This window comes from Pseudomonas sp. 5P_5.1_Bac1 (assembly GCF_025466015.1).
GTDB lineage: Bacteria > Pseudomonadota > Gammaproteobacteria > Pseudomonadales > Pseudomonadaceae > Aquipseudomonas.
The window spans coordinates 112,939-167,674 of record NZ_JANLNX010000059.1 but is presented as its reverse complement, the minus strand read 5'-3'; the positions used below and the strand labels follow the sequence as shown (position 1 = coordinate 167,674).

Below are 54,736 nucleotides of genomic sequence, written 5' to 3'. Positions count from 1 at the left end.
CCGGCTTCCATTTTTTCGGTGCCCTGATCGATCTCAATGGGCGTGTCCATGCCGCCGACGCGGTGCTCTTCGGTCTTGATGGTCAGCTTGGGCAGGGTCAGGCTGGTGACGTCGCCCTGGAAGCTGACGCCGTCCACGAACAGGTTCAGGTTGGCGAGGGTTTGCGGAATCATTGCCATGTGCGGGGCTCCTTATGCGTTCTGATCGAGGACTTCGGTCAGCCACTGGTTGGTGACCTCGACCCGGAAGTTGGGGTTTTCAGCCGGGGGCACGTCGGTGAAGCGGATGTTCCAGTACACCTTGCCCTGCTCCAGTTGGCTGGCCGTGTTCAGCTCAGGGTCGGCGAACACCTCGAAGTTGATGATTGCGCCCTGGGCTTTCAGGTCGCGCATGAAGTTTTCCAGGCCCTCGGTCACGTCCTTGACATAGGTCGCGGTGATCGAGCGGTCGACCGCCCATTTGTGCCCGTACAGGATCGCGTCCATGACGATATCCATGGTGCGCACACGGGTGACGAACGCCCATTTCGGGTCGCTGCTCAGCGTGCGGTTGCCCCACAGCCGATAGCCGTCGTCGCGGATGATGGTGGTGATGTTCGCGTTGTTGAGCAGGTTGGCCCGGCAGGTTTCGTCGCCGTCCAGAAACTCCACCGGCCGTGTCACGCCGGTGATGCCGACAAACTCCTTGTTCGACGGCGAGGCCCAAAAGCCGTACTCGTTGTCAGTCCAGGCGAACAGGCCGGCAACCCAAGCCGAGGCCGGTGCGTTGACCGTGGCGTCGGTTGAGGTATCCCAGTACTGAACGCCCGGATCGACCAGAAACGCGCGCTTGGCTCCGAAGTTTTCGGCGTAATCCAAGGCGGCCTCGTCGGTGGTGTTGGGCCCGTCGATAATGGCGATGCCGCGCAGCTTGTCGGCCAGGGCCACCAGAGCAGTGCCCACGGCCTGAGCGGCGCTGTGCTTCGGGGTCACCAGCAGGCGGGGCTGGGCGTTGAACCGACTCTTGCCATCGAGCAGCGCCTGCAAGCCGGTACGTTTGCCGTCGGCCAGCACGCCGCCGATGATCGCCGAGGTTTGCTCGGCAGGGTCGACCAGCTTGGCCACGCCGCACGCGACGATCACCGCCTTGGCGCGGGTGTAGATAGCCCGGCACGCGGCGGTGATGGCCGAGGCCGGGCCGAAGGCGGCGACGGCTTCACGCTCGCTGGTAATCAGCACCAGATCATTGGCCTTGGCCGTGGCATCTGCGCCAGGGGTGAATGTGTCGACCAGGCCAATGATCGAGGAGGACGGCAAAGCGATATTGCGCGCGCCGGTGTCGACGTTCGTTACGGTAACGCCGTGAAAGAAACCACTCATGGGTCATGCTCCAGAAATGTAAAAGCCCGCACTTGGCGGGCTGGGTGGTGATGTTTGAAAGGTCACGCCGGCAGCGCAGGCCAGGCAATCGCCCCGGGGTAATCGGGCTGCTGCTCAATGCGGTTCAGATCCACGCGGTACAGCATCAACAAGCGCAGTGCCGCGTCCTCCTCGGCCGTGCTTTTGCCCAGCGCCGTGGCGTCTTGCAGCGGCGCCATGCGCAAAGTCGCTTCGCGCATCAGGACGTCCCGCTGGGCGATGGCCGCAGCAACCAGGCTTTCGGTCGACGGTGGCGGCAGCTCGGCTTTGTAGATGCCGTCAGCGCCCAACCGCCACTCACCGTCGGTTTCCTGAGTGAGCCGCAGCCACATGTCATCGTCGACGAGGACCGCGCCAGTCGGGATCTCGTTGACACCTTTAATCAGTCGGGTCAGCAGCCCCCCCTGCTCGTCAAACAGTGCGTATTTCATGACGTCCTCATCAATGGCCGATGGCAAAGACGGTGACAGACGACGCTGTTGCATACGTCGACTGCACCTGCGCCGATGTCCGGTTTCCGCTGTCGATCAGCACACCGGCGAAGGGGTTGCTAGTGAATGAATAAATCGTGCTGTCGCTCAGCACTGCCAGGCCGCGGAGCGCGAAGTTGGGGAAGGCGATCGGGAACGTGAACGTTTTTACGCCGTAAGTCGTGAAGCCGATGCTGCCCCATTGCAGCACCAGCCCCCCCAGCCAACTGGGCAAGACGATGTAGCCGTTCTGCGCGAGCAGGATTTGAAACCCCCAACGCAGTTTCTTGGGGGTGATCATCGTCAGGTCATCCGTGCCGGCATCGGTCTGCGCCTGGCTGGCCAACCGGGCCAAGCCCTGCACGCCTTCCGTTGCTTGCACGACTTTCGCCGCAATGGCCTGAAACACCCGCAGCGCCGTCATCGGCTTGTCGTTGTCGAGGCCGGCGGTGGCCTCGGCCTGGCTCGCGCGGCTAATGCCGTAGCCGTCCAGCGTGGTCGACTTGTCGGCCTTGCCCGCCAGCGCCGCCGTCAGCGTTTCATTGATCCAGGCAACGACCGCATCTAGTCGCCCTTTCAGCTTCTTGGGCGTCACCATTGTCAGGTCGTCGCTGCCGACATCGGTCTGCACCTGGGTGGCCAGCCGGGCCAAGCCCTGCACGCCTTCCGTTGCTTGCACGACTTTCGCCGCAATGGCCTGAAACACCCGCAGCGCCGTCATCGGCTTGTCGTTGTCGAGGCCGGCGGTGGCCTCGGCCTGGCTCGCGCGGCTAATGCCGTAGCCGTCCAGCGTGGTCGACTTGTCGGCCTTGCCCGCCAGCGCCGCCGTCAGCGTTTCATTGATCCAGGCAACGACCGCATCTAGTCGCCCTTTCAGCTTCTTGGGCGTCACCATTGTCAGGTCGTCGCTGCCGACATCGGTCTGCACCTGGGTGGCCAGCCGGGCCAAGCCCTGCACGCCTTCCGTTGCTTGCACGACTTTCGCCGCAATGGCCTGAAACACCCGCAGCGCCGTCATCGGCTTGCCGTTGTCGAGGCCAGCCGTGGCGTCGGCCTGACTCGCCGGGCTGATGCCGTAGCCCTCCAAGGTCGTAGGGTTCGCCCCCGCAACGACAATGCCCCGCTCGTTGATCTCGACCTTGGTATAGGTGCCCGGCACCTTGTTGCGCGGCAATACCGTCAGAAATGCCGTGTCGACGTAATCCCGAGTGGCCAGCACCACCGCAGGGTCAATTTTCAGTTGCACAGTGGCCGTACTGGTGACGATCAAGTGCAGGCGCACGACTTGCGTCTTGCCCGTACCCTGGCTGAGCTGAGGCTTGAAGCTCGGCGCGCAGTTCGCCACGGCCACCAGGTCGCCGGCGGCGTCGTACAAGCCCAGTTCGCGAATCCACCAGCCGCCGACGTCAGGCGGAATGACCTGCTCGGCAATGATGATGTTTGGATTGTTCGGGTCGATCTTGAGCTGATTGAGCGGGGCACGCCGCTGCTCGTTGAGCAGCTTGGTTTGGGCGCGCGAGGGCACAGGGTCGGTGCCGTTCGCATCGCCCACCCCCATCTGCGCAAAAGTCCAGGGCACGCCCAGGGCGTTGGCGTTGGCCTGCTTGGCCTCCCCCACGGCGGTGAGGATGGCAAAGAACTGGCTGTGCTGGTCAGTCATGAGTAAACGTCCAGGTATTCAATTTGATGTTCGCGGCCGACATGGCCATAGGTGCCGCTGACCTCGATGTCTCGCGACGTCGGCGGATAAACGTCGATTTCCTCGCCCTCAGCCAAGCCGATGCCGAGGCGCAGATAGCCGCTGCTGGAAAGCGCAATGGCGAGGCCCGTCAGGTGGCGGCTGACCGGCTTGGCGTCGTCAATCAACCGGGTCAGCTCTTGATACATTTCCTCACTGATGCCCTGATCGAGCACACCGACTTGCAGGGCAAAGGTGCCCGGCACCCCCTCGGGTACGGTCTGCCACCATTCCAGGACTTCGATCAGGTAGCCCAGCGGCTCGACCACCCGGCGCAGCGCGCCAATGGTTCCCTTGCGAGAGTGAACATAGAACGCAGAGCGGATCACCGAGCGCTTAACCGCGTCCGACCATTTCTCGTCCCAGCGGTCCACCGACCAGGCCCAGGCCAGTTGGTGCAGCAGGTGCGCCGGACAGGTGTCCGGGTTGTAGAGCGTTCGCAGCGGCACGGCGGTGACTTCGTCGTTCGCGGCTTCAATAGCCCGTTCCAGAAAGGTGCTGTTGAGTGGGAGCAGGCTGCTCATGTCAGCTACCCCGCTCGACACTGAAGCCCTCGCACCACGCTGCCTGGGCCTTGGTCGGCCGGATATCCGTCCAGTTCGCAAGGTCCACCCGCGCCACGCCGGCGATGTGCAACTGCGCGTCGATGCCAGAGCGCGCCACCTCAACGCCCAGTCGACGCCGAGGGTTGACCCAGGCCGCCAGCCGGCGCCGGCATTCGGCTAGCGTGGCCTCAGTTTCCGGTCCGCCGCTGGTCATGTGCACCACAGCATCGATGCGATAAGGCAGTATCTCGGCGCCCCGCACAGTCAACCGGTCGCCAACCGGTCGTACGTCATCGTCACTGAGCTTGGCCAGCACCGTGTCCAGCAGATCGGCGTCGGCCTCGCCGGCATCGTTCAGGCTCAGCACCGTTACAGTAACGGCCGCCGGCGACGGGCTTTCGGCCGTGGCGTCCGCGACCAGGCCCGAAGCGTTGCGCGCATGCAGGATGTAGCTGTTGCGCGGCCCGGCCGTGGTCAGTCCCTCGTAAACAAGCTGGATGCGCTCGCGCAGAGCGTCGTCTGCCTCGAGCACTTCTGCAGTGGGCGGCGATGCGCTCAGGTTCTCAGCCTGTACAACAAGCCGGCTCAGGCGCACGTTGGCTGCCAGGTGATCGAGGTCGCTGCCCTGCGCGAAGGCCAACAGCAACGCCTTGGCGGCATCGTTCACCCGAGCCCGGTTCTGCATGCGCCGGTACGCGCCCAGTTCCAGCAGCTTGGTGACCGGATCGCTTTCCAGCAAGGCGTCCCAGTTGTCGCCCATGAATGAACGAAAGCCCGCAAGTTCCTGCTGATAGGTCGCCTCATAGTCCAGGTCTTCCAGCACTTGCGGCGCAGGCAACGCCGACAGTTCGATAGTACTCACGCGCTCACCTCCAGAATCTGGCTATCGCCCAGGTATTGCCCAGTCAGTTGCAGGGTGATCTGTCCGCCGACCACCGACAGCACCCGGACCCGCTCCAGTTTCAGCCGCGGTTCCCAGCGGCTCAGCGAGCGAGCCACCTCGGCCTGCACGGCGCTCTTCCAACCCTCGTTGATCGGCAGGTCAACGAACCGACGCAGCTTGCTACCGTACTCCGGCCGCATGCGCCGGCTGCCAACAGGGGTGGTCAATATGTCTTCGATGGACTGCCGCAGGTGGGCAAGGCCCGACAGCGGCTGCCCGGTGCGGCGATCCATTCCGAGCATGGCGTTACTCCCGTGGCTGCAGGTCCGGGTGCTTGCTCAGGTAGTCCAGAGCGACGAGGTCATCGGCAGCCGCAGACACAACGCCCTGAGCGACAGAGAGCTGTCGACCGTCCGGCAGGATCAGCACGCGGGAGGTGTAGCGGGTGTCGCGGTAATGCTGAGCCGGGCCGGGCTTGGTCGGCGCCGACGCGGCGGGTTCTTTGCTCGCCATGGGTTCTCCAGAAATGACAAAGCCCGCACGCGGCGGGCCTGTTGAGGGGCTAAGGGATCAGTGTTTGTGGTTCGGGGTGTTGCCGGCGGTATCAATGATCTTGGCGCCGCCGAGGATGTCCCCGGTAACCTGCAGCACACCGTTGACCTGGACGTTGCCAGTCAGCGTGATGCTCGCAGCGGTGGCGGTGATCGCATCATCCGTGACGACCGCCGAACTACCGCCGACCTGCACCTTCACCGTGCCAGAGGGCAGTTCGATGGTGTAGGTCTTGGCCTGCCAGTCGTAGACCAGAGACCCGCCGTCATCGAAGCGCCAAACCTCGACGTGGTCGCGATTGTCCGGCTGCGCTCCAGCGTTGCCGTACAGCCCCGGCACAAACGTACCCTGCGCGGGCTCGCCGGACGGACTGATCAAGGCGCCCTGCTCGTTCAGACTCGGCGACCGCCAGTGCCGTGACTTGCCCGCTGCTTGGCTGTGCCAGCGCACCCAGGCGCTGGTCCAGCCGGCGCCATCGGATACACGCACCATCGCCGCGGCCAGATCCACCGCAACAACGCGGCACGGAATGATCAGGCCGGCGATCATGCGGTCATGTGCTGCGCTGACCTGGCTCACGGGATGTCCTCCGGCGCGATGTAATGGCCTTCCTGGCCGTTGCCGGTGCTCGGGCTGAAACCGAGCAACAGGCTGCCCGGCGGCTGGTTGGGCCACGGCCATTCCTCATCGCCGAGGTAGAGCGTTTGCGTCCACTCGACAACCCAGACGACGTACCCGTCCAGCTCCGGCCGGGTGAAGTCCTGCGCGGCACGGACGAACTCAGCCGGGCCAACTTCCTGCCCCCAGTGCTGCACCCGCAACAGGACGGCAAGTCGGGACGCGATGAAAGCCGCCTGGTGGTAGCAGTCCACTTGTTCAGCGCCGACGATAGCCCGCGCTTCGAAGTGGGCGACAACAGCCGTTTCGCCCGTGCCCTGGTCCTGGCCGGGCTCCAGTTCGGCCAGCTCCAGTAGCACCATCGGCACCGGAACGTTGGTGACGAAGCCCGGCGGAAAGCACACCGCTTCAAGGCCGGGGATCGCATCGCGAATATGATCCTCAATCGCCGTATACAGCGAGTCGAGGCTGAAGGTTTGATCAGACACGGACGGATCCTCGCAGCAGCTTCTGCACTTCGTAGTTCAGTTCTTGTTCCAGGATCTCCAGCAGCCGGTGGTGGGCCTTCCGTGACCACTCATCGAAGTGCGGCCGGACGCTGTCGAGCGAAAGCATGGCCTTGGCCAGGGGGAAACGGTCACCGTTTTCCTGAACCCAGCCACTGCTCCGACCGCCGAAAGTGCTCTCCGGGTAGTCGCTCGCCTTGAAGTGCTTGCTCGCTGTGCGGATCCAGATGTCCGGTGTGCCACCGTAGACCGTCTTGTAGAACGCGCCCTGGTAACGCCGCCCCGCCACCGAGACGCCCGAACGGTTCTGCCGAGCACGACCGGCGCGGCTGGCCTCGATGGCGTTGACACCGAACCACAGCTTGCCAGGGCCCGAGCCGCTGACCGGGTACGCCCGCAAGCGTTGCCGGACAGCGGCTTGGGCGATTCGCTCCTGCTGACTGACAGACCGGGCGATGTGGGTGCGCATCCAGCGCAGGGTCTTGTTGATGGCTCGGCGCTCGGCTGCCGCGAACGCCTTCGGCGCGAGCACCGCGAAGCGGCTGAGCCGCTGCTTGTCGGCGCTGGACACCTGCAGCGTGAGCATGCCGCTGTCGGCCGTCTGCTTGAAGTAGCTGCCAACGCTCATCGCCCCACCTCCCTCAAGACCAGATTGATCCAACCGGTGCCGTCCGGATCCATCTTGACGATGATGTAGGTGCCACCGCCTTCATCCGGCGGAAGATCCAGCACCAGCTTTTGCTGGGCGGTCACTCCAACAGCATCAAGACCCCGAATAGAAAACACAGGTTCTCTGACCGGGGTTTTGAGGTGACCGAACTTAGGCTGCAGCCACGGCACCGAAATGAATCCGGGCACTGGCTTATCCCGCCCCTCGATAGCGGCCTCGTCACCGAGAACCGCCAGTAGCTGCTCGTCCATGTTCGCTACTTGATCATGGAAGGCCATGATTACTCACCGTCGTCTTGGTCATCCTTGGGAAGCTGACCACGCCTGGCAATCTTGCCTTCCTCGATGAGCAGATCAGTCAGTTCCTTGTTGGACGGCGTGTAGACCTCGCCCTGTCGGATGACCTTCTTACCGTCCTGAATGCAACCGTCCACCACCACGTACTCGATCTTCGCGGCCATGTCACACCACCTTCGCGAAGAGGAATGCGTTTGGCTCCAGCATGCCGGCCAGCGCAGCCGCCTGAAGTTTCAGCCAGCGAGCGCTCGGTTCCTGGGTGACCCAGCTTTTGGGGAAGCGAGCCGCTTCGACCAGGCCGCTCTCAATGGCTTCCAAATCCTGAATGGCTCCGTAGAGCATGGCGCTGCGGGTATTGGTCGAGCCGAGGATCAAGCCGCCTGCTGGGATCACCGGTTGCTCTTCACCATCGTCGTCCAGATACCACTCGTCGTAGGCATAGAGGTCCACGCCCGGATCGTTGAGGTAACCGAGGTAAGTGACCCCGTCCGGCAACTCCTCGGGCTTGATCAGCCCCATGTCGACGCGCCGGCTGTTCAACTGTTTCAGCACCGTATCGTTGCTTTGGAAGGCGTCCTGCGCCTCTGCACTCAACACAGCTACACCGGCTGTCCGACCGGAATCCTTGGCAACAAGTCGGCGCCACTGGCGCAAATTGGCAATGGGGTCGGAATCGCTGGTGTTCCAACGGCCGTTTGCCAGGGTGACTTTGTGGGTGTCTTCCATCAGGAAGTCGATAGTGTCATCAACGCCCTCGCCGACAACCCTGATGCGGCCAGTGGTCAATGCCTGCGCGCACATCCACTCTTCCCGACGGGTGATCTCGTCGTCAAGGTCGGTCAGGTCACGCCCCAGTTGCTCACCCGCCCGTTCGAGAGGAGTTCGCGTGGAGAAGGCGGTCTCGCCAGCACCGCGCTTGAGGATCAACTCTGCACGGGTTTCTCGCTTGGGCTGGATGTAGGGCGGCTTGTAGGTCGAGGAGCTGAACCCGGTGCGCTGCGAAACGCTGCCTGGCAAGGTCGGGTGCACGAACGGAGCCATCTTGCGCTGGCCCTTGATGATGTCGATGGTGACCGTCTCAGTACCAAAGGTCACAGGCGCGCCACCATTGAAGAAAGTGCTCATGAGGAAGCGCCGCGGCAGCACCATCTGCTCGACGGCTTCCAGCATGGTCAGGGTGTCAAAAATGTCAGTCATGGGGGCTCCGATCAGCGGATGAAAATGCACAGAGGACGCAGGGCGGCCTTCGCGGCGGCAAGGCTCAGGCCCTCGCCGAGGTGGAGTTGGCTGGCCAGCACCTGGCCGGTGAGTCGAATCGGGGCGCTCGTGGCACCACCAGTGGCGTCCACGTCCTGATCGAGGATCGCGGTCGGCACCTCGGAACCGTCCTCGGCCGCCACCTTGCACAGCAGATACTCTTTGGAAGCCGTGACCTGGCCGAGGACAGCGCCACGCTTCAGGTTCTGCCCGGCAGCGATAACACCTGTATCCATCACAACCGGGAAATCACCGGCCGAGAGCTGGCTCGGCTGGTACGTGTGGCGTTGGGGGTTGCTCATGTGGATCTCCTTCAGCGGCGTTTGCCGCCGGCTACGATGGCGCTGACGGCAGCTTTGCGTTCGCCTTGCTTGCCGTCAGCGGATGGGGAAGTGCCGGTAACGCCTTGAGCGTCACTCTTGATACCGGCCAGCGAAATGCCGCGGTCCTGCGCCGCCTTGAACATAACCAGCGCGGTGGCTTCGACGGAGGTGCCGTCGTCAATCGCCGCCTCGATCTCTTTCTCGAAGCCTTTGCTGGCCAGCGCGTTGATGCCCTTGATGCGCTCGCGCTCAGCGGTAGAGGCGTCTGCGCGCACCGCGTCGAGGTCCGGCTGCTCGGCCTGGGCGATTTCGATGGTGTTGGGATCGGTACCGGCTGCCAGTGCGGTGCGCAGTTCTGCCGTGGTCTTGACGGTGGTCATGGTGTGTATCCTTGGGGAGTTGATGGCCGGCTTGGCCAGTTCAGTGATCAGGGATTCCAGCGAGCCCACGCGATGGGCCAGGCCGTGCTGGACGGCGTCGGCGCCGACGCGGATTCCGCCGTGATCGCCCATCTCGGGCACTTTCTCGGCAGCCACGCCGAGGTTGCGGGCAACCTTGCCCACGAAGACTTCACCCAGTGCGTCGATGGTTTCGCCGAGCTTCGCCCGGCCTTCCTCGCTGCCAAGGTCCAGGCGCTTGTTCGGCGCGTTGCGACTGACGATCTGATATCGGGTGCGGCCGGTGGCCTTCTCGTTCTCGACCACTGCCTCGACCACCACACCGATGCTGCCGGCGAGGCTGGCTTCATCGATGACGATCTCGCTGGCCGCCGACGCGATCCAGTACGCAGCGCTTGCGCCAATGCCGCCGATGTACGCGGCGATCCGCTTGCGATCACGTCCGGCGTAAATCATTTCCGCCAGCTCGTTGATGCCCGAAGCCACGCCGCCGGGGCTGTCGATGTTCAACACGATGGCGCGAACCTTCGGGTCATCGAGCGCCCGCTGGATATCGGTGGCCAGAACCTGCGTGCTGGTCGCTCCACTGATTTCGGTGAACAGGTTGGCGTAGCGGAAGATCGGCCCAACGACCGGCACCACCGCAACGCCGTTGCGCATCGTGACTTTGCGGGTGTCCTCCAGCCGCTCGCCGCGCTTGGTCGCCAGCGCCACTGGATCGCCCATGCGATCAGAGATGGTCAGCAGGTTGTCCAGCGCGTCGGGCAGCATCAGCCAGGGCTGCGAAGCAGCCAGCTCAAGTGCTCGCGGCATGTCTATTCCTCTTCGGGTTTGGGTTCAGGCGGGTTTTCCAGCCCGCCTTTGGGCAGGGCCTGCATGTTGTGCTCGCGGCGGTAGGTGACCTCGCGGGTACGCTGGCGAATCACTTGTTGCCAGGGCTCGCCAGTCATCGCTGCCGTTTCAAGCGTCTCGTTGCTGACGCCGATTTCGATGCGCTTGCCGGCGGCGTTGGCTTCCTTGAGTTCGTCGATGGCCCCGCGAGCCGGGCCGATCCAGATCGCCTGGCAGTAAGCCTTGCGCCTGGCCGGCGTGCTGTAACCAGGTAGATGGATCAACCCCCTGGCCACCGCCTCATCAATGACCAACTCGCGGCTTGGCTGGCAGAAGTCACAGGCCAACCACCAACGCCGCAGGCTGTAGAAGCGCCAGGCTTGCAGCATCGCGGCACGGGCAGCGCTGTAACTGCTGCTGTAATGCAGCAGCAGTTCTTCCAGAGGCAGCTCAAGGGCTGCACCGATCTCTTTCACCACCGCGGTGAAGAACGGATCGAACTGGGCGTTGGGACGGCTCGGGTTGGCAATCATAGGTTCCTCGCCCACGCCGAGGTCCACGATGGCCCCCTCACCCAACGCCAACTGGCCATCCGAGGTGTCATCCCCGCCGGCATGCTCTTCGGTAAGTGCGGACATGGGCAGGTTGCCCTGCTGGAAGTTGTCGCTCTTCTTGATGAACACGGTGAACATGGCCGAGATAACAGCCGCCATGAGTTCAGCGCTGCTGTAGCGCTCCAGCTTCTGCAGCGGCTCCAGCACCGGTGACAGATAGGGCGCTCCCCGCTTCTGTCCAGGACGTTCCTTGTCGGCCATCACATGCAACACCCGGCGCCGCCCGGTTGCGGCACCAAATACGGTCAAGCGCTCCCAGCCCAAAGTCTTGCCTGCCAAGTGTTCGCCGGGGTAACCCGTGCAGACGTGGTACGCGACAGGCGCCCCCAGTCCGTCAAACTCAACACCCTCGACCAGGTCGACGCGATCCATTCCACCGTTCGGGTTGCCGACGCGGTCGGACTCAATGAGCTGCAGGCGGGTGCTGAAGATGCAGCCGGGGCGTTCATTGTCCGGGCTGGCTACGAACACGTCGCCAGCCACCATGGATGACACCAGTACCAAGGCCTGCAGTTGGTAATGGTTGAGCGTCGCTTCGGCGTCGCACTCCCTCGGGTCATCGGCGTACAGCGACCAGAGGCGATCCAACTGGCTATTCAGTTGCTCGGCCTCCTCTAGCGTGATGCCCAGCGCGTCATGATCGACCTGAGCACGACAGACCAGCCCCGTCCCAACAACATTGGTGCGCAACCGTGTGATTGCCGCACGCGCCACCAAGTGATTGCGCATGGCATCACGGGACCGAGCCACCAGCATTCGCCGCTCGCCCTGGTTGAAGTCTCGGCGCGGGCTGCCCAGGCCAGGTATCCAGCTCGCCACACTGCGCAGAATCCGCGATGCGCCGCGCCAGCGGGTTTCGACACCTCCACCGCCACCTTGGGCAACGATCTGCCCGTTTCCAACCGATGCCCTGGCAACCCGGATGGCCTCCTGCATCAGTTGCTCAGCGGCCTGCTCACGCTTACGGAACGGCCACATGGTCAAATCCCCAGGTAGGAAATGCGGTTGCGGCCGCGGCCTTGAAGTACCACCTGTTCCGCGGCAACTTGGTCGGCATACTGCTTTTCCAGCAGCCGCAGGCTATTCAGTTCGGCCATCTGGACCTCGCGATCTGCCCGGCGCAAACGCTGACCGTTCTTCAGGACGGCCGAGATCGCCGCCCGTACTTCCGCAAGGCGTTGTTGTGCATCTGTCATGGTGAACCTCGATTAGCCGACGCGGCTCCGGGTGCCCCTGCCGCGAGAAACTACGCGACGAGGCACCGGCGCCACCGCCTGCTCAGTGTTGAAAAGGGTCGGCTGAAGCTGTTGCTGCTCCAACTGGTCCCATTCGTGGTCGCGTAGCAGGTGGGTCTTGAGGCTGCGAGCCGCGTGCAGGGCGTACACCTCGCAGTCCAGCGCCTCGTTGCGGCGACCTGCCTTTTTCTGCCAGACCATCTTGCTGGGCATGCGCGGGTGCGGGGCCAGCACCTCGTTGGTGACCTGCTCGTAGTAGTCCGCACGGATCTCGCTGTACCAGTGCATTCGACCTGGGCCACTGCCGGTCAGCCGCATACGGCCATCGATCAGTGTCTTGGCTTTGTGCGTGCCAACGATGAACACGCGAAGTCCGTACTTGGCGGCCTTCGTGTTGTCCTGGGTGGTGTCGGTCGACTGGGCCGGTTTGGTGAAAATCTCCCGGTCGCGGCTGTCGATGGAAGCGCCCTTGATCGCCATGATGTTGAAACGTTGGCGGTCCCGGACATAGGCGTACACCGCATCGTTGGTGTTGCCGTCCGAGCTGTCGATGCTGACGGCTGACACGCCGATCTGCGCACCGCCTTCCGTTGCAATCGGTGTGGCGACGATCTTGTCCAGCTCAGTCCAGACCGGATCATTTGGATCGATGGGGTTGCCCGGCAATTCGCCCCAGTACAAGCGCCAGGACTCTTCGCCCCTGCCCCAGCCCACGATTACCAGGGCGAGACGATCACCCTGGACGTCCACACCAACCGTGACGAGCAGCACACCCTTGGGCGCGGTCAGCTCGGCGTAGGGTTCGGCGCGCTTTTCCAGCTCGTCGGTCTTGGGCGCGTTGCTCTTGTACTCGTAGCTCTCGCCCATCGAGCTGTTGGTAAAGGCGATCATCGGGCCGATGTTGCCCATGGATGCGGCATGCTCGGCCTGCAGCTTCTTCTCCATCAGCACTTCGAAGCGCGATCCGTGGAACGTGGCATACAGCTCGTTGAGGATGTAGCCAGCAATGCCACGGAACTCAGCCGTGGCCACCCAGCGCCCATGCTTGAGGTTGGCGTTTTTCTGGTGGTCATCCCAGATTTCACTGCAGTGAGGGCAGACATAGAACGCCGTTTCCGGGCGCCGCTTGCCGTACACCTCATGGAAGTAGCCCGGGTCCTCGTCGCAGTGCAGGTGCTCGAAGCTCAGCGCATGCGACTGGCCGCAGCCGTGACAGGGAACCAGCCCCACGCGCTTGTCCGACAGCTCAAGCTCGGCGTCGATGGCGGACAGGCCCTTAATCGTCGGGGTGCCGCCGATGATGATCTTCGAACGCCGGAAGGTCTTGAGGCGCTCCTTCGCCAGCTTGATGCTGTCCCCCTGCCCCCGCAGGTTCAGGTTGCAGTCGTCGGGCTCTTCGATGGCGACCCGCGGTACCGGCGTCGACTTCACACTGGCCGGACTGTTGGAGCCGACCATTTTCAGGAAGCCTCCAGGGAAGCGCTTGAAGTCCTGGCGCTGCTGCAGCTTGCGACTGCGCAAGTCGACCTTCTTGCGCAAGCGCCTGGTCGCTTCGATCATCGGCTCCAGCTTTTCCGCCACGTACTGCTTGGCGGCTTCTGCCTTGGGGAACAGGATCAGGATCGGGGACGGGTCCAGGTCAATCCACTTGCCGATTGCGTTGCCCAGCACGCCCGAAGTCCAGGCCACCTGGGCGGACTTGCGCCCCACGATCTCGGCCACATTCGGGTCGTCCAACGCCTCAAGCGGGCCGCCTGGCCAAATCAAATGCGGGGTGATGTCGAAGCGGTATTTACCCGGAGTGGCCGACTCTTCGGATGCGAGCCAGCGGTGCTTGGCCGCCCACTGGATGATGGTCATACGTGGCGGCGGGGCCCACTTGCGACACACCCGCCCCATGGCTTTACTCGCCGTCTTCTTCAGAGCCCTCCTCGTCGTCCGGCTCGTCAGGATCCCCAGCGAGATCGTCGTCCTCGCCATACGCGGACAGCCTCCTCAGTATTGATTCGATGGGTTCGCGGATCAGTTGGTCGTCGACTTGCACGCCGTAGCGGGCGGACAGGCTTGCCGCCAGCTCATCAGGGAATGTGTTCAGCAGCTCGATCTTGGCGCCGGTGATGACCGCTTCAAAGCGCTCGACCATTTCCGCCTCAATCACGACTTCGCCCAGGTCCTTGGCCAGCGCCAGCTCCTCGCGGTCGCCGCGGATACGGTCGAGCCGGTCGCGGGTGGTTTCCTTCTTGCCGTTGAGCGCAGCCTGGCGCATCAGCCACTCGATCACCGCTTGGGTGTCGTACTGGTTTTCGTTGCCGCGACCGACGCCGAACTCGATTACCGGCATGCCTTCCTTCTGCCACCGGCTCAGGGTGCGTTCGTCGCGACCAACGATCTCACCCAGTTCGAGCTTGCTGACTGTCTTGCCCATCACTAAGTCCTTGAAAAGACGGACATCCCTGTCGAAACCTCAGCTACAGGGAATCCGCGAGTCTGCGCACCCGTGTAGGGGGCGGGGCCAGGGGAGGACCCAGATTTCACCACCCAGCCGCTCACGGCAGCGTAGCCATGCAGTAGGGCAAAAATAATGGTGGATTCTGGGATGCAATGAGCCAATCGTTGATGCGAGAACTCGCGATGACTGGCAAAAGAAATTACTACTACCTGATCCTTTGAATCGGAGGGTATTGCGCCCTCCGAGCTTATGAATAAGTACCCTTACTTGGCGAACCCCTGCTCCATATAGGTCAGAACGAGTTCAACCGTGAGCTGGTCGACAGGAAACACGTCCGGGGCAAGTTTGGATTCTGCATCGGGATCTTTCAAATCTACTGAAGCAATATAAAACTGCCCAGGTGAATCCTCTTGGATCAAGACAACGACTCGGTATTTCGTCTTTTCACAAGTGATATAAAAAGCATCGCCGTTTGGCAACGCTTTAGGTCCACCATGGACCGTAGAGCCCAGGTGCAGCTTCGTAAACACCTTGATCGCATCAAAACCGACTGTATTCATTTTGCTCACGGACATCATGACTTTCCCTGCCGAATGATGGCCCTATGAAATCACACTACAAACCTATCTGGAAGCACGCAGTTATTAACAAAATCAACTGTCCGAGTCCAAGCGGCTGGGTGGCGGCACATCACAAACGCCAATCCGCTTCGCCGCCCAGCGTTCATACAGGGCAACAGCTACGTCTGCACCCGCCACTGCGGTAAGGCAGCCAAACGCGCCAGCAGCCCAGATCGTCAGCCCGGCAGAGTGCAACAGCATCAGTGTTGCCATACCGCAAACGATGCAGGCTCCAGAGCGCAGCGCAACCCGGCGAACCAGCGCCCAGCCGTGAACGCCCGCCTTGTCCGCACGCCATGTCTCACCTGACACCCCGCCGACCAGGGACAGCACGATCACCATCCACAGGGGCATCTCGATTAACGCTTGTTGCTCGTTGGTCATACGGTCCTCTCAGGTCAGAAAGCACAGTGCTGAAAAAAGAAAACCCCGCCATCTGGCAGGGTTCTCGTTGCTCCGACCATCCGAAGCGGCTTGCACAACACTGTGCTTGTTGGGGTAGCGCCTAAACGCACTTGTCATATCGTGGCGCCTTTTTACCGGTGAACTGAAAAACCGAAAAGGGCCTATTTTCGGTTCGTCACCTTGACGCTACTTCGACGCACCTTCGGCGCACGCTCGGCGCATACCAACCCGACGAACGGTATTGCTACGATTCGGCCCGATCCGGCTGACCAGGATTCGCGACACCTGCAGGTGCAGCGCCTTCACCCAGTTCCAATAGGTGCGCTCGGCGTGCTCGGCCAATCCGACCTCCCGCATCTGCTCCCGGATTGTTGCGCCATGCAGGTACCGAAAGGTGGCAAGCCGCGCCAGCACTTCGCCGCGCTTGTCCCGACGTTCCAATTCAGCCACCGCCGCTTCAACTTCCGCTGCTGCATGGTCCAACCCTGCGCCAGCGATCAGGATGCGAGATCCAGCAGCAGCACCCCGCGGCGCGGCCCCTTTCCACTCCATGATGCTTCCCATCTGGCTGCCCAGGCTGGATTGGCCGAGCTGGGCTCGCTGTTCTGCCCAATGGATCATCAGTTGGTCGATGTCCGAAAGAATCACAGCTCACCCCCGCCGAATTCTTTCTTGCTCAGCAGCGATCTCCGCGTGCAGCGCATACGACCGCTTGGCGAGTGGATCGATCATCGCCATAACCGCCAGATAATCAGGGAGATGGTCGCCGACGAGAATGAAATCCGGAATTGACTCATGAGCTACAACATCGAACACATGGAATACGCCAGGCAAAACCCCGCTATCCCCATCTATCCGTTGGTATAGGTGGTATGCACCCTCAACACCATCCCAATTACTGAACCCCATCGAGGCCAGGAATTCACCTCCATCCTGGCCATCTTCCCAGGCCACCCCGGAGTACTCCGCCAAGCACTCAGCAACACGTTTGAGTTGTCCATTTTCTACGGTGTAAACAGCCATTTTTCTGCCTTCCTACGCTTATGGTTGATGTCGGAACTTCGTCGGAAATCTGTCTGAATCGTTAAAGCCTTTAAAATCAATTAGTTGAATACTGTTTCAGACAATCCGACGGATATTTTGAGAAAGCCTTACGTGGATAGGTGTGCGCACGCGCACATGGGCTATCTCAAAAAGTCTGTCGGAATGTCGGAATGCCCGTATTCATTGGGCACATCAGCGTCTGAATCACTGTCGGAATGTTGTCGGAATGTCGGAATCAAAATCCTCCCTCCGGCGCTACGGCATACCGTTCAAACGCGGTCGTGAACTTACGGCACTCTAGCCCGGCCTTACCGGCCCAGTCGCGCCCAAGCGTGTCTTTCTCAGCGAGAAACGCCGGTGTTATATAGATACGCTTGGTAATGAACGCATCATTCTGGGTCGGATATTTGATGTCATTTCGTGACTGCCTCAAGTCCCTCACGGCCTCTTGGGTAAAGTCGCGTTGCCTTCGCTTGAACTCGTTCGCCCCATCACACCATCGGCAGAATGCCCGCCACAGGTCCTCCTGCGTGACGGCAGCAGTAACCGGAAACTCTGTCTCCCCAGCGAGCCAACGGCGAACAAAGTAGCGCGGTGCTGGCAGGCTTCCGTCGATCAAGCCCTGTTTCTCTTCGTTAAGCGGGGGCTTGGTATGCGGGCTAAAGTCCGTTAAGTCGAGGCCCATCAGGTATTCATAGAATGCTGCGATGCCCCCGGTTTCGATCTCTTTGACCAGCGCCTCGAAGTACTCCTTCGGCGGCACTCGGTCCACATACAGCACTAGGTAACGTCGATCCCCATCATCCAGGGCCAGCGGTACGGTCGAGTTGGACAGGAACACGAAGTTCAGGTGATTCCGCTCCTCTCGCACCGGCATGTTTTTCTCGTTGATCTGCAGTGTCTCGCCCGTCACCAGGTGCTTCAGCACGCCCTTGTAGTGACGCATCTCCTCTCGACTCACAACCTCCTCGGCCAAGGCGAACAACTTACGGCTTTGCCATCCTGTGAATTGACTCTCCAGTTGCGCCTGCCCAATCGTGGTGCCGTAGGTGCCATAGATTTCCCGTACGACCCTCTCCCACAGCAGGCTCTTACCAGGACCTTCGGCGCCAAACATCACGACCGCTGTGGCCATCTTGGCGCCCGGATTTTGAAGTGGATAGGCGATCCATTGGAGCAGAAAACGGTACTCGTCCGCCCGATGGTTACACAGCAAGCCCAAGTGTTTCAGGATCAAGCTACACCCCTCCTTCCCTCGCGGATCACGCTCCGCATGGAACCCATCGAACAGGTTCAACATCATCGGATTGCATGTTTCAGTGGGGTCGAATACCACATCCTGAGCCATCCGCCGATGCTCACTTTCCTGCCACCACTTGTACGAGGTTCGTCCCACCGCTTCGCGAATGGCCGACAGTTTGATCATGCGGCCCCGCACGCAATCCCACGCCACGTCCGAGCCATAGACCACCACAAAATCCCGAAGCAATTCACGCTCAGTTATGCGAAAGCCCCCCGCGCCCCCGAGTGTGTGTGCGTCGGGTCCATAGTCGTCTTCTGGCCACTCACGGGAAGGGGCGTCGGGAAGGGTCTCATGTGCAGACGCTGGACCCGGCGCACTGGGGGCAGACGCCGGGCGCTCACCGGAAGGGGCGTGGGGAAGGTCCGCGGCAACGTCCGAGGAAATCGGAGTGGCGACATCAGGCCGAACTGCCTCGCCCAGCGGAGGAGGTTCGGGCGGCCGCGACTTGGCATCCAGTCCCAGCAGCCGCGCAGCCGCCCGCGTCGCCTCGCGACTGTCCCCGTTGTGCTCCAGAATGCAGAACACGTCGAAGGCATCATTCTTGTGACCGTTGTTCAGCGGATCAGAGCTGTGATGCGAGTACAGCTTGTCCTCGGTGATCGTTACTCCTGGCAGCCCACTGCTGCTCTGGGGGCATAGCCACTTGTTTCCCACGCGCTTGTATCCGTGGGCCTCGATCAAAGTCGCCAAGTCGTGGCAGCGGTTGAACTCAGGAATAACCGGAGGCAGGTCTGGGCCTGACCGTTCAACAGCCGGTCGAGGCTTCGGCGCCGCTGCAGGTGCTGGAGCGCTCTTGGGCAACCACGGGCAAGCCTGCTCACCTGCAGGCTTGAATTGGTCCCATCCCTGCCAGATATCGAGCAACGCCTGGGGAAGATCAGGCAGGCCATCGGGCGATGGCGGTTTTCGCCAAGTGTAGGGTTTTCCGGTACCGGGATGAATGGACGGCGGCAAGACGTCCTGCACCAGGCCACCGCGCAACTCGAACACCGTGATTTTCTTGAAGGGTTCTGCAGCGAGGCGCAAGGCCGCCTCCCTCTCCGTCTGACCCGCGTCCGCAGCGGCTCTAACCTGAAGCATCAGCGCCTTCAGGATCGATCCGTCAGGGTCTGCCTGACTTGGCCATACCAGAGAATGGCGGGTCAGCTCGACGCCATCCGGGACACGAAACAGAACCCTGAACCGTGTGGGATTACCGACCACTGTCGGGTAGGCATCGGCCAAGGTATCCAGCTCCAGATCCAGCACCTGCTGAAATACTCGGCGGGTCAGCTCGACATCATCGACGTCGAGCGAGCAGACACGACTCGGCCCAAGCACAACGCCGAGGTTGTGCTTGGGGTTTTGCGACCAGAACTGTTCAGCCGCGTCCGCGTCGGTAAAGTACCCGCCAGGCTTGTTCCAGCCCTCGCCTTTCGGGCCTTTCTGCCCTGGCTCAATGGGTACCAGCGCCAAGCCAAATGAATCGATGTAGCGCCGGGCCCATTCGGCAGTCGAATTCTTCTTGCGGCCAGTCATCGCCGACGCTCCCGCAGATCCTGGCAGTCGATGCAGGTTTCGCACCCGACCGCCGCCAGTTGACGAGCGACCGGGATGGGACCGTCGCAATCCTCGCAGAGTTGCGCACTGTGGCTGTGAACCTTGAGCGCCTGGCGCTTCAGAGCCAGCCCCAACAAGAAGTCATCCAGCTCATTGGCCATATCAACACTGTCAGCCATGGGCTCCGTCCTCCATAGCCTTGCGTGCCCCGGCCATGATCGCGAGCACCTGCCGGATGACATCCATGCCGCGCTGCTCCAGCAACTGGACTTCGTGCAGCTCCCAGATGTTGTCCGCGGCGCCGTCGTGCATCGTGCCAACGAATTCGCCGGCCTCGTCCAGGAGCTTCCCGACGGCCCGAAGGGCTTCGTTGGTCGCGGGAACTGGTTCAGGTCGATACCACACCGCTCCTGCAGGACGCACCAAGGCGTCCAACAACCGCGGATCAGACGTTAACCGGATCACGTCTTCCAGCTCATCGGGATTGAGCCAGCGGCGTTCCTCATCGAGGTTGAGTTTCTTCTGAAGGGTGTCCTGATCCAGGACCATTTCGAATGCCAGGCGAGTAAAGCCGCCCGTGAAGTCACGCCCGGCGCGATAGAGCGCCTGACGCAAGGTCAGCACCGGGCCTGCGCCCGGCAAAAGATCTGTGCGACTCATAACCGTAAAATCCTTATTTACGGTGTAGCCAGAGGAACGGGCACGCCCTATCCTACGACCACGACCGATGTGCATGTGCTTGTGCTCTGTCGTCGCTGGCCTGGGGAGGTGAGAGTCCCCAGGTCGGCACCTGTTTCAGGCGGCTAGCTGCTTTCGCCTGCTACCCACCCGACGTAATTCATAGCCTTCCGCCTTCCCGTTGCCATCAATAACTACACGGACATCACGTCCGCTGAGCAGCATCTGTGAGATTGCGCCCTGGGTGACACCCAGCTCTTCAGCAACCTCAACCTGACTTCTGCCCTTCACGTATTCACGTAACGGGGTCCCAAATTGAATAGACATTGTCGACTCCCATGGATGGACCGCGACCACATATTAGTTCGACTCATTAAATTCACGCAAGAAAAAAACACCAATGCTGTTTGAGGCATATCAGTAACCCTTATAGCATCGTCGCATGAAGACCAAAGCCCCTTACATCGCAGAAGAAGCAGCCCGCCTCCAGGCTGCCTACAAAGCTCGCAAAGCAGAGGACCGCTCCCTTAACCAGGAGAAGGTCGCCGAAGCTTGCGGCTGGGCCGGCCAAAGTGCAGTCAGCCAGTACATGACTGGAAAAATCGCCCTCAATCTCCCCGCGCTTCTTAGCCTCAGTCGCGTTCTACGTGTTGCTCCCGAGAGCATCAGCCCTCGGTTAGCAGAGACTCTGGACACGACTGCTAACAGTTCGGTGTTAAGTACTGCCCTAGGAAAGGGTTTACATCTGAACACTACGGAGATAGGACCGGCGGGGAGGCTGCTGCCTGTGATCGGATATGTACAAGTGGGCGCCTTTTGCGATGCAAAGGACGGGTTCTCAGAGGAGGAAGTACAGGAGTGGGTCGAGGCCGGAGGAGCTTCCGGCCCCGGGTCGTTCATTGTGCGAGTAGAAGGTAAGAGCATGGAGCCTGACTTTGCATCAGGTGACAAAGTGGTAATTGATCCGTCAATGCCATGGAAGTCGGGAGATTTCGTGCTGGCTAGCGCACCAAATGAGCAAGCGGCGACCTTACGCCAAATCAACATTGAGGGTGGAACGGTCTACCTTTTCGCGACCAATCCCGCATTGCCAGATCGCGTGATCAAGATCGATGAGACCTGGCGCATCTACGGAAGAGCCCGGCGAAAAATCGTAGATCTATGAAGGAAGCCCGCCGAGAGCGGGCTTTTTTGTAGCTGACCGTCAGAAAAACAGCAAATAACAGCAAAGCTATTGACAGAATAAACCACTAATACTAATTTTCTGTTCGTATCTCCTCTCACCGAGTACGAATAATGAACAGAGCACAGCACATTTCACCCTGCAAGATCCTCTTGCACCCCACCGCGAGCAGTAGCCGGTCAGTGGTAACTGCCTTGCAACACCGCACCGGCCTGATGGTCGTTATCAGCCCAAGCGGTTTCGCCACGGCTATTCCTGCACAGCAGGTGGTCGCATGAGCAACCACATCGTCCCACTCGCTAACGTCATGCTCCTGCAGCATGTACTGGAGAACGGTGGCACCGCCACCTGCCAGGTCCGCCGGCCCGAGTCACTTTCCACTGCAACCATCCAGGCCACGCTCGAAACCGACGCCGTGCACCTGGAAGTTGCTGTGGGCGACACGACCGGCAAGCTGACGCTGCAACGCGGCGACACGGCCAAATACCAACACCTGCGCGACTTCATCCAGGAGTTGGCCAACGGCCGCACTGAGTACGTCCAGAAGGCGCTTGCCCTGATGGATGCACACGATCATGTCAGCGCCATGTTGCCAATCGGCCATCTCGTCTACATCAGCCCCACGCCTTGGCCGAACACGCCATTTGCCGCAGTGATCACCAACAACACCGGCGAGATCTGCGCAGTCGCATGCGGAGCAGACAAGGAAAACCTCTCAGCCCAAGTCCGCGCCAAGCTCTGGCCTTCGGCGGAGGGGCACGGGGAGTGCGCATGACCAGCACCCTCAATCAGCTCCGTCAGCAATGGACCACCCCCTGCCCTTCCATGGCCGCGGTGCGGGAGCACTACTTCCCGCACATCCGCACGGATCGACGCTTCAGGGAGTTGGTCAGGGACGGGGCGATCAAGCTGAAGCTGACCAAGCTGCACAACTCAGCGCGGGCCCAGTACGTCGTTTACCTGACCGACCTCGCCAAGTACCTCGACGCGCTGGAAGCGCAGACCGCTTAGCAATAGGCGGCCCCGGCCATCAGGGGCACCACATCCGCTACCGACTCTCACACAACCTCGGTGGCGGCTTTGCATTTGGAGCACAGCACATGCAAGTACAGCACTACACCTTGCTCGCCGCAGTCGCGTGGATCTTCACCATGGCGTTCCTTCCCTTCCTGTTCGCGAAGGCTCGCCAACGCGCCTACGAAAAAGGCTACGCAGAAGGTCTCGAAAAGCGGGACGCTATGAACTGGCAACGCCTACAGACGCTCGACAGCGCCCTGGCCGAACGAGCAGTGGACCGGGAGAAAGAGCAGCGGCAGCACCTGCAGATGAAAGCTGCCCTGCTGGGGACTATCACCGAGCTGGAAAAACGGATCGCTGCTTACACCGGTCTGGCTGTTACCGCGGACGACCATCGACTCGTCACTCAGGCTGCCGAGACCCTGCAGCTCGCCCAGCGAACTTGGAGCGCAATGAAAGGAACAGGCAACTGGGGAGATCGCGCCGAAACCGAGGCCACCGGCCTGTTGCGCCTGGCTGAACTCATTCTCGCCCAAGTGCGTCGCTCCCCGGCCTCTGTAAAGGCAGGGACCGCAGCATGACTCTCCGCAAGCACGTCCTCAAACACTTCCACATGTGCTGTGGCCTGGGCGGCGGCGCCAAGGGCTTCAACCGCGCCAAGCCAGTGGTGGGCAACCTGCAGGGCGAGTGGCAATGCCTCGGCGGCGTTGACGTCGACCCGGCCGGGCTGGCTGACTTCGAGCACCTCAGCGGCGTGAAAGGCACGCTGCTGGACCTGTTCACCCGCGATCAGTACATCCGCTTCCACGGCAAGGAGCCACCACTAGGTTGGCGCGAGGCTACCCCTGAAGATATCCGCCGGGCAGCCGGCGGCCAGCGCCCGGACGCGGTGTTCATCAGCTCTCCGTGCAAGGGCGCGAGCGGGCTGCTATCCGAGAAGATGAGCCTGACGCCCAAGTACCAGGCGCTTAACGAGCTGACGCTCCGTTGCATCTGGCTGTTCGGCGAAGCGTGGGCCGACGATCCGGTGCCCTTGCTCGTCTTCGAGAACGTGCCGCGGCTTGCATCCCGCGGCCGGCACCTGCTGGACCAGATTAACAGCCTGCTATCCAGCTTCGGCTACGCAGTGGCCGAGACTACCCACGACTGTGGCCGCATCGGACACTTGGCCCAGAGCCGTAAGCGCTTCCTGCTGGTCGCACGTCACATCGAGAAGGTGCCGCCGTTCCTCTACGAGCCAGAGCAGAAGAACTTGCGCGCTGTCGGCGACATCCTCGGCCGCATGCCCTTGGCCGGCGACGTCGCCGCTGCAGGACCGATGCACCGCGTGCCAGCACTGCAGTGGAAGACCTGGGTTCGGCTGGCATTGGTCGAGGCCGGGAAGGACTGGCGCAGTCTCAACGACCTGCAGATCCAGGACGGGCACCTGCGCGACTTCGTAATCGTGCCCGAAGCCTTCGCCGGCTACTTGGGCGTGAACCAGTGGACGGAATCGATCGGTACGGTGGCGGGCAGCTCACGACCAACGAACGGGAAGTTCTCCGTTGCAGATCCACGCGCCAAGGCCGGGGCCCTGCAGTACCAGCAGTACGGCGTGCGCCGCTGGGAAGACACAAGCGGTGCGGTCATAGGCGTCAAAAGCCCCGGTCAAGGCACCTTCAGCGTGGCGGATCCGCGGCGTTCGGGCCGTGGCTTCGGCAAGTACCTGGTCACGCCATACGACAGCGCCGCCGGCACTGTCATTGCCGGCAGCACCACGGGCCAGGGCGCCTTTGCGGTACAGGATCCTCGGTATCACAACTGGCACTCCAACGCATCGAGCAGGAAGCTGAACGTCGTCAGCATGGGCCAGACCGCCGGCACAGTCACCGGCTCCCAGCAAGTTGCCAGCGGAGCCCTCTCCATCGCCGATCCCCGGCCCGGCCTGAACCGGGGCAAGGGTGATGCCTACCTGACTGGAGGACATTACGGCGTCGTGCCTTGGGCCACACCGGCCGGAGCCGTATCCGCCAGCGCCATGCACGACAACGGCCGGTGGAGCGTTGCCGACCCGCGTCTGCCCGAGGCAAACGACCGCCTCACCTGCGTTATCGAATCGCTGGACGGCACATGGCACCGCCCCTTCACCACGCTGGAACTGGCTGCACTGCAGAGCCTGGTCGAGCCAGAGGAACAGTTGGAGCTGGATGGCCTGAGCGACCAAGCCTGGCGCGAACGCATCGGCAACGCAGTGCCCCCGGCCGCGGCCGAAGCAATCGCCCATGTCATGGGCACGACTCTATTGCTCGCCGCCCAGGGCGAGACTTTCATGCTCAGCAGCATGCCGATCTGGGTGCGGCCGGTCGCGGTTGGCCTGAGCGTGGCTCAGCGGGAGGCAGCATGAGCACATTCGAAATCCATGGCGGGAACGACCGGCGCTCAATGATCGTGCGCTTCGAGCGAAAATCGAAGCAGGCGGCGATCAGCGAACTGGTGGACCTAATCCACTGCGCCTGGCGCCAGAACGAGTTACTTGAAATCGAGCGCGACCAACTCAAGGCCACCACAGCTGCGACGGCCGCGCAAGACCTAGACAAAGCGGAGGGCGAGCAGCCCGACCTCAACATTCTGCACGTAGCTGCTCCCTGCGCAGCTGCTGCGGTCGGGCGCTGCCAAAAAGCGGAGGGCGGCCAGCCTTGCGCCACTGAAGCCGAGTCGAACAAATGGGCAATGCTGGCATTCGCCGCCACCATTGGCGAAATCTGCCAAGCCCTGGGCATCGACGGGCACAGCGAGCCAGACATGATCGTCGATGCTGCGCGAGAATTGTCCACCGCGAGCACGTCCCTCAATCTCCAACTGGCCGAACTCGCCTCACTGCTGGAGCACTGGCTCCAACTCGGCGACGCCTCCGATAGCAACCTCACAGATCTGATGAAAGAAACCAGCGCACTGCTGGACCAGGATCCCCCAATCTGGCAGCGCGCCGCCATGGACGTTCTGCTGGAACGCCGGCGTCAGATCGCTAAAGGCTATACCGCAGATCATGACGACCAATACGGCACCAACGAACTTGCTGCATATGGAGTGGTGCACGCATTGCTGGCCACGGGCACCGACCCGGACTGGGAGCACCTCAGCGCCATCTGCCTCTGGGAGGTCGAACCAGGCGAGCCTCGAACGCTACTGGTAAAGGCCATTGCTCTGTTGCTTGCGGCTCTTGAGAGCCTGGACCGCTGTGCAGAGCGCGCGCAGACCGATACCGAACTGGTACGTCTCCGCCAACTGGCGCAGGAGGTGCAGCGTGAGAGCTGAGCGACCGATCCTTTTCAGCGGAGAGATGGTGCGCGCCATCTTGGATGGCCGAAAGACGGTGACCAGGCGCCCAGTAAAAGGCGGGCAGATCCCCCGCCTGGAGTATCCAGGACAATCCGAACCCTGGGTTGCCGTTGCCCAGCATCACCCTCGATATGGTTTTGCTGTGTATGGCAAAAGCGAGGAGGAATGCGCCACCAAGGTGGGAGTGTTTGGCGCCTGCCCTTACGGCCAGCGTGGAGCCCGACTGTGGGTGAGAGAAACCTGGGCAGCAGACGCCCAGGTCGATGGGGTCGCACCCCGGAACTTGAGCCAGGGCGAGCCCATTTACTATCCGGCGGATGACAGCCTCAGGCAAACCGGATGCTCGATGATCGCCCAGGGCAAATGCAGACCCTCCATCCACATGCCTCGTTGGGCCAGCCGCATCGTGTTGGAGATCTCCAGCATCCGGATCGAACAGCTGCACAGCATCACCGCCGAGCAGGCAGAAGCCGAGGGTGTCGATGCCTCCATATGCCGCAAGCATCTTGAGATATCGCCCTCACGACATGAATGCAAGGCTGCGGCGATCCATGGGTTCGCGGGCCTTTGGCAATCCACTGGCGGCGACTGGGATTCGAACCCATGGGTATGGGTTGTGGAATTCCAGAGGATCGCGCCATGAGCAACCCACCTTCGAACAGGCCACGCCTAGCCACCTACACCCTCGACCTGAACGTCATATGCGATATCTGCGGGAAGCCGAGGACAGTTGGACGCCACACGAAATGCAGCCGGACTCGCCAGCAGCGCATGAACGCTCACTGGGAATCCGTCATGGCCAACCAGGCCGCCAAGAAACTTCAGCAGGCGAACGGCCTGCGCCCCCTGCGATAAGCCGGAGACACCACATGGCAAAGCAACAAGTAAGTTCCGTCAATGAAGTTCCGCCAAAAGCAGGCGAGACGCTCCAACTTCTGATCAGCCCCGCAACATGGATACGCAAGGAACTTCTGTTCCCTATCTTCGGACTGAGCACCGAGGCGGTACGCAAGTATCGCGAACGCGGTATCTGGCTGGAAGGCAAACAATGGCGCACTGATCCAGCTAACGTCCTTGTTTACAACCGGCTTGAAATTGAAAAATGGATGGCCGGCCATCCATGAAAGAAAAGCTCCCACCAGGTATCGACGCCTTGCCAACAGGCGTCGAAATCAACGGCAACCTCCTGCGGATCGCCTTCATGTTTGAAGGCGAGCGCCGCCGAGAGCCGCTCCGCAATGTCACCAAGATCAACAAGGCTTCGATCAACTACGCCGACAACAAGCGAAGAACAATTCTGGCCGAGATCAAAGAAAACCGCTTCGACTACGCAGCGCACTTTCCCGACTCGAAATGGCTGAAGGCGCAGCAGGAAGAACCGAAAGCACCCGCCGCGCGCACTGTTGATGAAGGCATCGATAACTGGCTGCGAGTTGCCAAAGTCAAAAAGGCACACAGCACTTACCTGAACTATAAAAGCAAGTCCGAGCATGTAAGGAAGAAGTTCACCGGTCGTACTATCGCGAGCATCACCAAGAGCGAACTGGAACTGTTCCAGGCGGAACTACTTACCTCCGGATTCAAACCGAAAACAGTGAATGACATATTCACTGTTGTAAGGGGCGTCTGGGCCGACGCTTTCAGCGACGAGATCGTCAAGCTCAATCCGCTGGAGCGCATCGAGAATATTCAGTCCGACAACGATACCGAGTTCGCGGACCCGTTCACCCGCGCCGAGATCGAGCGGATCGCCATAGCCGACCCGGAACGCGTAGAGGATAGCCGGATGATCGTATTCAACTGTTGGGCCGGGCTGTCCCTGTCCGAGCTCATCGCGGTCGGATCTGATGACGTCGACCTGGTCGCCGGCACCCTGACAGTTCGTCGTGCCCAGGTCGCCGGCGAATTCAAGGTACCGAAGGAGAAGGCACGCATACGCACCATCGAACTGATAGCCCCAGCCCTGGAACTGATGAAAGCCATCATGGCCGACGCGGCCAACATCGAGCCAGTGCAAATCACCGTCGTGCAGCGGGACAACATCACGAAGAAGCACGAACGGGTGCGCTTCCTGTTCCACCGCTCAACCAGCGGCCTGCTCTGGAACGGTCGGGTGCTCAGCGAGTGGTTCACCGATCATCTGCGTAAGGCTGGCATCCGCCACCGAGGCGCGAACCAGGCACGCCACACCTTCGCAAGCCAAGCGCTATCGAGCTATGTCCCGATCGAGTGGGTGGCCCGCCAACTCGGCCACAGTGACACAACGATGGTCCGCAAACACTACGGACGCTGGATCTCATCAGACACCAAAAGCATGGCTGATATCGTTTCTAAAATGATGGGATTTAGTGATATGAGGTAATTAAATATGGGATCAAAGGTCAAGCATCAGGCTTGACCTTTTTGACTCGTCTTGGAGACTTTTTCTCAATGATCTTCGTTTGTTGCTGTAGATGTTCTTGCCGCCGAGCTTCATCTCTTTGCGCTTCTTCATGAGCAGCAAGATTGAAGTCAGCAGCAGGAAACGACCACATACCATTGGGGCCTCTCGCGGTCAGGTTCGAAACCATTTCCCGTATTGCCCCATAAAGTACTGAATAACCAGTCGCGCGGATAGCTCGAAACCTCTCCATACCTGTCAACTTATCTGCATTATAGCGCATATAAGCCACAGCCTTTACATCAACATTATAAGGCAGCAACGGATTCGCAACGTCATCGTCGTCGCGTGAGAGTATAATGTTCAGCCCAAAAAGAAAGCTTCTCGGATCATCGGACTTATCCTTATCATACTGGAGACTCATCCTACGCTTGAAAGTAATACCATCAAAGTCAAAATCAAGCTGATGAAGTTCAGGTGATTTTTCACCTTGAAAATTACTGTTCGCCTCAACATTGATATGGACAAATTCAACTTTATTGATTGAAAGCGCAGAAGCTTTCATACTCTTCAACCTCCGCAGCCAGTGCATAACTAAAAATTTCGTGATTTACAGAAATCGAAGGCTCACGGAAAAAATCGAAATCTTCATCATTACAACTCACTCCGACACCAATCGTCCAAGACTCTGCATCAGAAAATCGCATCGAGGCAGACTCTCTCTTACCAAGCGACTCTCCAAAGCAGATATTCAGTTTTTCCTGCACAGCATCGGCAAGCGAATAGATGGTATCCAATTTAAGGTTTTGGTCGCCTCGAAGCCATCTGGAAATGTTGGCCTCCGAGACACCAAGTCTCTCAGCAATGTCGATATTTTTAAGCCCTTTGCTTTGCATAATGCGTCTAATTTCGAAAACAGCAGCCGCGCGACGTGCGAATCCAAAAATCTCGGCATCTTCAGCAATTTGTTGGGAAATATCAAAGTTGTTCATGTTGAGACCTTAAAGATTACAAAAATTTATCAGCTAGGATTCTTTTGATAGATTCTTCTGCACGATCCTTGACCCCAGGTTCAGTGTGTTGTTGATTCTTGTGCGCTGCTTCGAAGAAAAAAACGTAGCGCCCATTCCGTCCTGTATATGGATACAGGTAAATCCTATCTTTGCTGCCATGCTTCAACTCACGCAAATTCTCGGTCTTTCCCGCGTGCTTGAAGCTATGCGCCACCTTGTACTTGACAACACTATTGGCAAAATGGTCAGAAAAATCCTCAAGCATCATGCCGCTGAAAATGGCATCCACCATCATCAGGAAATGACCTCGCTTGGTGTTCTCGTCGACTGCGGCTATCACCGATCTGATGAAAATCGACTTTTCGGGGAGTCCCGAGGCAGGAAGAATCATAGCTGGCACCCACGACGGGTTCCCATTGATCGCAACGATCTTAGAGGTGTCGATCCCCGCTTTTTCGAGGATATACGTCCGTGTAAGTGTATGTAGCTTCATGCCGACTCCTTAACATGCAGGTTAACCCATGCCGCACTAACCATCAAGCTAACGCTGCGAAGTAGTGGCACTATGTCATAAGAGACAACTGGCTGAGTAGGCCTTTCATCTATAGCGAGGAGGATTCACTCGATGGCCCAAGCAGTCCCGAGACGGCCTGACGAGGTGAGTAGATGCCCAAAAAATGCCCTAGCGTAGTAGCTAAAAACGCAAAAGCCCCTGAAAACTTCAACGTTTTCAGGGGCTTCGCGTACTACATGTATGGCGGAGAGATAGGGATTTGAACCCTAGGTACTGTCGCCAGTACAACGGATTTCGAATCCGTCCCGTTCGGCCACTCCGGCATCTCTCCAATGGCGCGCATCATACCAGCACTTTTGCCAAAGGCGAAGCCCCTGGATGAAAAAAATCGCGTGCTTTCAGATGCTTGCGCGAACGTGCCGAATTACAGCGGCACGCCCAGGCGTTTTGCGACTTCTTCGTAGGCTTCGATCACATCACCGAGGCCTTGGCGGAAGCGGTCCTTGTCCATCTTTTTGCGGGTTTCCTTGTCCCACAGGCGGCAACCATCCGGGCTGAACTCGTCACCCAGGACGATTTCGCCGTGGAATACGCCGAACTCCAGCTTGAAGTCCACCAGCAGCAGGCCGGCGTCGTCGAACAGCTTGCTCAGCACTTCGTTGACCTTCAACGACAGGGCTTTCATTTTCACCAGTTGTTCGGCGGTGCCCCAGCCGAAGGCAACAACGTGGGATTCGTTGATGAACGGGTCACCCTTCGCATCGTCCTTGAGGAACAGCTCGAAGGTGGAAGGCTCCAGCTTGATGCCTTCCTCGACGCCCAGGCGCTTGACCAGGCTGCCAGCAGCGAAGTTACGCACCACGCACTCGACCGGAATCATGTCGAGCTTCTTGACCAGACATTCGTTGTCGCCCAGTAGTTTGTCGAACTGGGTCGGAATACCGGCTTCTTCCAGTTTCTGCATGATGAAGGCGTTGAACTTGTTGTTCACCATGCCTTTGCGGTCGAGCTGTTCGATACGCTTGCCGTCGAAGGCAGAGGTGTCGTTGCGGAACAGCAGGATCAAGCGGTCAGCGTCGTCGGTCTTGTAAACCGACTTGGCTTTGCCGCGGTAGAGTTCTTCACGTTTTTCCATGATGGGCTCCGCTTGCTAAATGAGAGGGGGCTAGACGATTTCGCGCCAGTCGAGCCCACAATCCTGGTTGGCCACTTGCAGCCAGTCCGGGTCGCACCCAAGGGTATCGACGAAACATTGCCGGGCCAGCTGTGGCAGGTTGTTCTTGCTGCTGAGGTGGGCCAGCACCAGGTGCTGCAGATTTTCCCACCCCAACTCCGCCACCAGGCGCGCGGCCTGATGGTTGTTCAAATGTCCGTAATCGCCGCCAACCCGCAGCTTGAGAAAGTGCGGGTAATGCCCCCGTGCCAGAAGGTCACGGCAATGGTTGGCTTCGATCAGCAGGGCATCCAGGCCCCGGTAATGGTCCAGTAATGTCGTGTCATACGAGCCCAGATCGGTCAACACGCCGAGGCGCCGTCGACCATCCGTGAACACGTACTGCAAAGGCTCCAGCGCATCATGCGTCACACCCACTGCACGAATGCTGAGGGCGCCCACGTCGAACGTATCGTTCGCCGCGAGAAACCCCGTCGCCTCCAGCGGTTTGCGCAACCCGCGCAACGTGCCGCGACTGAGATAGACCGGAACATTGTAGCGCCGTGCCAGCAACCCCACCCCATGCACATGATCGGCATGTTCGTGAGTCACCAGCACGGCGCTCAATATGTCTGGCGATACACCGAGCCGCGCCAGGCGCCGCTCGGTTTCACGCAGGGAAAATCCGCAATCGACCAGTACGTGCGTGTCGCCACTGCTGATCAGCGTGCCATTTCCCTGGCTGCCGCTTCCAAGTACCGCGAAGCGCACTTAACCCAGGTTGTCCTGAATGACGCTCAGTACGCGACGGGCCACATCGGCCGGGGCCACGGTGTTGATGTTCTTCTCGACGGTAACCTGGACGCTGTCGCCCACCTTGCTCAGGCGAACCTGATAGCGCTCGGCACGGGCTTCGATCTCTTCCTTGCTCGGCGCACTGCCGAAGACGCGGCTGAAGAAACCAGGCTCGCTTTTCGGCTCGGCTTTCTCGGCCAGGTTGATGTAGTACAAGCCCAGGCTGCGGTTGATGTCTTCAACGCGCCATTCGCCGTGCTCCAGGGCACGACCGACACTGGACCAGGCGCGATCGAGATCGGCACCGAGGTTCAGAACCGGGTTGCCACTACCGTCTTCGCTCAGGCTGACACGGCTAGGTGCATCGAAATCACGGGCCGCGAGCAAGGACACCGAACCGCCCTTCTCGGCGCTGCGGGTCATGCTGGCAAGCATTTCGTCGACCAGTACGGCGTCGACGCCGGTGTTGGTCGAACGGGCCGGGAATTCCTGCTCGGCACTGCTGCCGGCGGCACGCTCGACGGTCACCACATAGACTTCACTGGTGTTGCGCTGCACGCCTGGCTCGATACGGACCCGCGCGCGGACCTCGTTGTCGCGGCTGCTGGCGGCACCACCCAGGCGCTCGGCCATGGAGGCGGAAAGCTCGTCGAAACGCTGCCAGGTGGTGTTGAACTCACCCGTCTGCGGACGCTCTTCGGCGATACGGAAACCGTTGTCCTCGAAGAACTGGCGGGCAACCGGCCAGACTTCGGCCGGAGCGCGCTGGGCCAGGACCCAACGAGCGGCGCCGCTCTTCTGCAGGCTGAAATCGGTAGCGTCGGCGCTGGCCGCAAGCGGCAGCGGACGCGGAACTTCGTATTCACCCTTGACGTTGTCGTCCGCGACGTTGCGCGGGATCGGCAGCAGAGGGTCGAGACGCTTGACGTTGCTCACATCAGGCGGCAACTGCATGGGCGGCTTTTGAGTGGCCTCCAGGTAGTCGCTGCCACGGTCACGGAAATACCCGTCCTCGCCCCAGAGCCAAGCGCAACCGCTGGTGCTGGAAATGATCAGGGCAAGGGCGGAAAGACCAGCCAATCGCTTCATGCGGTGTACGTCCTCAATTAAAACTGCAGGCCGCACTGGCGCATGGCCTGGCGTACCGTATCGTGACAGGAGTCGCTCAGCCAGGTCAGCGGCAGGCGGATGCCTTGGTGCATCAGGCCCATTTCAACCAAAGCCCACTTCACCGGAATCGGGTTGGCTTCGATGAACAGGTGCTTGTGCAGTGGCATCAGTTTTTCGTTGATGGCGCGGGCTTCGTCAGCCTTGCCTTCGAGTGCAGCGTTGCACAGGTCGGCCATTTCACGCGGGGCGACGTTGGCGGTCACCGAGATGTTGCCCTTGCCGCCCAGCAGGATCAGTTCGACAGCGGTCGGATCATCGCCGGACAGCACGAGGAAGTCTTCGCTCACGCCGTCGATGATGGCCTTGGCACGCTTCAGGTCGCCGGTGGCTTCCTTGATACCGATGATGTTCGGCACGGTGGACAGGCGGATCACGGTCTCGGCCTGCATGTCGCAGGAGGTGCGGCCGGGAACGTTGTAGAGAATCTGCGGGATGTCGACAGCTTCGGCGATGTGCTTGAAGTGCTGGTACAGGCCTTCCTGGGTCGGCTTGTTGTAGTACGGCACCACCAGCAGGCAGGCATCGGCGCCGGCATTCTTGGCGTTCTGGGTCAGGTGCACGGCTTCGCTGGTGGAGTTCGCACCGGTACCGGCGATAACCGGGATGCGACCATTGACGCGCTTGACCACGAATTCGATGACCTGGATGTGTTCTTCGACATCGAGGGTCGCCGACTCGCCGGTGGTGCCGACTGCGACGATGGCATGGGTACCGTTCTGCAGGTGGAAGTCCACGAGTTTGCTGAGGCTGTCCCAGTCCAGACGCCCTTGTGCATCCATGGGTGTGACCAATGCCACCATACTGCCCGCAATCATGAAGCTGCTCCTGCCGGAAAAAGAGAGCGGTAATGGTACTGGCGCCATCGGGCTTGCACAAGCGACGCAGGCGGGCAGAGCATTCCCCTCGGCGGCCATTTTCGCTACCCTTCGTCCTTTGATCGGTACATAGCGGCCTGCCGGGCTGCCGACAACGTGCCCCGACAGTGTCCGCCGCCTCGATCCAGAGGCCCGGGAGCACGCTGAACAGCCTGTTCACCCCGTCAAGTACCGACCGCTCATCGCTTTAGGAATGCTATGTCCACCCCCACCGTCCGCGAACAATTCCTTGTCGTCAGTGCTTTGGGCCCAAGCCCGATGGAACTGACCAACATCCTTTGCCGGGCCAGCAACGACAGTCGCTGCTCGGTGGTGACCTCCCGCCTGAGCCGCCACGGCGAATGCAGCGCGCTGATCCTGCAGATCACCGGCAACTGGGATGCCCTGGCGCGCTTCGAGGGCGCGCTGCCGAGCCTGGCGAAAAAGCACGGCTTCATCGTCAACGTGGTGCGCAGCGCCGACCTGGAAGTGCGTCCGCTGTCGCTGCCGTATGTCGCCTATGTCAGTGCCGCCTACCGCCCCGACATCGTCAATGAGCTGTGCCAGTTCTTCATCGACCACAATGTCGAGCTGGAAAGCCTGACCTGCGATACCTATCAGGCTCCGCAGACCGGCGGCACCATGCTCAATGCCACGTTCACCGTCACCCTGCCGGCCGGCACCCAGATCAGCTGGCTGCGTGACCAGTTCCTGGACTTCGCCGACGCGCTCAACCTCGATGCGCTGATCGAACCCTGGCGCCCACAGAACCCGATGTAAGGAAGATTGCCCATGGCCGTTGAACTCGACCAACCCATCGCCGATTTTCAGGCGCTGGCCACCAGCGGCCAGCAGGTCAGCCTTGCCGCGCTGAAAGGCCGTCAGGTGGTGCTGTATTTCTATCCGAAGGACAGCACGCCGGGTTGCACCACCGAAGGCCAGGACTTCCGCGACCAGTACGCTGCCTTCCAGGCCGCCAACACCGAGGTATTCGGCGTTTCCCGTGATGGCATCAAGTCCCACGAGAACTTCAAGGCCAAGCAGGGATTCCCCTTCGAGCTGATCAGCGACAAGGACGAGGCCATCTGCCAACTGTTCGACGTGATCAAGCTGAAGAAGCTCTACGGCAAGGAATACCTGGGCGTGGACCGCAGCACCTTCCTGATCGACAAAAACGGCGTGCTGCGCAAGGAATGGCGCGGCGTGAAAGTGCCGGGCCACGTGGCCGCGGTACTGGCCGCAGCGGAAGAATTGAACAAGGCGTGAATATCAAACGGGGCATGTCGAACATGCCCCGTCTTGTTTCAGAGCAACGGTGCCACCGCGGGCTCACGCCGTGGCCAGGCATCCAGCACGGCCTTGAACAGCGTCGCCAGCGGAATGGCGAAGAAGATCCCCCAGAACCCCCACAACCCGCCGAACAGCAGCACCGCGCAGATGATCACCACCGGGTGCAGGCTCACTGCTTCGGAAAACAGCAAGGGCACCAGCACGTTGCCATCCAGGGCCTGGATGATCGCGTAGACGGCCATCAGGTAGATGAACTGGTCGCCCCATCCCCACTGGAACAACGCGATCAGGGTGACCGGCACGGTCACCACCACCGCACCGACGTAAGGCACCACCACCGACAGCCCCACCAGCAGCGCCAGCAACGCCGCGTAGTTGAGTCCAAGGGCAACGAAGGCAATGTAGGTCGCCACGCCGCAAATCAGAATCTCGATACCCTTGCCGCGAATGTAATTGGCGATCTGCCGGTTCATCTCCTCGGCCACCCGCGTCATCAGCGCGCGCTCCTGCGGCAGATAGCCGCTGACCCAGCGCGCAATGGTCTCGCGGTCCTTGAGGAAGAAGAACACCAGGATCGGCACCAGCACCAGGTAGATCATCACATTGACCAGCAGCGGCAGGCTCGACAACGAGAAGGTCAACGCCCACTGGCCGAACTTGCCGATTTCCCCGCGCATGGCTTCGATGGCCTGCAGCACCTGGTCATCAGACACCAGGTGCGGGTAGCGCTCAGGCAGCAGCAGAAGCAGCGACTGCCATTTGCCGAGCATGCCCGGCAACTCGTTGAACAGCGTGATCAGTTGATGCCAGAGCAACGGCACCAACACCAGCAGGAACACGCCCAGCGCCCCCATGAATAGGGTGAAAACCAAACCCACCGCGACCTTGCTGGGCACGCGCAGACGCTCCAGGGCGTTCACCAGCCCCTGCATGAGAAACGCGAGGACCATGCCCGCCAGCACCGGGGCCAGCATGCCGCCCAGGGTCAATACGGCGGTGAACCCGAGAAACAACAGGACCGCCAACACCACGGCTTCCTCGTCCGAGAAATAGCGGTGCAGCCAACTGCGTAGCACTTTGAACATCGACGATCCTTGGGTGGGAAAGAAACTCAGGCCTTCTTCAGCCAATAGGTGTAGACCCCGCCCTCGGCGGTATCGAGCAGCAGCGTATGACCGGCTAGCCTGGCAAAAGTGCGGAAGTCACGCTGCGAGCCAGCATCGGTGGCAATCACCTTGAGCACCGCGCCGCACGCAAGGCGATTCAGCTCCAGCTTGGCCTTGAGCAACGGCAGTGGACAGTTGAGGCCACTGGCGTCCAGTTCGGCATCGTGGTGCAAGGTGTCAGTCATCAAAACTCTCCAGAAAAACCAGCCGGCCAGACAGCGCTGGCATGCGGCGCAGGCAAGCCTCGCAGAATACCGCCACTGGTCGCAACCGTGCGAGGCGGCTACAGTAAGGCTCTTTGTCGACCAGAGCTTCGTGCATGAATTTTCTGCGCCCTACCTTGCTGACACTGGCCTGCCTGCTGGCGCTTCCGAGCCACGCCGACGACCTGCCGTCACTTGGCGACGCCAGCTCTGCCATTGTCTCTCCGCAGCAGGAACACCAACTGGGCCGGGCCTGGCTGAGCTTGTTGCGCGGCAATGTCAGCCAGTTGTCGGACCCACAGCTCAAGGATTACGTCGAGTCCAGCGTCTACCGTCTTGCCGAAACCAGCCAACTGCAGGACCGCCGCCTGGAGTTCATCCTGATCAACAGCCCCGACCTGAACGCCTTCGCCGCTCCCGGCGGGATCGTCGGCGTCAACGGCGGCCTGTTCCTCAATGCCCAGACCGAGGGCGAATATGTCTCGGTACTGGCCCACGAACTCGCGCACTTGTCGCAACGCCACTTCGCCCGCGGCGTCGAAGCCCAGCAGCGCATGCAACTGCCGATGATGGCCGCCCTGCTGGCGGGCATCGTGATTGCCGCTTCTGGCGCGGGTGACGCCGGTATCGCCGCCATCGCCGGCACCCAGGCGGCGGCCATCCAGGAACAGCGGCGATTCTCCCGCCAGAACGAACAGGAAGCCGACCGTATCGGCATCCTCAACCTGGAAAAAGCCGGCTACGACCCGCGCAACATGCCGTCCATGTTCGAGCGACTGATGCGCCAGTACCGCTTCGACGCCAAGCCGCCGGAATTCCTGCTGACCCACCCGGTGACCGAGTCGCGTATCGCCGACACCCGCAACCGCGCCGAACAGGCCCCTGCCGGCGGCACCGAAGACAGCCTGCGTTATCAGTTGATGCGTGCCCGGGTGCAACTGTTCTATGAGGGGACGCCCGGCCTCGCGGCCAAGCGCTTCCGCGCCCTGCTGGATGAAACCCCCAACCTCGATGCTGCGCGCTACGGTCTGGCGCTGGCACAGATCAAGGGCGGCCAACTCAATGAAGCGCGGGAAAACCTCAAGCCGCTGCTGGCCAAATCACCCAACGACATCACCTACAACCTGACCCAGATCGACCTGGACATCACCAACAACCGCCTGGCCGATGCTCAGCAACGGGTCGACAAGATGCGCCAGCTCTATCCGGGCAACTATCCGCTGCAACAAGTTCGGGCCGACCTGCTGCTCAAGCAGAACAAACCCGCCGAAGCCGAAAAAGCGCTGGAAGCCTTGATCAAGAACCGTGGCGACGACCCGGATATCTGGTACGACCTGGCCGAAGCCCGCGGGCTTTCAGGCAACACCATCGGGCTGCACCAGGCACGCGCCGAGTTCTTCGCCCTCACCGGTGATTTCGACCAGGCGCTGCAACAACTGGATTACGCCAAACGCCGGGCGGGCACCAACTTCCAGCTCGCGTCGCGGATCGACGCCCGTCAACGGGATTTGCTGGAGCAGCAACGAATGGTCAAGGACATGATGCGCTGAGGCCTGTGGCCTCGATCCACAGGATTTGAGCCCGCCTCGACACGAGGTTGGCGCAAATCCTGTGAAGGGCTGCCGAGCAGCCCTGAAAGACTCAAGCGTTACCGGACAACTTCAGCCGCGCGGCCTGGGTAAAGTCCAGCATCCGCTGCAACGGCTTGATCGCCTGCGGAATCAATGCCGGTTCCACGAAAATCTCGTTCGTCCCTTCACGCAGGCACTGCAAGGTGCGCTCAAGCGTGTTCATCGCCATCCAAGGGCAGTGCGCGCAACTGCGGCAGGTCGCGCCGTTGCCGGCGGTCGGCGCTTCGATGAACTCTTTGTCGGGGCACAGCTGCTGCATCTTGTAGAAGATGCCGCGATCGGTTGCGACCACAAACTTCTTGTTCGGCATGCGTTGCGCGGCGGCGATCAACTGGCTGGTGGAGCCCACGGCGTCAGCCAGCTCGATGACGGCGGCCGGCGATTCAGGGTGCACCAGAATCGCGGCGTCCGGATACAGGGCCTTGATATCGGCCAGTTGTCGCGACTTGAATTCTTCGTGAACGATGCACGCACCATCCCACATCAGCATGTCGGCGCCGGTCTGCTTCTGGATGTAGTTGCCCAGGTGCTGGTCCGGTGCCCAGATGAAGGTCTCGCCGTTGTCCATCAGGCTTTCGACGATTTCCAGCGCGCAACTGGAGGTCACCACCCAGTCGGCACGGGCCTTCACTGCCGCCGAAGTGTTGGCATACACCACCACGGTGCGCTCCGGATGCTTGTCGCAGAAGGCCGAGAACTCGTCCACGGGGCAGCCCAGATCGAGGGAGCAGGTGGCGTCGAGGGTCGGCATCAGGATGCGTTTTTCGGGAGTGAGGATCTTCGCGGTCTCGCCCATGAAGCGCACGCCGGCCACCAGCACGGTCTTGGCCGAGTGGTTCTTGCCGAAGCGGGCCATCTCCAGGGAGTCGGCCACGCAACCACCGGTTTCCTCGGCCAGCGCCTGGATCACCGGATCGCAATAGTAGTGGGCGACGAGCACCGCATCCTGCGCCTTGAGTTCGGCGGCGATGGCGGCACGGTATTCGGCCTCTTGTTCAGGCGTGAGCGGCTTGGGCTGCTTGGCGTCCAGATGGGCCTGGACCAGAAGGCGTTCGGAAATCTGCGTCATGTTCGCAAGACCTGCTGGCGCTGATGCGCGTAAGTCGAGTGTATCATCGGGCACGGACAAATCGGGTAACAGCTTGGCCTTTGCATTCTTGGCAAAAGTCCGCTGCGACCTCGGTTTTATGAGTCGCCGAAGGCTACAGATAATCGGATGAATTCTAAAGAGATTTTTGCCCGATAAAGCGAGCGGGCGACGCTCGACACGTCGCCCGCGTAGCAAGGTGATTACTGAGCAGCACCGGTCAGCAGTCCGGCACGTCCCCGGACGAAGGTATCGAACTGCTCAACGGTCATTTTCTGCCCGTTGAAGTCCACCAGGCCGTCGGCGTAACCCAGGTGCATCAGGATGTTGTCACCCTGCACCGTCGCCATCTGGGTTTGCAAGGCCATCATGCCGACCATCTCGCCCGCTGCCGACGCCTGCCGGATCGAGTCGGCATCCAGGCCATCCAGCGTCGCACGCAGGGCCGCGATATCACCGATCATTGGCTTGGAAATCTTCAGATTGGCCTGGACCGACTTGATCGATTGGGCCAGCGCCTGCTCCGGCGGCAGGTCCGCCAGCGCCACACCGGCGAGGTCGACAGCGAGGTCAACGCGGCTTTCGCCATTGGCCGTCTTGAACGACAGTTCCTCCAACGCTACCCGTGGCTGGCCGGCCAGCACGCCCTGCAATACATCCTTCAACAGCGGATCGTTCAGAAGCTGGGCACCATCGGACTGTTCCAGGGCAATGGCTTCCAGTTCCGGCATATGTTGCTCATACCAACTCACCAGTTTGCCGATTGCCTCGGGATTCAGGCGCTGCACGCTCCAGCCCATGCGTGCGCTGCCCAGCGGTTTGCCGGCATAGCTGATATCGGAAACCTGATACACACCCTTGAGCGCCAGACCATCGTTCTCAATGCGGTAGGTGTCACGCAGGTCCAGGCCGAACTTCAGCGACGGCTGGCCATCGTAGACAACCGACACCTCTCCCAGGTCGGCCACATAAGAACCGGTATAGAAGCCGTAACGGCTCTTGCTCATGTCAGCGGCGAAGGTAAGGTCCTTCAGGCCGAAGTCCAGTGTCGAACCGTCGCCTTGCGTCAGGGTCAGGTGCTCCATGGCAGCCCCGAAGCGCAGCTCATCGCCATGGGCATCGGTGTCGATCTGCAGCGTCAGACCGGAAAACGAGAACATCACGCCCTCCTCGCCCTTCACTTCCAGCGGCGCCAGCTTGAGGTTGGTGCGCACGGCACCGCCATAACTCAGGCTCATGCTGCCGCCCAACGGCAGTTGATCACCTGCGGCGGCGAACCATTTCTCGGTCTTGTCGGTTTTCTCAAGCGCGTAAGTACTCGCAGCCATCACGGGTGCAAGTTGCAACTGCTTGAGCCGCGACCACGGGAAAGGCCCGTGCTCGATGTGATCGACGAAATCCAGCGCCACCGACTCTCCGTCCGGGTCGCTGAGGGTCACCCGATAGCGGGCGAGGCTGGTGAACTTATGCGACTCCAGGGAAAGCAGTTCCACCTTGCCCTGCATTTGAGTGCCCATGGCCACGTCCAGTTGGCGATTGACGTCGGCCAGGGCAGCGTTCAACTGCGCGGGCAGTTGCTGGCCGGTGTACCACGCGATCGACGTCCAGGTCGCCGCGACCATTACAGCCAGCCCGCCGATAACTACCAGTGTTTTCTTCATGAAGTGATCCAGTTGCGTTCCTTGGAAAAGAAAGCCCGGACACCAGGGTCCGGGCCTTCAAGGCGGCGAGAGTAGCATTTATGCTGCGGGATTCAGTGCAATGCGGACAGCGATCGTCTGGCCATATCTATCCAGATCGTTCTCAAGAACTCCTCCCTTGTCATCTTCTTGCCATTGAGATCCACATCATCAGGTGGGCTAAGTTGCAGCTTCATCAGAATGCTGTCGTCCACTACTTCCAGAAAAGGACTCCGCTCAGCCTCGCTTGAAAGTATCTCCCACAAGGTTCGACTGTTGAACGCTCCGCGCATGGTGTCCGCAGTGAGCCTGCCGAGGTTGAAGGGACGCGCCCACTCATCGATAGTCGATTTGGAGATCTCGAGATTGACATTGCCCGACTCAGGCATCTGCTCAATCAAGTCAGCAAAGGAAATACGGTCATCGTCCAGCCGACGAAATTGAACAGACATGTCCGCCCGACTCTCTCCCTCGCTCGTTTTGAATGACAACTCTTCGATTACGAATTTCGGCCTGTTCGTCAGCAGCTTGAGCATGGCTGCTTCAAGCCGATCGTCCGATTCGCTCAACAACCCTTTCGGATCGGTATCTGCTCCATTTGTCTCGGCAACATCTACCGCGTTCATAGTGCCCCACACTCCCGAGCGCCGTCCCTGCAAAAATCCTTTGAGCGCCGCCGGGTCCAGACCTTCGACACGCCACGCCAGCCGAGCGCTGCCATACGGCCAACCAGCCAGCCGGATATTCGGAGCAACGACTATCTGCCTCCTCGAATACCCGTCCTCGGCAACCTGATACTCATCATGGAACGCGGCCCGGCCAAGCGATAAAGTCCTACCGGCAGATTGAAATCCGACATCCGTCGAACCGACTTTCAGCCAACCGGTCCGCAGCCCCTGAAGACCTGTTCCCAAGTGAGCATTCACACCTATTCCCGCGAGATAGACATATACGCTGCGGATGTTCTCACTCTTCAGATGTATCCTGAGGCGCTCCATCTCGCCGGAAATAGCCACGGTGTCGTCACCTTGAGCCGAGTGCAGGAGCAAACTTCCTCCGCTGGACGTCAGCGAATAATCCTGTTCCGTGATCTCGAACGGCGCGAACTCGACGTGAGTGTTGATGGTTTCTTCGTAATTGACGCTGATACCCCCACGCAACGGAACCTCCCCTTTACTGGCGGAAAACCAGGTCGCGGAGCCTTCGGTTTTGACCAATGAGAAATTGCTTGTAGCCATCACTGGCATCAGTTGCATGCGCTTCACCCTCGACCACGGTAACGGCCCGTACTCGATACGATCAACGAACTCCAGTTGAACAGGGTCCTGGCCCACCGACTCGTAGGTCACCCGGTAACGGGCATCGGCACTGAAGGTATGAAAGGCACTCCAAAGCAGCTCGATTTTTGCCTCCCCCTCGTGCCCCAGCGCTACCTGCAATTGCTGGTTGGCATGCTCAAGCAGCGCATCCATCCGTGTCGGCATTGATTTGCCGGTGTGCCATGTGATCCACGCACAGCCAGCAGCACCGAGCGCAACAACGCCAGCGAGTGCAACCAGTATCTTTTTCATGAAGAGGTCCAGACAGTGGAGAAAACCACCCGGACGTTGCGTACCGGGCATCAAGGGCCAGGAGGTTAGCACCGCGATCGCGGGCAAAAAGCTCAGGAATCCGCCACCGATACGCTGGAAAACTCGACGCATTTCGTAGCCTGTTTCCGAGGCCAAATCCGATGCCGGCAACCAACGCCCTAGAATCCACCTCACAACCCCGCCAGACACTCACATAACTGTCATCGGACGCTGACATGTTCAGGCCATGCCCTGCCTGCCCGGGCAGGAGGAACAGCATCGGCCTGATAACGGAGCTTCGTATGAAACTTGCTGTGTTTGGTACCGGTTATGTTGGTTTGACCCTGGCCGCCTGCCTGGCCGAAGTTGGACACTGGGTGTGCTGCGTGGATGTCGATGCCGAACGCGTTGACGCGCTATCCCGTGGCCATTGCCCGATCTTCGAGCCTGGCCTGCCGGCACTGCTGCACAAAGGCCTGGCCAGTTCCCGCCTACTGTTCAGCACCGACGCGGTGCCCGCCATCGAAGCCGCCAGCGTGATATTCATCGCTGTGGGCACCCCGCCACTGGCCGATGGCAGCGCCGACCTGCGTCAGGTCTTCGCGGTCGCGGACGCCATCGCCCGGCACGCCCACGGTGAGAAAATCATCGTCAACAAATCCACCTCGCCGGTCGGCACCGTCGATGCCATCAAGGCCCGCCTGATCAGCCTGCGCCCGGACAGCGCCGCGCAACTGGACGTGGTCAGCAACCCGGAGTTTCTCAAGGAAGGCTCGGCGGTCATCGACTGCATGCGCCCCGACCGGGTCATCATCGGTGGCGCCAGCACCGCGACGCTGGCCCTGTTGAAGGAACTGTTCAGCCCCTTCAGCCGCAATCACGACACCTTCATCAGCATGGACGCCCGCAGCGCCGAGCTGAGCAAGTACGCGGCCAACTGCATGCTGGCGACAAAGATCTCGTTCATGAACGAAATGGCCAATCTCGCCGAACACCTGGGCGCGGACATCGAAGCCGTGCGCCGCGGTATTGGCTCGGACCCGCGTATCGGCTACGACTTCATCTATGCCGGCTGCGGCTTTGGCGGCTCGTGCTTTCCCAAGGACCTGACGGCCCTGCAGCGGATGGCCGAGCGACACGACTACCAGCCCCGTCTGTTGCAAGCGGTGGATGCCATCAATCAGCGACAGAAACATCGCCTGTTCGAAAAGATTCTCCAGCATTACAACGCAGACCTGTCCGACAAGACGTTCGCCGTGTGGGGCCTGGCCTTCAAACCCAATACCGACGATATGCGCGAAGCACCCAGCCAGGTACTCCTGCAGGCGCTATGGCAGGCCGGCGCGAAAGTCCGCGCCTTCGACCCGCAAGCACGGCACGAAGCGCGTCGTCGCTACGGTGAGCGCAGTGATCTGGAGTTGCTGGACAACAAGGAGGATGCGCTGAAAGGCGCCAACGCGTTGGTGATCGTCACCGAGTGGGAGGACTTCAAAGTCCTGGACAGCGAACTGGTCAGGCAGCGCCTGCTCGATCAGGTGATCTTCGACGGACGCAACCTGTTCGAACCGGCGCACATGGCCAATGCGGGCCTTGCCTACTACAGCATCGGACGCGAGGACGTGCGACCTGGCAATCCTCGCGCCCGAGACAACGAAGCGTCTTACTCGTTGACGTCCATGAACTCACGCGCCCAGACGATGTAGTCATTTGGCTGGGTGTAGGTGTGCGTCAGCTCCGTCGCGCTCAGGTCGGAGGCGGAGCTGGTAATGCGCCGCTGCTCGCGCAGGCAGTCGTAGGTCGCCTTGATCGCGGCGAAATAGGCGCCATGGCCGTCAACGGCAATGCGCACGCCAAGCTCGGCGAGACGCACGTCATCGTGCAGTTGCGGGTTGCCGTAGGTGACCAGCATGAGCGGAACGGTGACGTGACGGGCAATCTCTTCCAGGTGCTCGAAATCGCGGATGCCGACCATGCACACGCCGTCGGCACCGGCGTTCTGGTAGGCCACGACGCGAGCAATGACTTCCTCGGTCGGAATCGCTCCGGCATTGGTCCGGGCAATGATCGACAGCTCTTGATCGACCCGGGCTTCCAGCGCCGCGCGAACCTTGCCGACGCCTTCTTCGATGCTGATCAGGTCGGTGGACTTGCGGCCGAACTGGGCCGGCAACAGGGTGTCTTCGATGGTCAACGCGGAAACGCCAGCGCGCTCCAGCTCGATCACGGTGCGCATTACGTTCAGGGCATTACCGTAGCCATGGTCGGCATCGGCGATGAACGGCAGTTGTGCAACACGGCCGATGCGAGTGGCCTGTTCGGCGAACTCGCTGAGGGTGATCAAGGCAAAATCCGGTGCAGCCAATACCTGTAGCGACGCCACCGAGCCTCCCAGAATACCCACCTCGAAACCAAGGTCGGCGGCAATGCGCGCTGACATCGGATCGAATACCGAGGCGGTGTGGTAACAACGAGGGGAGGCAAGCAGTTTACGGAACGCACGACGCAAATCTTGATGGGACGCTTTAGGCATGATCTATCCACTATTTCGACTTCATTCTGAGGCGAAACATACCACCCCTTGATGTCTCTCTGACAGCAGCGAAGGTCTTTGTCCGACAAATCGACGCAAACGTTTCACCTCCCGGGGTTAAAGGGCCGACACCGACCGGGAATCCCTGATGGACAGAACGAAGGAGGCGAGTGTGAAGAGGTCGATCCGGCTGCGCTGTGGCGAAAACATCGAAGAGCCACCAGCCGGGATCGCGAGCTTTTTTTGCCGATTTCATCAAAAAATCGCGAAATGTGTATGAACTGTGCATGCACATGATGAATACGCCGGGTACGGCAAAGCCTGACGTCAGGCATCAGGGAAAACCGTATGTGCACATGCTTTCTTATCAGTGATTCCCTTATCTATTAAGCGTAGGCTTTGTACGGTTATGGCATAATGAAATCATTCCACAACTCCAGATAACGAGCCGTGATTTGTGTCAGTGACGACCTTAACTGTATGTGATGACTCTACTGTTGCCCGCAAGCAGGTCCTGCGGGCGCTGCCAGCGGACTGGCCGGTGTCGATCACCCAGGCCAGCAATGGCCATCAATGCATGGACGCCATTCGCAAAGGTCTCGGCCAGGTCGTGGTTCTCGACCTGAACATGCCGGAGATGGACGGTTATCAAGTGCTTCACGCCTTGCGCGATGAAGGCCTGAAGGCCGCCGTCATCGTTATCTCCGGGGATGTGCAACAGGAAGCGGTGCGGCGGGTCCGCGAACTGGGCGCCCTGGCGTTCCTGCAAAAGCCTTTCGACCAGGCAGAACTGCGCCAGACGCTTGGCGAGCTGGGGCTGATGAGCCTGCCGGGGCAAGCGGCGCAAAGCCACCGTCCGGCGACCAACACCAACGTCACCTTCAATGAAGTGTTCCGCGAAACCGTCAACGTCGCCATTGGCCGCGCCGCCGCGCTGATCGCCAAGGTGCTCGGGGTTTTCGTGCAGTTGCCGGTGCCGAACGTCAACGTACTCGAAGTCGGCGAGTTGCACATGGCCCTGGCCGATGCCGGGCGCTGCAAGCAACTCACTGCGGTCTGCCAGGGCTTTATCGGTGGTGGTATCGCCGGCGAAGCCCTGCTGATGTTCCATGATTCGGAAATCGCCGACATGGCGCGTCTGATGCAGCATCAGAACAGCGAATCATCCGACCTGGAAATGCTCCTGGATCTGTCCAGCGTCCTCATCGGCGCCTGCCTCAGCAGCATCGCCGAGCAGGTCGACGTCGTGTTCTCCCAGTGTCACCCGCAGATCCTCGGCCAGCATGCCGGCATCGAGGAACTGATCCGGGTCAACCAGCAGCGCTGGAAGAAGACCCTCGCGGTGGAGATCAGCTACGGTCTGGAGGGACACGATATCCGCTTCGACCTGTTGCTCCTGTTCACCGAAGACTCCATCGAACGACTGACCCACAAACTCGCGTACCTGATGAACTGACCCATGAACAAACCCATTGATCTGACCGAGTTCCATTGGCTGCTGGCGATCGTGCAAAGCATCGACGTCGGCGTGGTGGTGCTCGATCGCGACTACCGCGTCCAGGTCTGGAACACCTTCATGGAGAACCGCTCGGGCGTTGCCCCCAAGGACGCCCACAGCGAATCGTTCTTCACCCTCTTCCCGGAGGTCAACGTCGGCTGGTTCAGCCACAAGCTGGAAAGCGTCGCGACCCTGGGCACGCCCGCGTTCACGGTGTGGGAGCAGCGCCCTTATCTGGTGCGGTTCAAGAACTACCAGCCAATAACCGGGCAGGAAGACTTCATGTACCAGAACACCACGCTGTTCCCGCTGCGCTCCACCGACAGCAGCATCAGCCACTTCTGCCTGGTGATCTATGACGTGACCGACGTCGCCACCAACCGGCGCATGCTGCAATCGGCCAACGCGCAGCTGCAGAAGCTCTCCAGCACTGACCGCCTGACCGGCCTGTACAACCGCGGCCACTGGGAAGACAGCCTGAAAGTCGCTTACGCCCGTCACCAGCGCCACGGCAACCACACCAGCCTGGTGATGTTCGACATCGACCACTTCAAGCGCATCAACGATACCTACGGCCATCAGGCGGGCGACAAGGTGATCGAACAGGTCGCCGCGATGCTGCGCGAGTATGTGCGCGATACCGATGTGGCCGGGCGCTATGGCGGCGAGGAGTTCGGCGTGGTGCTGTCGGATACCGACAAGCATGGTGCGAGCGCCTTCGCCGAGCGATTCCGTAAAGCGATCGAGGGGCTGGAAGTGCAGCACGAGGGGCAAAGTATTCGCTTCACCATCAGCCTGGGTGTCGCGGACCTCAGCCAGCCCTCGGAAGGCCATGCCGACCTCATCGCCTGGGCCGACCAGGCGCTGTACGCCTCGAAGAAAAATGGCCGTAACCAGGTGTCGATTCACGAATGACAACCGTGATATCCAGCCTTTCGGGCACCCGGTAGTCGGCCACCGGGGCCCGGCCTGAAAGTCTCCCAGCCTGTATTGCCTTCACGGCCAGCTCACTGAAGGCAACTTGCCAACACCCCGTGGCTTCAAGATAATAAGATTTATTATCAATTGTAACTTCGGGTTATCCCATGTCCGATCTGGTTCATCACGCAGCGATGCACACCCTCTACGAGGAGCATCACGGCTGGCTCAAGGGCTGGTTACGCAAGCGCATGAACTGCAGCGAGCAGGCCGCGGACCTCGCGCAAGACACGTTTTTACGTGTGCTGACCCAGCGCAGGGCCGACGTTGTTCGCGAACCACGGGCTTATCTCAGCCGCGTGGCGCGCGGCCTGATGATCGACATGTTCCGCCGCCGTTCGCTGGAACAGGCCTACCTGGAAACACTGGCAGCGATTCCCGAAGCGCTGGATATCTCCCCGGAAGAACGCCTGCTGATCATCGAGTCGCTGCTGGAAGTCGACCAGATGCTCGATGCCCTCGGCACTCGTACCCGCGACGTGTTCCTGATGTCCCACCTCGACGGGCTCAGCTACGTAGAGATCAGCAAGCGCCTGCAAATCTCGGTCAACACCGTGACAAAACACGCGGTGCGCGCCCTCACCCAGTGCCTGCTGCTGATGGAGGATTGAGTCTTGGCATCTCCGGGACTCGATATCGCCACACTCGAAGCCGCCGCCCAATGGTATGTCGACCTGCGCACCGGAACGCCGGATGAGTCGCTGCACCGCGAGCATCAACGATGGCTGCAGAGCGACCCGCGCCATCTGCTGGCCTGGGAACGACTCGGGCGCCTGCAGGGCAAACTTGAGCGGCTTGCGCCCGCAATTGGCAGCCCGATTCTCAAAACCGCGCATGCCAAGCGCCGCGACGTGTTGAAAGTACTGTCGGTGCTGCTGGCCACGGGCGCCGCCGGCACCTTGGGCTGGAGGGTCACGCCGCTGCCCCAGTGGGCAGCGGACCAGCGCACCGGGATCGGAGAGCGACGCAGCATTCACCTGGAGGACGGCAGTCAACTGCACCTCAATACCGCCACGGCGGTGAACATCCGCTACAGCCAGCAGTTGCGTGAACTCTTGCTGCTCAGCGGCGAAATCCTCGTCGAGACCGCCAAGGACAAGGCCGCCCGGCCGTTGATCGTGCACACGGCTGAAGGCAGCCTGCAGGCGCTTGGCACACGCTTTATCGTGCAACAGGAACAGGATCGGACCCGGCTGACCGTGCTGGAGCATGCCGTCCTGGTACGCCCTGCCAACCAGCCCGACACCACGCTGACCGTACACGCCGGTGAGCAGATCAGCTTCAGCGCCGACGCGTTGGGGTCGGTCATGCCAGCCACCGCTCAAGCCGATGCCTGGCTGCACGACACACTGGTGGTGAACGGCTGGCGCCTGGATGACTTTCTGCAGCAACTGCAACGTTATCGCCCTGGCTACCTGAGCTGCGACCCGGCCGTGGCCGGGTTGCGGGTGTCCGGCTCCTTTCACCTGCGCAACACCGACCACGTCCTGGAAAACCTTCGTCTCACCCTGCCCTTGCGACTACGGCGGTTTACCCGCTACTGGGTACGCCTCGAAGCGGCATGACGTCGACCGTAAAAAATTTCACTGAGGGGTTGGTGATTCTGATTCTCGTTCGGCTTGCCAAGTAGAGGCGCACAGACGCCGCCATTGCCAACGAGCGTAAGGAAACACCATGCCGCATCACGCACACCCCGCAGAACCCGGCTTGATCAACGCCCCCTTCCACAACCGCCCGCTGCAACGTGCAGTGCACCTGGCCATGCTGAGCCTGGTGCTGGGTGCAAGTGTCGGCAGCACGCTGATCAGTCCGGCGGCGGCGGCACAGCACAGCGTCGAACACGAATTGGACTTCAACGTTCCCGCCGGCCCCCTCGATCAGGCGGTGGCGCAATTCAGCTCGATAGCCGGCATCAGTGTTTCGTTCGATGCGGGCCTGGCGCAGGGCAAACAGTCCCCGGGCGTTCAGGGACACTATTCGCGGGATGAAGCACTGCGTCGTTTGCTGCTGAGCAGCGGCGTCGAGGCGGTGGCGCTGGGCAGTGGCGGCTATTCGCTGGTGCAGGCGCAAGACAGCACGGGGGCGCTCGAACTGGGCGCAACCAACGTACTTGGCGCGGCACTGGGGTCGACCAGCGAAAACACCGGTTCCTACACCACGGGCACGATGCAGAGCGCGACCAAGCTGTCATTGTCGATTCGCGAAACACCGCAGTCGGTCACGGTCATTACCCGCCAGCGCATGGACGACCAGAACATGAGGTCGCTGGAAGACGTGCTCAAAAGCACGCCCGGCATCGCCATCACCAAAGACGGCCCACAACGCTCGACGTTCTACTCCCGCGGCTTCGCCATCGAAAACCTGATGACCGACGGCTTGCCCAACGATCTGTCCCACTACCTCAGCCGCGACATGAACTCTTCGCCGGACATGGCGATATTCGACCGGGTGGAAGTCGTGCGCGGCGCCACCGGCATGATGCAAGGCTCCGGCAACCCGGCTGCGGCCATCAACATGGTGCGAAAGCGCCCCACTGCCACGCCGCGTATCAGCATCACCGGCAGCGCCGGTAGCTGGGACAACTATCGCAGCGAGTTCGACGCGTCCAACGCCCTGAACGACAGCGGCACCCTGCGCGGCCGAGTGGTCACCGCGTATCAGACCAAGGGCAGCTTCCAGGACTTCACCAGCGCCGAACGCTCGGTGTTCTACGCCATCACCGAAGCCGACCTGAATGACGATGCAACCTTGACCTTTGGCGCCTCCAACCAGAATGCCAATCACAACAGCGCCTGGGGCGGCTTGCCCGTCGCCGCCGACGGCAGCGACCTGCACCTGAAGCGCTCCACGTACCTGGGCAGCAAATGGGAATACTGGGATCAGAACAACACCACAGCGTTCACTCGCCTGGAGTACCGTTTCGCCAACAATTGGAAAATGCTCCTGGCCGCCAGCAAGAGCTGGTCAAAACTGGACATGCTCGGTTCCCTTCCCGAGCGCATGGGCGATAACTACGATCAGTTCGGTCAGTACATCGGCAGATACGACTATAAAGACCGGCAAAGCAGCTATGACGGCTACGTCACCGGCCCCTTCTCGCTGTTCGGTCGCACCCATGAACTGGTCGTGGGCGCCAGCAAGAGAGACCTCACGTTCAACGGCAAGGGGCTACCCATCGACGTCGAGACCAATACTGATCTCCACAACCCCACCGGCATCCCCAAGCCCGACGTAAGCGCCAATCCCTGGACGCAGCATCGCACCACTCAACAGGAAGGCACCTACGTCACTACTCGCCTGAACATCACGGATGAGCTGAAAGTCATCCTTGGTGGGCGCCTGGACTGGTACGAGCACGACGTGGATACCCGGTGGAACGGAAAATCATCAGCCAGCAGCCTGCCAAACAAAGTGACGCGCAACCTCACGCGCTACGCGGGTGCGGTTTATGACCTTGACCAGCATCACTCGGTCTATGTCAGCTACACCGATATTTTCCGCCCGCAGACCGAGCTGGATACCCAGAACAACGCGCTGATGCCGATAAAGGGCAAAAACTACGAGCTCGGCATCAAGGGCGAGTACTTTGATGGAAACCTGAATGCCAGCGCAGCGATCTTCCGTATCGATCAGGAGAACCGCGCCAAATTGCTCAACCCCATCCAGTGCACGCCGATCGGCGGCACCTGCTATGACGCGGCGGGTGAAGTACGAAGCGAAGGGATCGAGCTGGAAGTCAACGGCACCCTGGCGCTCGGCTGGGAACTGGGGGCGGGTTACACCTACTCCGCCGCCAAATATACAAAAGACGCCAACGAAGACAACGTGGGGCGCTTGTTCGCCACCAACATCCCCCGCCACATATTCAAGGCGTTCACCACCTACCAGCTACCTGGTGACCTGAGTCGCTGGAGTATCGGTGGCGGCCTGTATCGGCAGAACACCGTCTACAACAAAGGCACCAATGATTACCTGACCACGTTCGACTACCGTATCGAACAAAAGGCCTACACCGTGGTAGACCTGATGACCAGCTATCAGGCTTCGGAGACCGTTCACGTGCGACTGAACCTGAACAACGTCTTCGACAAGACCTACTACCAGGACATCAGCTCCAACACCGACTTCGGTAACAGCCTCTACGGCGAACCCCGCAACGCCATGCTCACGATCAACTGGACGCTCTGAGACTGACTGACCGGTACGGCAAACAACGGGACAGTACCAATATCTGCCCACTGTTTGCCGTGTCGGTTCTTTGCGCCCACGGGATGCACTACCAGCGCGAACGACAGAAACGAAAAAGCCCGCGATCCTTATCGGAACGCGGGCTTTCTCAGGTGTTTCACCGTCGGTCGTGTCCACCATCATTCAGCAACTATCTGCCAACTTCCGGTTTTAACACTGCCAACTTTATATGGTGGGTCGTGTAGGATTCGAACCTACGACCAATTGGTTAAAAGCCAACTGCTCTACCAACTGAGCTAACGACCCGTTGGATGGCGCGTATAATACTGATTTCTAACAGGAAATCAACACCCCATCGCAAAATAATTCAAAAATAGCGAGTCGGGTCCTGTACGCCGGCCGCAGCAAAGCCATCCGCACGCAGGCGGCAGCTATCGCATTTGCCACACGCACGACCTTGATCATCCGCCTGATAGCAGGAAACAGTGAGGCTGTAGTCGACGCCACGGGCCATGCCCGCCTGGACGATCTGCGCCTTGCTCAGGTTCTGCAACGGCGCCTGGATCCGGAACCCATTGCCTTCTACCCCGGCCTTGGTCGCGAGGTTGGCCATGCGCTCGAACGCCTCGACAAATTCAGGACGGCAATCCGGGTAGCCGGAATAGTCCACTGCGTTGACGCCGATGAAGATGTCGCGCGCATTCAGCACTTCAGCCCAGCCCAGCGCCAACGACAGGAACACCGTGTTGCGCGCCGGCACGTAGGTCACCGGAATGCCCTCGCTTGGGGTCTCCGGGACATCGATGCTGCTGTCGGTCAGGGCCGAGCCACCGATGCCGTTGAGGTTCAGGCCAATGACCTTGTGCTCGACCGCACCCAGATCCCGCGCCACCCGGGCTGCCGCATCCAGCTCGGCGCGATGGCGCTGGCCGTAATCGAAGCTCATGGTGTAGCAGTCATAGCCTTCGGCCTTGGCCATGGCGACCACGGTGGCCGAATCCAGACCACCCGACAATAGAATTACCGCCCGTTTCTCACTCATTGCAAAAGCTCCTGTCAGCGTCCCGGCTCGTCGTTCCAGAGCAGTTTGTGTAACTGCATCTGCAGACGAACCGGCAGGTTGTCGGCCACGATCCAGTCAGCCAGATCGGTTGCGCTCAATTGATGATGGCTAGGCGAAAACAGAACTTCGCCGACACGCTTGTCGAGACCGTACTGAATCAGCTTCGATACGGCCCAGTCATAGTCCTCGCGCGAACAAAGGACGAATTTGACCTGATCGTTCGGGGTCAGCAGCTCGATATTCTCGTAGCGGTTGCGGTGGACTTCCGCAGAGCCTGGGGTTTTCAGGTCCACAACGCGACTGACGCGCAGATCGACCGGTGCAATGTCCATCGAGCCGCTGGTTTCCACGGAAACCTCGTAACCGGCGTCACAGAGCCTTTTCAGCAGCGGGATGGCATTGGGCTGGGCCAGCGGCTCGCCGCCCGTCACGCAAATGTAGCGCGGCCGGAAGCTGGCAACCTGTTCGAGGATCGAGTCGAGCGTGCGTACGGTGCCGCCGTTGAAGGCATAGGCGCTGTCGCAATATTGGCAGCGCAAGGGGCAGCCGGTGAGGCGCACAAATACCGTGGGCAGCCCAGCGGTGCGCGTTTCACCCTGCAAAGAGTAAAAAACTTCGGTGATGCGTAATGTGTCTTGCATAGTCGCCACGGGCGTAACAGCTAAACAGGCTGTCCGCCTCCGTCAGGCACCGCTGCGAACCCGGCATAGCGTTATTCGCAGCAGCGTGTTTCATAAAAGGGCGCAAATTCTAACGAAAAAACCCGCGACAAGCGCGGGTTTCTTTTAAAACGTGCGGATCAGAGCTTTTGCAGGTCGCGCTGAGCCAACTGTGCAGCCGAGGTACCCGGATATTGGGTCACCACCTGCTGAAGAATACCTTTGACCCGGTCGGTATGACCCAGGCGACGCTCCACATCGGCCAGCTTGTACAGCGAATCAGGCACTTTGTTGTGCTTCGGGTACAACTGGCTGACTTTGGCGAATGCCTGGCCGGCACCTTGCAGGTCACCTTTGGCCAGGTTCACTTCACCCAACCAGTACTGGGCGTTGCCCGCGTACTGGCTGTTGGGGTACTTGCGCAGGAAGGCATTGAACGCCTGGCTGGCCTTGTCGAAATCCTTGGCCTTGATCAAATCGAAGGCAGCGTCGTAATAGAGCTTTTCCTTCGCTGGATCGCCAGGTTCGCTGCTCGCGGCGGGCTGGTTGGCTGCCGGTGCGGTATTGCCGGCGGCCGGCGCAGAAGCACCACCGTCAGCGGAATTCTCGGGAGTCGCGGTCGGTGCCGGGGCAGCGCCGCTGGAGATACGTCGATCCAGGTCCTGGTAACGTTCCAGGCCTTCCTGTTTCAGACGTGCAACTTCGTTTTGCAGAATCTCGATAGTGTTCTGTTGACGCTCTATCTGTTCCTGCATTTGTTGCAACTGCATGAAAAGCTGGCCCTGTGCAGAGGCAGGGGCCGAAACCCCTCCCCCGGCATAGGCGCCGTTCGTACCGTAACCCGCAGGCGGATAACTGCTTGCGCCGTTATAGCCAGCGTTGTCATCAACAACAGGAACCTCAGCCGCTGCCATGAGAGGCAGCGTGAGAGCCAGGACGGTTACAGCACGACGGCACGCTCGCATATCGAATTACTTACGCAGTTCGACGCGACGGTTCTGAGCCCAGGACTGCTCGTCGTTGCCGGTGGCAACTGGACGCTCTTCGCCGTAGGAAACCAGTTCCAGCTGAGCTGGGGAAACGCCTTGCAGCACCAGGTAGCGCTGAACAGCCTTGGCACGACGCTCGCCCAGAGCCATGTTGTATTCGCGAGTACCACGCTCGTCGGTGTTACCTTCCAGAACGACGCGAGCGCCGTTGCCTTTCAGGTCCTTGGCATGAACGTCCAGAGCGCGCATGGCTTCCGGCTTCAGGTCCGAGCTGTCGTATTCGAAGTAGAAGGTGGTGATTGCGCGCAGAGCAGCTTCTTCGCTCAGGCTGCCGTCAACGGCACCAGTGTTAGCGCCGTAACCAGCGTTTGGATCAACAGCGCCTTCGCCAGCGTTGTCGCCGCCTTTCGAGGAGCAACCTACAGCTACGGCCATG

General features: G+C 60.6%; 63 protein-coding genes and 2 tRNA genes (2 of these 65 running past the window's edge). 18 read left to right on the top strand and 47 right to left on the bottom strand.

Annotated elements, in window-relative coordinates; translation table 11 throughout:
- From NTD82_RS14170 to NTD82_RS14035, 28 genes are all read right to left on the bottom strand, one after another.
- On the bottom strand, positions 1–179 hold the start of the coding sequence (locus NTD82_RS14170; RefSeq protein WP_262129146.1) for a phage major tail tube protein. Its footprint begins 331 nt before the window's first position; only the first 179 of its 510 coding nucleotides appear in the window; it begins with the start codon at positions 177–179; its stop codon lies beyond the left edge, outside the window.
- Between the two features lie 12 nt (positions 180–191).
- Positions 192–1,358: a phage tail sheath family protein gene (locus NTD82_RS14165; RefSeq protein ID WP_262129145.1), complete on the bottom strand. Its 1,167-nt coding sequence runs from the start codon at positions 1,356–1,358 to the stop codon at positions 192–194.
- Between the two features lie 62 nt (positions 1,359–1,420).
- Positions 1,421–1,828, bottom strand: coding sequence for a tail fiber assembly protein (locus tag NTD82_RS14160; RefSeq protein ID WP_262129144.1), 408 nt, complete (start codon positions 1,826–1,828; stop codon positions 1,421–1,423).
- A 10-nt stretch (positions 1,829–1,838) separates the two neighbouring features.
- Positions 1,839–3,527 (bottom strand): phage tail protein, encoded by a 1,689-nt coding sequence (locus NTD82_RS14155; RefSeq protein ID WP_262129143.1) that lies wholly within the window; start codon positions 3,525–3,527, stop codon positions 1,839–1,841.
- On the bottom strand, positions 3,524–4,129 hold the full coding sequence (locus NTD82_RS14150; RefSeq protein WP_262129142.1) for a phage tail protein I: 606 nt from the start codon (positions 4,127–4,129) through the stop codon (positions 3,524–3,526). The genes NTD82_RS14155 and NTD82_RS14150 overlap by 4 nt, the downstream gene beginning before the upstream one ends.
- A 1-nt stretch (position 4,130) precedes the next feature.
- Positions 4,131–5,012: a baseplate J/gp47 family protein gene (locus NTD82_RS14145; protein WP_262129141.1), complete on the bottom strand. Its 882-nt coding sequence runs from the start codon at positions 5,010–5,012 to the stop codon at positions 4,131–4,133.
- Positions 5,009–5,335, bottom strand: coding sequence for a GPW/gp25 family protein (locus NTD82_RS14140; protein ID WP_262129139.1), 327 nt, complete (start codon positions 5,333–5,335; stop codon positions 5,009–5,011). The genes NTD82_RS14145 and NTD82_RS14140 overlap by 4 nt, the downstream gene beginning before the upstream one ends.
- 4 nt (positions 5,336–5,339) lie before the next feature.
- On the bottom strand, positions 5,340–5,546 hold the full coding sequence (locus NTD82_RS14135; RefSeq protein ID WP_262129137.1) for a hypothetical protein: 207 nt from the start codon (positions 5,544–5,546) through the stop codon (positions 5,340–5,342).
- 57 nt (positions 5,547–5,603) lie between these two features.
- Positions 5,604–6,164: a phage baseplate assembly protein V gene (locus NTD82_RS14130; protein ID WP_262129136.1), complete on the bottom strand. Its 561-nt coding sequence runs from the start codon at positions 6,162–6,164 to the stop codon at positions 5,604–5,606.
- Entirely contained in the window at positions 6,161–6,691 is a 531-nt protein-coding gene (locus NTD82_RS14125) for a hypothetical protein (RefSeq protein WP_262129135.1), read from the bottom strand. The genes NTD82_RS14130 and NTD82_RS14125 overlap by 4 nt, the downstream gene beginning before the upstream one ends.
- On the bottom strand, positions 6,684–7,337 hold the full coding sequence (locus tag NTD82_RS14120; protein ID WP_262129134.1) for a hypothetical protein: 654 nt from the start codon (positions 7,335–7,337) through the stop codon (positions 6,684–6,686). Before NTD82_RS14120 ends, NTD82_RS14125 begins: the two co-directional genes overlap by 8 nt.
- A complete protein-coding gene (locus NTD82_RS14115; protein ID WP_262129133.1) occupies positions 7,334–7,657 on the bottom strand; it encodes a hypothetical protein in 324 nt (107 codons plus the stop codon). Before NTD82_RS14115 ends, NTD82_RS14120 begins: the two co-directional genes overlap by 4 nt.
- Before the next feature lie 2 nt (positions 7,658–7,659).
- A complete protein-coding gene (locus NTD82_RS14110) occupies positions 7,660–7,839 on the bottom strand; it encodes a hypothetical protein (protein ID WP_262129132.1) in 180 nt (59 codons plus the stop codon).
- Position 7,840: 1 nt separating this feature from the next.
- Positions 7,841–8,872, bottom strand: a complete 1,032-nt coding sequence (locus NTD82_RS14105; RefSeq protein ID WP_262129131.1) for a major capsid protein — start codon at positions 8,870–8,872, stop codon at positions 7,841–7,843.
- Between the two features lie 11 nt (positions 8,873–8,883).
- Entirely contained in the window at positions 8,884–9,234 is a 351-nt protein-coding gene (locus NTD82_RS14100; RefSeq protein WP_262129130.1) for a head decoration protein, read from the bottom strand.
- Between the two features lie 11 nt (positions 9,235–9,245).
- Entirely contained in the window at positions 9,246–10,466 is a 1,221-nt protein-coding gene (locus NTD82_RS14095; protein ID WP_262129129.1) for a S49 family peptidase, read from the bottom strand.
- Positions 10,467–10,468: 2 nt separating this feature from the next.
- Positions 10,469–12,076 carry a phage portal protein gene (locus tag NTD82_RS14090; protein WP_262129128.1) on the bottom strand — a complete coding sequence of 536 codons (1,608 nt, stop codon included), beginning with the start codon at positions 12,074–12,076 and terminating at the stop codon, positions 10,469–10,471.
- Between the two features lie 2 nt (positions 12,077–12,078).
- On the bottom strand, positions 12,079–12,294 hold the full coding sequence (locus tag NTD82_RS14085) for a hypothetical protein (protein ID WP_262129127.1): 216 nt from the start codon (positions 12,292–12,294) through the stop codon (positions 12,079–12,081).
- Between the two features lie 12 nt (positions 12,295–12,306).
- Positions 12,307–14,193, bottom strand: a complete 1,887-nt coding sequence (locus NTD82_RS14080; RefSeq protein WP_262129126.1) for a phage terminase large subunit family protein — start codon at positions 14,191–14,193, stop codon at positions 12,307–12,309.
- Between the two features lie 43 nt (positions 14,194–14,236).
- A complete protein-coding gene (locus tag NTD82_RS14075; protein WP_262129125.1) occupies positions 14,237–14,758 on the bottom strand; it encodes a terminase small subunit in 522 nt (173 codons plus the stop codon).
- A gap of 287 nt (positions 14,759–15,045) precedes the next feature.
- Positions 15,046–15,357 carry a hypothetical protein gene (locus NTD82_RS14070; protein ID WP_262129124.1) on the bottom strand — a complete coding sequence of 104 codons (312 nt, stop codon included), beginning with the start codon at positions 15,355–15,357 and terminating at the stop codon, positions 15,046–15,048.
- Between the two features lie 78 nt (positions 15,358–15,435).
- Complete coding sequence (locus NTD82_RS14065) at positions 15,436–15,786, bottom strand: phage holin family protein (protein WP_262129123.1); 351 nt, start codon at positions 15,784–15,786, stop codon at positions 15,436–15,438.
- Positions 15,787–15,993: 207 nt separating this feature from the next.
- Positions 15,994–16,455 carry a hypothetical protein gene (locus NTD82_RS14060; RefSeq protein ID WP_262129122.1) on the bottom strand — a complete coding sequence of 154 codons (462 nt, stop codon included), beginning with the start codon at positions 16,453–16,455 and terminating at the stop codon, positions 15,994–15,996.
- A 3-nt stretch (positions 16,456–16,458) separates the two neighbouring features.
- Positions 16,459–16,830: a hypothetical protein gene (locus tag NTD82_RS14055; RefSeq protein ID WP_262129121.1), complete on the bottom strand. Its 372-nt coding sequence runs from the start codon at positions 16,828–16,830 to the stop codon at positions 16,459–16,461.
- A gap of 256 nt (positions 16,831–17,086) precedes the next feature.
- Positions 17,087–19,672 (bottom strand): bifunctional DNA primase/polymerase, encoded by a 2,586-nt coding sequence (locus tag NTD82_RS14050; RefSeq protein ID WP_262129120.1) that lies wholly within the window; start codon positions 19,670–19,672, stop codon positions 17,087–17,089.
- Positions 19,669–19,872 (bottom strand): TraR/DksA C4-type zinc finger protein, encoded by a 204-nt coding sequence (locus NTD82_RS14045; RefSeq protein WP_262129119.1) that lies wholly within the window; start codon positions 19,870–19,872, stop codon positions 19,669–19,671. The genes NTD82_RS14050 and NTD82_RS14045 overlap by 4 nt, the downstream gene beginning before the upstream one ends.
- Complete coding sequence (locus tag NTD82_RS14040; RefSeq protein WP_262129118.1) at positions 19,865–20,353, bottom strand: phage regulatory CII family protein; 489 nt, start codon at positions 20,351–20,353, stop codon at positions 19,865–19,867. Before NTD82_RS14040 ends, NTD82_RS14045 begins: the two co-directional genes overlap by 8 nt.
- Before the next feature lie 135 nt (positions 20,354–20,488).
- Positions 20,489–20,698 carry a Cro/CI family transcriptional regulator gene (locus NTD82_RS14035; protein WP_262129117.1) on the bottom strand — a complete coding sequence of 70 codons (210 nt, stop codon included), beginning with the start codon at positions 20,696–20,698 and terminating at the stop codon, positions 20,489–20,491.
- Between the two features lie 115 nt (positions 20,699–20,813).
- Between NTD82_RS14035 and NTD82_RS14030 the strand changes: the two genes are divergently transcribed.
- The 9 genes from NTD82_RS14030 to NTD82_RS13985 all read left to right on the top strand — a co-directional run bounded on the left by NTD82_RS14030 (position 20,814) and on the right by NTD82_RS13985 (position 28,251).
- The gene (locus NTD82_RS14030; RefSeq protein WP_262129116.1) at positions 20,814–21,536 is read left to right on the top strand and encodes a helix-turn-helix domain-containing protein; all 723 of its coding nucleotides are present in this window, start codon (positions 20,814–20,816) and stop codon (positions 21,534–21,536) included.
- Positions 21,537–21,828: 292 nt separating this feature from the next.
- Entirely contained in the window at positions 21,829–22,329 is a 501-nt protein-coding gene (locus NTD82_RS14025) for a hypothetical protein (RefSeq protein WP_262129115.1), read from the top strand.
- Positions 22,326–22,565: a pyocin activator PrtN family protein gene (locus NTD82_RS14020; protein WP_262129114.1), complete on the top strand. Its 240-nt coding sequence runs from the start codon at positions 22,326–22,328 to the stop codon at positions 22,563–22,565. Before NTD82_RS14025 ends, NTD82_RS14020 begins: the two co-directional genes overlap by 4 nt.
- Before the next feature lie 89 nt (positions 22,566–22,654).
- Positions 22,655–23,152: a hypothetical protein gene (locus tag NTD82_RS14015; RefSeq protein ID WP_262129113.1), complete on the top strand. Its 498-nt coding sequence runs from the start codon at positions 22,655–22,657 to the stop codon at positions 23,150–23,152.
- Complete coding sequence (locus NTD82_RS14010; RefSeq protein WP_262129112.1) at positions 23,149–24,954, top strand: DNA cytosine methyltransferase; 1,806 nt, start codon at positions 23,149–23,151, stop codon at positions 24,952–24,954. The genes NTD82_RS14015 and NTD82_RS14010 overlap by 4 nt, the downstream gene beginning before the upstream one ends.
- Positions 24,951–25,865 (top strand): hypothetical protein, encoded by a 915-nt coding sequence (locus NTD82_RS14005; RefSeq protein WP_262129111.1) that lies wholly within the window; start codon positions 24,951–24,953, stop codon positions 25,863–25,865. Before NTD82_RS14010 ends, NTD82_RS14005 begins: the two co-directional genes overlap by 4 nt.
- Before the next feature lie 25 nt (positions 25,866–25,890).
- Positions 25,891–26,532: a hypothetical protein gene (locus NTD82_RS14000; protein ID WP_410017055.1), complete on the top strand. Its 642-nt coding sequence runs from the start codon at positions 25,891–25,893 to the stop codon at positions 26,530–26,532.
- 226 nt (positions 26,533–26,758) lie between these two features.
- Complete coding sequence (locus NTD82_RS13990; protein WP_262129108.1) at positions 26,759–27,013, top strand: hypothetical protein; 255 nt, start codon at positions 26,759–26,761, stop codon at positions 27,011–27,013.
- Entirely contained in the window at positions 27,010–28,251 is a 1,242-nt protein-coding gene (locus tag NTD82_RS13985) for an Arm DNA-binding domain-containing protein (protein WP_262129107.1), read from the top strand. Before NTD82_RS13990 ends, NTD82_RS13985 begins: the two co-directional genes overlap by 4 nt.
- 19 nt (positions 28,252–28,270) lie before the next feature.
- Here the strand turns inward: NTD82_RS13985 and NTD82_RS13980 are convergent, their stop codons facing one another.
- The 8 genes from NTD82_RS13980 to dapA all read right to left on the bottom strand — a co-directional run bounded on the left by NTD82_RS13980 (position 28,271) and on the right by dapA (position 33,729).
- On the bottom strand, positions 28,271–28,834 hold the full coding sequence (locus tag NTD82_RS13980) for a hypothetical protein (protein ID WP_262129106.1): 564 nt from the start codon (positions 28,832–28,834) through the stop codon (positions 28,271–28,273).
- A complete protein-coding gene (locus NTD82_RS13975) occupies positions 28,806–29,261 on the bottom strand; it encodes a helix-turn-helix domain-containing protein (RefSeq protein ID WP_262129105.1) in 456 nt (151 codons plus the stop codon). Before NTD82_RS13975 ends, NTD82_RS13980 begins: the two co-directional genes overlap by 29 nt.
- A 16-nt stretch (positions 29,262–29,277) precedes the next feature.
- Positions 29,278–29,775, bottom strand: coding sequence for a hypothetical protein (locus NTD82_RS13970; protein WP_262129104.1), 498 nt, complete (start codon positions 29,773–29,775; stop codon positions 29,278–29,280).
- 262 nt (positions 29,776–30,037) lie between these two features.
- Positions 30,038–30,127: transfer RNA gene (locus NTD82_RS13965), tRNA-Ser, on the bottom strand.
- A gap of 93 nt (positions 30,128–30,220) precedes the next feature.
- Positions 30,221–30,931 (bottom strand): phosphoribosylaminoimidazolesuccinocarboxamide synthase, encoded by a 711-nt coding sequence (gene purC, locus NTD82_RS13960; protein ID WP_095153981.1) that lies wholly within the window; start codon positions 30,929–30,931, stop codon positions 30,221–30,223.
- Between the two features lie 30 nt (positions 30,932–30,961).
- Positions 30,962–31,720 carry an MBL fold metallo-hydrolase gene (locus NTD82_RS13955; RefSeq protein WP_262129103.1) on the bottom strand — a complete coding sequence of 253 codons (759 nt, stop codon included), beginning with the start codon at positions 31,718–31,720 and terminating at the stop codon, positions 30,962–30,964.
- The gene (gene bamC, locus NTD82_RS13950; RefSeq protein ID WP_095153983.1) at positions 31,721–32,833 is read right to left on the bottom strand and encodes an outer membrane protein assembly factor BamC; all 1,113 of its coding nucleotides are present in this window, start codon (positions 32,831–32,833) and stop codon (positions 31,721–31,723) included.
- Between the two features lie 17 nt (positions 32,834–32,850).
- Positions 32,851–33,729 carry a 4-hydroxy-tetrahydrodipicolinate synthase gene (gene dapA, locus NTD82_RS13945; RefSeq protein WP_095153984.1) on the bottom strand — a complete coding sequence of 293 codons (879 nt, stop codon included), beginning with the start codon at positions 33,727–33,729 and terminating at the stop codon, positions 32,851–32,853.
- A gap of 258 nt (positions 33,730–33,987) precedes the next feature.
- Here dapA and NTD82_RS13940 point away from each other — a divergent pair, with 258 nt between their 5' ends.
- Entirely contained in the window at positions 33,988–34,548 is a 561-nt protein-coding gene (locus NTD82_RS13940) for a glycine cleavage system protein R (protein ID WP_095153985.1), read from the top strand.
- A 12-nt stretch (positions 34,549–34,560) separates the two neighbouring features.
- Positions 34,561–35,034, top strand: a complete 474-nt coding sequence (locus NTD82_RS13935) for a peroxiredoxin (protein ID WP_262129102.1) — start codon at positions 34,561–34,563, stop codon at positions 35,032–35,034.
- 38 nt (positions 35,035–35,072) lie between these two features.
- On the opposite strand, the gene NTD82_RS13930 is transcribed toward NTD82_RS13935, so the two are convergent.
- Positions 35,073–36,143 (bottom strand): AI-2E family transporter, encoded by a 1,071-nt coding sequence (locus NTD82_RS13930; RefSeq protein WP_095153987.1) that lies wholly within the window; start codon positions 36,141–36,143, stop codon positions 35,073–35,075.
- A 26-nt stretch (positions 36,144–36,169) separates the two neighbouring features.
- Complete coding sequence (locus NTD82_RS13925; protein WP_095153988.1) at positions 36,170–36,409, bottom strand: sulfurtransferase TusA family protein; 240 nt, start codon at positions 36,407–36,409, stop codon at positions 36,170–36,172.
- Positions 36,410–36,543: 134 nt separating this feature from the next.
- Here NTD82_RS13925 and NTD82_RS13920 point away from each other — a divergent pair, with 134 nt between their 5' ends.
- Positions 36,544–37,977, top strand: coding sequence for a M48 family metalloprotease (locus NTD82_RS13920; protein WP_095153989.1), 1,434 nt, complete (start codon positions 36,544–36,546; stop codon positions 37,975–37,977).
- A 91-nt stretch (positions 37,978–38,068) separates the two neighbouring features.
- Here the strand turns inward: NTD82_RS13920 and nadA are convergent, their stop codons facing one another.
- The 3 genes from nadA to NTD82_RS13905 form a co-directional block, all read right to left on the bottom strand.
- Positions 38,069–39,127: a quinolinate synthase NadA gene (gene nadA, locus NTD82_RS13915; RefSeq protein ID WP_095153990.1), complete on the bottom strand. Its 1,059-nt coding sequence runs from the start codon at positions 39,125–39,127 to the stop codon at positions 38,069–38,071.
- A gap of 221 nt (positions 39,128–39,348) precedes the next feature.
- On the bottom strand, positions 39,349–40,806 hold the full coding sequence (locus tag NTD82_RS13910) for a YdgA family protein (RefSeq protein ID WP_262129101.1): 1,458 nt from the start codon (positions 40,804–40,806) through the stop codon (positions 39,349–39,351).
- A gap of 92 nt (positions 40,807–40,898) precedes the next feature.
- Positions 40,899–42,395, bottom strand: a complete 1,497-nt coding sequence (locus tag NTD82_RS13905) for a YdgA family protein (RefSeq protein WP_262129100.1) — start codon at positions 42,393–42,395, stop codon at positions 40,899–40,901.
- A 302-nt stretch (positions 42,396–42,697) separates the two neighbouring features.
- Here NTD82_RS13905 and NTD82_RS13900 point away from each other — a divergent pair, with 302 nt between their 5' ends.
- Positions 42,698–44,098: a UDP-glucose dehydrogenase family protein gene (locus tag NTD82_RS13900; RefSeq protein ID WP_262129099.1), complete on the top strand. Its 1,401-nt coding sequence runs from the start codon at positions 42,698–42,700 to the stop codon at positions 44,096–44,098.
- On the opposite strand, the gene NTD82_RS13895 is transcribed toward NTD82_RS13900, so the two are convergent.
- Positions 44,056–44,925 carry an oxaloacetate decarboxylase gene (locus NTD82_RS13895; protein WP_095153994.1) on the bottom strand — a complete coding sequence of 290 codons (870 nt, stop codon included), beginning with the start codon at positions 44,923–44,925 and terminating at the stop codon, positions 44,056–44,058. The two genes, NTD82_RS13900 and NTD82_RS13895, sit on opposite strands and share 43 nt — an antisense overlap.
- 457 nt (positions 44,926–45,382) lie before the next feature.
- Between NTD82_RS13895 and NTD82_RS13890 the strand changes: the two genes are divergently transcribed.
- From NTD82_RS13890 to NTD82_RS13870, 5 genes are all read left to right on the top strand, one after another.
- Positions 45,383–46,381, top strand: a complete 999-nt coding sequence (locus tag NTD82_RS13890; protein ID WP_095153995.1) for a response regulator — start codon at positions 45,383–45,385, stop codon at positions 46,379–46,381.
- Positions 46,382–46,384: 3 nt separating this feature from the next.
- A complete protein-coding gene (locus tag NTD82_RS13885) occupies positions 46,385–47,338 on the top strand; it encodes a sensor domain-containing diguanylate cyclase (RefSeq protein ID WP_095153996.1) in 954 nt (317 codons plus the stop codon).
- Between the two features lie 170 nt (positions 47,339–47,508).
- Positions 47,509–48,012: a sigma-70 family RNA polymerase sigma factor gene (locus tag NTD82_RS13880; protein WP_095153997.1), complete on the top strand. Its 504-nt coding sequence runs from the start codon at positions 47,509–47,511 to the stop codon at positions 48,010–48,012.
- 3 nt (positions 48,013–48,015) lie between these two features.
- Complete coding sequence (locus tag NTD82_RS13875; protein WP_262129098.1) at positions 48,016–48,966, top strand: FecR domain-containing protein; 951 nt, start codon at positions 48,016–48,018, stop codon at positions 48,964–48,966.
- 109 nt (positions 48,967–49,075) lie between these two features.
- On the top strand, positions 49,076–51,589 hold the full coding sequence (locus NTD82_RS13870; protein ID WP_410017053.1) for a TonB-dependent siderophore receptor: 2,514 nt from the start codon (positions 49,076–49,078) through the stop codon (positions 51,587–51,589).
- Positions 51,590–51,819: 230 nt separating this feature from the next.
- On the opposite strand, the gene NTD82_RS13865 is transcribed toward NTD82_RS13870, so the two are convergent.
- The 5 genes from NTD82_RS13865 to pal all read right to left on the bottom strand — a co-directional run.
- Positions 51,820–51,895, bottom strand: a tRNA-Lys gene (locus NTD82_RS13865).
- A gap of 61 nt (positions 51,896–51,956) precedes the next feature.
- Positions 51,957–52,631, bottom strand: a complete 675-nt coding sequence (gene queC / locus NTD82_RS13860; protein ID WP_095154000.1) for a 7-cyano-7-deazaguanine synthase QueC — start codon at positions 52,629–52,631, stop codon at positions 51,957–51,959.
- A 14-nt stretch (positions 52,632–52,645) separates the two neighbouring features.
- Complete coding sequence (gene queE / locus NTD82_RS13855) at positions 52,646–53,293, bottom strand: 7-carboxy-7-deazaguanine synthase QueE (protein WP_095154001.1); 648 nt, start codon at positions 53,291–53,293, stop codon at positions 52,646–52,648.
- Positions 53,294–53,451: 158 nt separating this feature from the next.
- Positions 53,452–54,276 carry a tol-pal system protein YbgF gene (ybgF, locus tag NTD82_RS13850; RefSeq protein ID WP_110968382.1) on the bottom strand — a complete coding sequence of 275 codons (825 nt, stop codon included), beginning with the start codon at positions 54,274–54,276 and terminating at the stop codon, positions 53,452–53,454.
- 6 nt (positions 54,277–54,282) lie between these two features.
- A protein-coding gene (gene pal / locus NTD82_RS13845) for a peptidoglycan-associated lipoprotein Pal (RefSeq protein WP_042121796.1) crosses the window boundary here: on the bottom strand, positions 54,283–54,736 show its 3' portion. 44 nt of this gene lie beyond the right edge of the window; 454 of the gene's 498 nt are visible here — the last part of the coding sequence; its start codon lies beyond the right edge, outside the window — the gene reads right to left on this strand; its stop codon occupies positions 54,283–54,285.

What these genes read in the sequence shown, in the direction of transcription:
- NTD82_RS13925 (WP_095153988.1), bottom strand. Translation starts at nt 36,409, where the DNA reads ATGACTGACACCTTGCACCACGATGCCGAACTGGACGCCAGTGGCCTC.
- NTD82_RS14000 (WP_410017055.1), top strand. Translation starts at nt 25,891, where the DNA reads ATGGTGCGCGCCATCTTGGATGGCCGAAAGACGGTGACCAGGCGCCCA.
- NTD82_RS14055 (WP_262129121.1), bottom strand. Translation starts at nt 16,830, where the DNA reads ATGGCTGTTTACACCGTAGAAAATGGACAACTCAAACGTGTTGCTGAG.
- NTD82_RS14095 (WP_262129129.1), bottom strand. Translation starts at nt 10,466, where the DNA reads ATGCCGCGAGCACTTGAGCTGGCTGCTTCGCAGCCCTGGCTGATGCTG.
- NTD82_RS13895 (WP_095153994.1), bottom strand. Translation starts at nt 44,925, where the DNA reads ATGCCTAAAGCGTCCCATCAAGATTTGCGTCGTGCGTTCCGTAAACTG.
- NTD82_RS13870 (WP_410017053.1), top strand. Translation starts at nt 49,076, where the DNA reads ATGCCGCATCACGCACACCCCGCAGAACCCGGCTTGATCAACGCCCCC.
- NTD82_RS14155 (WP_262129143.1), bottom strand. Translation starts at nt 3,527, where the DNA reads ATGACTGACCAGCACAGCCAGTTCTTTGCCATCCTCACCGCCGTGGGG.
- NTD82_RS14140 (WP_262129139.1), bottom strand. Translation starts at nt 5,335, where the DNA reads ATGCTCGGAATGGATCGCCGCACCGGGCAGCCGCTGTCGGGCCTTGCC.
- NTD82_RS14160 (WP_262129144.1), bottom strand. Translation starts at nt 1,828, where the DNA reads ATGAAATACGCACTGTTTGACGAGCAGGGGGGGCTGCTGACCCGACTG.
- NTD82_RS13980 (WP_262129106.1), bottom strand. Translation starts at nt 28,834, where the DNA reads ATGAAAGCTTCTGCGCTTTCAATCAATAAAGTTGAATTTGTCCATATC.
- nadA (WP_095153990.1), bottom strand. Translation starts at nt 39,127, where the DNA reads ATGACGCAGATTTCCGAACGCCTTCTGGTCCAGGCCCATCTGGACGCC.
- NTD82_RS13940 (WP_095153985.1), top strand. Translation starts at nt 33,988, where the DNA reads ATGTCCACCCCCACCGTCCGCGAACAATTCCTTGTCGTCAGTGCTTTG.
- NTD82_RS13880 (WP_095153997.1), top strand. Translation starts at nt 47,509, where the DNA reads ATGTCCGATCTGGTTCATCACGCAGCGATGCACACCCTCTACGAGGAG.
- purC (WP_095153981.1), bottom strand. Translation starts at nt 30,931, where the DNA reads ATGGAAAAACGTGAAGAACTCTACCGCGGCAAAGCCAAGTCGGTTTAC.
- NTD82_RS14065 (WP_262129123.1), bottom strand. Translation starts at nt 15,786, where the DNA reads ATGACCAACGAGCAACAAGCGTTAATCGAGATGCCCCTGTGGATGGTG.
- NTD82_RS13905 (WP_262129100.1), bottom strand. Translation starts at nt 42,395, where the DNA reads ATGAAAAAGATACTGGTTGCACTCGCTGGCGTTGTTGCGCTCGGTGCT.
- NTD82_RS14005 (WP_262129111.1), top strand. Translation starts at nt 24,951, where the DNA reads ATGAGCACATTCGAAATCCATGGCGGGAACGACCGGCGCTCAATGATC.
- NTD82_RS14085 (WP_262129127.1), bottom strand. Translation starts at nt 12,294, where the DNA reads ATGACAGATGCACAACAACGCCTTGCGGAAGTACGGGCGGCGATCTCG.
- NTD82_RS14010 (WP_262129112.1), top strand. Translation starts at nt 23,149, where the DNA reads ATGACTCTCCGCAAGCACGTCCTCAAACACTTCCACATGTGCTGTGGC.
- NTD82_RS14075 (WP_262129125.1), bottom strand. Translation starts at nt 14,758, where the DNA reads ATGGGCAAGACAGTCAGCAAGCTCGAACTGGGTGAGATCGTTGGTCGC.
- NTD82_RS13920 (WP_095153989.1), top strand. Translation starts at nt 36,544, where the DNA reads ATGAATTTTCTGCGCCCTACCTTGCTGACACTGGCCTGCCTGCTGGCG.
- NTD82_RS14080 (WP_262129126.1), bottom strand. Translation starts at nt 14,193, where the DNA reads ATGACCATCATCCAGTGGGCGGCCAAGCACCGCTGGCTCGCATCCGAA.
- NTD82_RS14025 (WP_262129115.1), top strand. Translation starts at nt 21,829, where the DNA reads ATGAGCAACCACATCGTCCCACTCGCTAACGTCATGCTCCTGCAGCAT.
- NTD82_RS14035 (WP_262129117.1), bottom strand. Translation starts at nt 20,698, where the DNA reads ATGTCTATTCAATTTGGGACCCCGTTACGTGAATACGTGAAGGGCAGA.
- NTD82_RS14040 (WP_262129118.1), bottom strand. Translation starts at nt 20,353, where the DNA reads ATGAGTCGCACAGATCTTTTGCCGGGCGCAGGCCCGGTGCTGACCTTG.
- NTD82_RS14045 (WP_262129119.1), bottom strand. Translation starts at nt 19,872, where the DNA reads ATGGCTGACAGTGTTGATATGGCCAATGAGCTGGATGACTTCTTGTTG.
- NTD82_RS14030 (WP_262129116.1), top strand. Translation starts at nt 20,814, where the DNA reads ATGAAGACCAAAGCCCCTTACATCGCAGAAGAAGCAGCCCGCCTCCAG.
- NTD82_RS13910 (WP_262129101.1), bottom strand. Translation starts at nt 40,806, where the DNA reads ATGAAGAAAACACTGGTAGTTATCGGCGGGCTGGCTGTAATGGTCGCG.
- NTD82_RS13970 (WP_262129104.1), bottom strand. Translation starts at nt 29,775, where the DNA reads ATGAAGCTACATACACTTACACGGACGTATATCCTCGAAAAAGCGGGG.
- NTD82_RS14165 (WP_262129145.1), bottom strand. Translation starts at nt 1,358, where the DNA reads ATGAGTGGTTTCTTTCACGGCGTTACCGTAACGAACGTCGACACCGGC.
- NTD82_RS14110 (WP_262129132.1), bottom strand. Translation starts at nt 7,839, where the DNA reads ATGGCCGCGAAGATCGAGTACGTGGTGGTGGACGGTTGCATTCAGGAC.
- NTD82_RS14020 (WP_262129114.1), top strand. Translation starts at nt 22,326, where the DNA reads ATGACCAGCACCCTCAATCAGCTCCGTCAGCAATGGACCACCCCCTGC.
- NTD82_RS13990 (WP_262129108.1), top strand. Translation starts at nt 26,759, where the DNA reads ATGGCAAAGCAACAAGTAAGTTCCGTCAATGAAGTTCCGCCAAAAGCA.
- NTD82_RS13975 (WP_262129105.1), bottom strand. Translation starts at nt 29,261, where the DNA reads ATGAACAACTTTGATATTTCCCAACAAATTGCTGAAGATGCCGAGATT.
- bamC (WP_095153983.1), bottom strand. Translation starts at nt 32,833, where the DNA reads ATGAAGCGATTGGCTGGTCTTTCCGCCCTTGCCCTGATCATTTCCAGC.
- NTD82_RS14100 (WP_262129130.1), bottom strand. Translation starts at nt 9,234, where the DNA reads ATGAGCAACCCCCAACGCCACACGTACCAGCCGAGCCAGCTCTCGGCC.
- NTD82_RS13900 (WP_262129099.1), top strand. Translation starts at nt 42,698, where the DNA reads ATGAAACTTGCTGTGTTTGGTACCGGTTATGTTGGTTTGACCCTGGCC.
- NTD82_RS13985 (WP_262129107.1), top strand. Translation starts at nt 27,010, where the DNA reads ATGAAAGAAAAGCTCCCACCAGGTATCGACGCCTTGCCAACAGGCGTC.
- NTD82_RS14120 (WP_262129134.1), bottom strand. Translation starts at nt 7,337, where the DNA reads ATGAGCGTTGGCAGCTACTTCAAGCAGACGGCCGACAGCGGCATGCTC.
- NTD82_RS14070 (WP_262129124.1), bottom strand. Translation starts at nt 15,357, where the DNA reads ATGTCCGTGAGCAAAATGAATACAGTCGGTTTTGATGCGATCAAGGTG.
- NTD82_RS13935 (WP_262129102.1), top strand. Translation starts at nt 34,561, where the DNA reads ATGGCCGTTGAACTCGACCAACCCATCGCCGATTTTCAGGCGCTGGCC.
- queC (WP_095154000.1), bottom strand. Translation starts at nt 52,631, where the DNA reads ATGAGTGAGAAACGGGCGGTAATTCTATTGTCGGGTGGTCTGGATTCG.
- NTD82_RS14150 (WP_262129142.1), bottom strand. Translation starts at nt 4,129, where the DNA reads ATGAGCAGCCTGCTCCCACTCAACAGCACCTTTCTGGAACGGGCTATT.
- queE (WP_095154001.1), bottom strand. Translation starts at nt 53,293, where the DNA reads ATGCAAGACACATTACGCATCACCGAAGTTTTTTACTCTTTGCAGGGT.
- NTD82_RS14105 (WP_262129131.1), bottom strand. Translation starts at nt 8,872, where the DNA reads ATGACTGACATTTTTGACACCCTGACCATGCTGGAAGCCGTCGAGCAG.
- NTD82_RS14135 (WP_262129137.1), bottom strand. Translation starts at nt 5,546, where the DNA reads ATGGCGAGCAAAGAACCCGCCGCGTCGGCGCCGACCAAGCCCGGCCCG.
- NTD82_RS13930 (WP_095153987.1), bottom strand. Translation starts at nt 36,143, where the DNA reads ATGTTCAAAGTGCTACGCAGTTGGCTGCACCGCTATTTCTCGGACGAG.
- dapA (WP_095153984.1), bottom strand. Translation starts at nt 33,729, where the DNA reads ATGATTGCGGGCAGTATGGTGGCATTGGTCACACCCATGGATGCACAA.
- NTD82_RS14015 (WP_262129113.1), top strand. Translation starts at nt 22,655, where the DNA reads ATGCAAGTACAGCACTACACCTTGCTCGCCGCAGTCGCGTGGATCTTC.
- ybgF (WP_110968382.1), bottom strand. Translation starts at nt 54,276, where the DNA reads ATGCGAGCGTGCCGTCGTGCTGTAACCGTCCTGGCTCTCACGCTGCCT.
- NTD82_RS14090 (WP_262129128.1), bottom strand. Translation starts at nt 12,076, where the DNA reads ATGTGGCCGTTCCGTAAGCGTGAGCAGGCCGCTGAGCAACTGATGCAG.
- NTD82_RS14050 (WP_262129120.1), bottom strand. Translation starts at nt 19,672, where the DNA reads ATGACTGGCCGCAAGAAGAATTCGACTGCCGAATGGGCCCGGCGCTAC.
- NTD82_RS14115 (WP_262129133.1), bottom strand. Translation starts at nt 7,657, where the DNA reads ATGGCCTTCCATGATCAAGTAGCGAACATGGACGAGCAGCTACTGGCG.
- NTD82_RS13885 (WP_095153996.1), top strand. Translation starts at nt 46,385, where the DNA reads ATGAACAAACCCATTGATCTGACCGAGTTCCATTGGCTGCTGGCGATC.